Origin of the sequence: Blastococcus goldschmidtiae, assembly GCF_031845325.1 — a bacterium.
Classification (GTDB): Bacteria; Actinomycetota; Actinomycetes; order Mycobacteriales; family Geodermatophilaceae; genus Blastococcus; species Blastococcus goldschmidtiae.
The window spans coordinates 1-57,671 of the sequence record NZ_JAVREI010000016.1 but is presented as its reverse complement, the minus strand read 5'-3'; the positions used below and the strand labels follow the sequence as shown (position 1 = coordinate 57,671).

The 57,671-nt window shown below is 73.2% G+C and carries 49 protein-coding genes and 1 pseudogene; 34 read left to right on the top strand and 16 right to left on the bottom strand.

The features are described 5' to 3' along the window. Positions 1–111 precede the first annotated feature (111 nt). The 6 genes from gap to RM425_RS18050 all read left to right on the top strand — a co-directional run bounded on the left by gap (position 112) and on the right by RM425_RS18050 (position 6,001). Complete coding sequence (gene gap, locus RM425_RS18075) at positions 112–1,116, top strand: type I glyceraldehyde-3-phosphate dehydrogenase (protein WP_311346610.1); 1,005 nt, start codon at positions 112–114, stop codon at positions 1,114–1,116. Between the two features lie 23 nt (positions 1,117–1,139). Beyond that, a complete protein-coding gene (locus RM425_RS18070; RefSeq protein ID WP_311346609.1) occupies positions 1,140–2,339 on the top strand; it encodes a phosphoglycerate kinase in 1,200 nt (399 codons plus the stop codon). Between the two features lie 14 nt (positions 2,340–2,353). Then, positions 2,354–3,184, top strand: a complete 831-nt coding sequence (tpiA, locus tag RM425_RS18065; protein ID WP_311346608.1) for a triose-phosphate isomerase — start codon at positions 2,354–2,356, stop codon at positions 3,182–3,184. A gap of 48 nt (positions 3,185–3,232) precedes the next feature. Beyond that, entirely contained in the window at positions 3,233–5,023 is a 1,791-nt protein-coding gene (locus RM425_RS18060) for an ABC transporter substrate-binding protein (protein WP_311346607.1), read from the top strand. A 225-nt stretch (positions 5,024–5,248) separates the two neighbouring features. Further along, positions 5,249–5,485 (top strand): preprotein translocase subunit SecG, encoded by a 237-nt coding sequence (gene secG / locus RM425_RS18055; RefSeq protein WP_396137067.1) that lies wholly within the window; start codon positions 5,249–5,251, stop codon positions 5,483–5,485. 174 nt (positions 5,486–5,659) lie between these two features. After that, a complete protein-coding gene (locus RM425_RS18050) occupies positions 5,660–6,001 on the top strand; it encodes an RNA polymerase-binding protein RbpA (RefSeq protein WP_311346606.1) in 342 nt (113 codons plus the stop codon). Between the two features lie 27 nt (positions 6,002–6,028). On the opposite strand, the gene pgl is transcribed toward RM425_RS18050, so the two are convergent. The 6 genes from pgl to tkt all read right to left on the bottom strand — a co-directional run bounded on the left by pgl (position 6,029) and on the right by tkt (position 14,621). Next, entirely contained in the window at positions 6,029–6,838 is an 810-nt protein-coding gene (gene pgl / locus RM425_RS18045; RefSeq protein ID WP_311346605.1) for a 6-phosphogluconolactonase, read from the bottom strand. Then, a complete protein-coding gene (locus RM425_RS18040; protein ID WP_311346604.1) occupies positions 6,835–7,869 on the bottom strand; it encodes a glucose-6-phosphate dehydrogenase assembly protein OpcA in 1,035 nt (344 codons plus the stop codon). Before RM425_RS18040 ends, pgl begins: the two co-directional genes overlap by 4 nt. A 40-nt stretch (positions 7,870–7,909) precedes the next feature. Further along, on the bottom strand, positions 7,910–9,427 hold the full coding sequence (gene zwf, locus RM425_RS18035; RefSeq protein WP_311346603.1) for a glucose-6-phosphate dehydrogenase: 1,518 nt from the start codon (positions 9,425–9,427) through the stop codon (positions 7,910–7,912). A 91-nt stretch (positions 9,428–9,518) separates the two neighbouring features. After that, entirely contained in the window at positions 9,519–11,135 is a 1,617-nt protein-coding gene (locus tag RM425_RS18030) for a glucose-6-phosphate isomerase (RefSeq protein WP_311346602.1), read from the bottom strand. Positions 11,136–11,208: 73 nt separating this feature from the next. Next, positions 11,209–12,315 (bottom strand): transaldolase, encoded by a 1,107-nt coding sequence (gene tal, locus RM425_RS18025; RefSeq protein ID WP_311346601.1) that lies wholly within the window; start codon positions 12,313–12,315, stop codon positions 11,209–11,211. 68 nt (positions 12,316–12,383) lie between these two features. Continuing rightward, positions 12,384–14,621 (bottom strand): transketolase, encoded by a 2,238-nt coding sequence (gene tkt, locus RM425_RS18020; protein ID WP_311346600.1) that lies wholly within the window; start codon positions 14,619–14,621, stop codon positions 12,384–12,386. Between the two features lie 337 nt (positions 14,622–14,958). On the opposite strand from tkt, the gene RM425_RS18015 reads away from it, so the two are divergent. After that, positions 14,959–15,906 (top strand): heme o synthase, encoded by a 948-nt coding sequence (locus RM425_RS18015; protein ID WP_311346599.1) that lies wholly within the window; start codon positions 14,959–14,961, stop codon positions 15,904–15,906. Between the two features lie 391 nt (positions 15,907–16,297). Here the strand turns inward: RM425_RS18015 and RM425_RS18010 are convergent, their stop codons facing one another. Next, a complete protein-coding gene (locus tag RM425_RS18010; protein WP_311346598.1) occupies positions 16,298–17,242 on the bottom strand; it encodes a COX15/CtaA family protein in 945 nt (314 codons plus the stop codon). A gap of 160 nt (positions 17,243–17,402) precedes the next feature. On the opposite strand from RM425_RS18010, the gene RM425_RS18005 reads away from it, so the two are divergent. The 9 genes from RM425_RS18005 (at position 17,403) to RM425_RS17965 (ending at position 25,749) form a co-directional block, all read left to right on the top strand. Then, positions 17,403–18,239, top strand: coding sequence for a helix-turn-helix transcriptional regulator (locus RM425_RS18005; RefSeq protein ID WP_311346597.1), 837 nt, complete (start codon positions 17,403–17,405; stop codon positions 18,237–18,239). Continuing rightward, entirely contained in the window at positions 18,236–19,672 is a 1,437-nt protein-coding gene (gene sufB / locus RM425_RS18000; RefSeq protein ID WP_311346596.1) for a Fe-S cluster assembly protein SufB, read from the top strand. Before RM425_RS18005 ends, sufB begins: the two co-directional genes overlap by 4 nt. Beyond that, positions 19,672–20,988 carry a Fe-S cluster assembly protein SufD gene (sufD, locus tag RM425_RS17995; RefSeq protein WP_311346595.1) on the top strand — a complete coding sequence of 439 codons (1,317 nt, stop codon included), beginning with the start codon at positions 19,672–19,674 and terminating at the stop codon, positions 20,986–20,988. The genes sufB and sufD overlap by 1 nt, the downstream gene beginning before the upstream one ends. Before the next feature lie 2 nt (positions 20,989–20,990). Then, positions 20,991–21,359 carry a Rieske (2Fe-2S) protein gene (locus RM425_RS17990; RefSeq protein ID WP_311346594.1) on the top strand — a complete coding sequence of 123 codons (369 nt, stop codon included), beginning with the start codon at positions 20,991–20,993 and terminating at the stop codon, positions 21,357–21,359. Between the two features lie 13 nt (positions 21,360–21,372). Next, positions 21,373–22,161 (top strand): Fe-S cluster assembly ATPase SufC, encoded by a 789-nt coding sequence (gene sufC, locus RM425_RS17985; protein WP_311346593.1) that lies wholly within the window; start codon positions 21,373–21,375, stop codon positions 22,159–22,161. Further along, positions 22,158–23,465, top strand: coding sequence for a cysteine desulfurase (locus RM425_RS17980; RefSeq protein ID WP_311346592.1), 1,308 nt, complete (start codon positions 22,158–22,160; stop codon positions 23,463–23,465). Before sufC ends, RM425_RS17980 begins: the two co-directional genes overlap by 4 nt. A 13-nt stretch (positions 23,466–23,478) precedes the next feature. Then, positions 23,479–24,000 (top strand): Fe-S cluster assembly sulfur transfer protein SufU, encoded by a 522-nt coding sequence (gene sufU / locus RM425_RS17975; protein ID WP_311346591.1) that lies wholly within the window; start codon positions 23,479–23,481, stop codon positions 23,998–24,000. Continuing rightward, positions 23,997–24,404, top strand: a complete 408-nt coding sequence (locus tag RM425_RS17970; RefSeq protein ID WP_449495091.1) for a metal-sulfur cluster assembly factor — start codon at positions 23,997–23,999, stop codon at positions 24,402–24,404. The genes sufU and RM425_RS17970 overlap by 4 nt, the downstream gene beginning before the upstream one ends. 109 nt (positions 24,405–24,513) lie before the next feature. Further along, a complete protein-coding gene (locus tag RM425_RS17965) occupies positions 24,514–25,749 on the top strand; it encodes an MFS transporter (RefSeq protein ID WP_311346590.1) in 1,236 nt (411 codons plus the stop codon). A 33-nt stretch (positions 25,750–25,782) separates the two neighbouring features. On the opposite strand, the gene RM425_RS17960 is transcribed toward RM425_RS17965, so the two are convergent. Continuing rightward, positions 25,783–27,594 carry an SCO7613 C-terminal domain-containing membrane protein gene (locus RM425_RS17960; RefSeq protein WP_311346589.1) on the bottom strand — a complete coding sequence of 604 codons (1,812 nt, stop codon included), beginning with the start codon at positions 27,592–27,594 and terminating at the stop codon, positions 25,783–25,785. Positions 27,595–27,866: 272 nt separating this feature from the next. On the opposite strand from RM425_RS17960, the gene RM425_RS17955 reads away from it, so the two are divergent. The 6 genes from RM425_RS17955 (at position 27,867) to RM425_RS17930 (ending at position 33,988) form a co-directional block, all read left to right on the top strand. Beyond that, a complete protein-coding gene (locus tag RM425_RS17955) occupies positions 27,867–29,468 on the top strand; it encodes an ABC-F family ATP-binding cassette domain-containing protein (protein WP_311346588.1) in 1,602 nt (533 codons plus the stop codon). 151 nt (positions 29,469–29,619) lie between these two features. Next, positions 29,620–29,850, top strand: coding sequence for a helix-turn-helix domain-containing protein (locus tag RM425_RS17950; RefSeq protein ID WP_311346587.1), 231 nt, complete (start codon positions 29,620–29,622; stop codon positions 29,848–29,850). Beyond that, positions 29,847–30,626: an enoyl-CoA hydratase/isomerase family protein gene (locus RM425_RS17945; RefSeq protein WP_311346586.1), complete on the top strand. Its 780-nt coding sequence runs from the start codon at positions 29,847–29,849 to the stop codon at positions 30,624–30,626. Before RM425_RS17950 ends, RM425_RS17945 begins: the two co-directional genes overlap by 4 nt. A gap of 124 nt (positions 30,627–30,750) precedes the next feature. Beyond that, entirely contained in the window at positions 30,751–32,643 is a 1,893-nt protein-coding gene (locus tag RM425_RS17940; protein ID WP_311346585.1) for an ABC transporter ATP-binding protein, read from the top strand. Between the two features lie 17 nt (positions 32,644–32,660). Further along, on the top strand, positions 32,661–33,125 hold the full coding sequence (locus tag RM425_RS17935) for an SgcJ/EcaC family oxidoreductase (protein ID WP_311346584.1): 465 nt from the start codon (positions 32,661–32,663) through the stop codon (positions 33,123–33,125). A 35-nt stretch (positions 33,126–33,160) separates the two neighbouring features. After that, positions 33,161–33,988 (top strand): sulfurtransferase, encoded by an 828-nt coding sequence (locus RM425_RS17930; RefSeq protein WP_311346583.1) that lies wholly within the window; start codon positions 33,161–33,163, stop codon positions 33,986–33,988. On the opposite strand, the gene RM425_RS17925 is transcribed toward RM425_RS17930, so the two are convergent. The 4 genes from RM425_RS17925 to RM425_RS17910 form a co-directional block, all read right to left on the bottom strand. Next, positions 33,989–34,717: a DUF881 domain-containing protein gene (locus tag RM425_RS17925; RefSeq protein WP_311346582.1), complete on the bottom strand. Its 729-nt coding sequence runs from the start codon at positions 34,715–34,717 to the stop codon at positions 33,989–33,991. A gap of 17 nt (positions 34,718–34,734) precedes the next feature. Further along, positions 34,735–35,463, bottom strand: coding sequence for a sirohydrochlorin chelatase (locus RM425_RS17920; protein ID WP_311346641.1), 729 nt, complete (start codon positions 35,461–35,463; stop codon positions 34,735–34,737). 104 nt (positions 35,464–35,567) lie between these two features. Further along, positions 35,568–36,329, bottom strand: coding sequence for an SDR family oxidoreductase (locus RM425_RS17915; protein WP_311346581.1), 762 nt, complete (start codon positions 36,327–36,329; stop codon positions 35,568–35,570). Beyond that, positions 36,329–39,202, bottom strand: a complete 2,874-nt coding sequence (locus RM425_RS17910; RefSeq protein WP_311346580.1) for an aconitate hydratase — start codon at positions 39,200–39,202, stop codon at positions 36,329–36,331. Before RM425_RS17910 ends, RM425_RS17915 begins: the two co-directional genes overlap by 1 nt. A gap of 245 nt (positions 39,203–39,447) precedes the next feature. Here RM425_RS17910 and RM425_RS17905 point away from each other — a divergent pair, with 245 nt between their 5' ends. The 9 genes from RM425_RS17905 (at position 39,448) to RM425_RS17865 (ending at position 49,336) form a co-directional block, all read left to right on the top strand. Next, entirely contained in the window at positions 39,448–40,518 is a 1,071-nt protein-coding gene (locus tag RM425_RS17905; protein ID WP_311346579.1) for a phosphatase PAP2 family protein, read from the top strand. Next, positions 40,515–41,270: an SIR2 family NAD-dependent protein deacylase gene (locus RM425_RS17900; protein ID WP_311346578.1), complete on the top strand. Its 756-nt coding sequence runs from the start codon at positions 40,515–40,517 to the stop codon at positions 41,268–41,270. The genes RM425_RS17905 and RM425_RS17900 overlap by 4 nt, the downstream gene beginning before the upstream one ends. Next, on the top strand, positions 41,267–41,623 hold the full coding sequence (locus tag RM425_RS17895) for a DUF1772 domain-containing protein (RefSeq protein ID WP_311346577.1): 357 nt from the start codon (positions 41,267–41,269) through the stop codon (positions 41,621–41,623). Before RM425_RS17900 ends, RM425_RS17895 begins: the two co-directional genes overlap by 4 nt. Before the next feature lie 92 nt (positions 41,624–41,715). Continuing rightward, complete coding sequence (gene glsA / locus RM425_RS17890; protein ID WP_311346576.1) at positions 41,716–42,648, top strand: glutaminase A; 933 nt, start codon at positions 41,716–41,718, stop codon at positions 42,646–42,648. A gap of 94 nt (positions 42,649–42,742) precedes the next feature. Beyond that, positions 42,743–44,278: a long-chain-fatty-acid--CoA ligase gene (locus RM425_RS17885; protein WP_311346575.1), complete on the top strand. Its 1,536-nt coding sequence runs from the start codon at positions 42,743–42,745 to the stop codon at positions 44,276–44,278. 199 nt (positions 44,279–44,477) lie between these two features. Then, positions 44,478–45,893 (top strand): NlpC/P60 family protein, encoded by a 1,416-nt coding sequence (locus tag RM425_RS17880; RefSeq protein ID WP_311346574.1) that lies wholly within the window; start codon positions 44,478–44,480, stop codon positions 45,891–45,893. 265 nt (positions 45,894–46,158) lie between these two features. Then, positions 46,159–47,370 (top strand): MoxR family ATPase, encoded by a 1,212-nt coding sequence (locus tag RM425_RS17875; protein ID WP_311346573.1) that lies wholly within the window; start codon positions 46,159–46,161, stop codon positions 47,368–47,370. Beyond that, the gene (locus tag RM425_RS17870) at positions 47,367–48,383 is read left to right on the top strand and encodes a DUF58 domain-containing protein (protein WP_311346572.1); all 1,017 of its coding nucleotides are present in this window, start codon (positions 47,367–47,369) and stop codon (positions 48,381–48,383) included. Before RM425_RS17875 ends, RM425_RS17870 begins: the two co-directional genes overlap by 4 nt. Beyond that, positions 48,380–49,336, top strand: a complete 957-nt coding sequence (locus tag RM425_RS17865) for a VWA domain-containing protein (RefSeq protein WP_311346571.1) — start codon at positions 48,380–48,382, stop codon at positions 49,334–49,336. The genes RM425_RS17870 and RM425_RS17865 overlap by 4 nt, the downstream gene beginning before the upstream one ends. Positions 49,337–49,364: 28 nt before the next feature. Here RM425_RS17865 and RM425_RS17860 read toward each other — a convergent pair whose 3' ends face one another. Then, complete coding sequence (locus tag RM425_RS17860) at positions 49,365–51,080, bottom strand: SpoIIE family protein phosphatase (RefSeq protein ID WP_311346570.1); 1,716 nt, start codon at positions 51,078–51,080, stop codon at positions 49,365–49,367. A gap of 86 nt (positions 51,081–51,166) precedes the next feature. Here RM425_RS17860 and RM425_RS17855 point away from each other — a divergent pair, with 86 nt between their 5' ends. Further along, positions 51,167–51,547 (top strand): ArsR/SmtB family transcription factor, encoded by a 381-nt coding sequence (locus RM425_RS17855; RefSeq protein WP_311346569.1) that lies wholly within the window; start codon positions 51,167–51,169, stop codon positions 51,545–51,547. A gap of 34 nt (positions 51,548–51,581) precedes the next feature. On the opposite strand, the gene RM425_RS17850 is transcribed toward RM425_RS17855, so the two are convergent. After that, positions 51,582–52,553 (bottom strand): quinone oxidoreductase family protein, encoded by a 972-nt coding sequence (locus tag RM425_RS17850; protein WP_311346568.1) that lies wholly within the window; start codon positions 52,551–52,553, stop codon positions 51,582–51,584. 348 nt (positions 52,554–52,901) lie between these two features. Between RM425_RS17850 and RM425_RS17845 the strand changes: the two genes are divergently transcribed. Then, the gene (locus RM425_RS17845) at positions 52,902–53,744 is read left to right on the top strand and encodes an SMP-30/gluconolactonase/LRE family protein (RefSeq protein WP_311346567.1); all 843 of its coding nucleotides are present in this window, start codon (positions 52,902–52,904) and stop codon (positions 53,742–53,744) included. A gap of 150 nt (positions 53,745–53,894) precedes the next feature. Here the strand turns inward: RM425_RS17845 and RM425_RS17840 are convergent, their stop codons facing one another. Both RM425_RS17840 and RM425_RS17835 read right to left on the bottom strand, forming a co-directional pair. Then, entirely contained in the window at positions 53,895–54,755 is an 861-nt protein-coding gene (locus RM425_RS17840) for an NYN domain-containing protein (protein ID WP_311346566.1), read from the bottom strand. A 512-nt stretch (positions 54,756–55,267) separates the two neighbouring features. Further along, on the bottom strand, positions 55,268–57,004 hold the full coding sequence (locus RM425_RS17835; protein ID WP_311346565.1) for a DUF429 domain-containing protein: 1,737 nt from the start codon (positions 57,002–57,004) through the stop codon (positions 55,268–55,270). A gap of 363 nt (positions 57,005–57,367) precedes the next feature. Between RM425_RS17835 and RM425_RS17830 the strand changes: the two are divergent. Continuing rightward, positions 57,368–57,526, top strand: a pseudogene (locus RM425_RS17830) (integrase core domain-containing protein); the annotation flags it as partial. Positions 57,527–57,671: the final 145 nt, after the last annotated feature.

The following is a 57,671-nucleotide window of genomic DNA, read 5'->3' as shown; positions in this document are numbered from 1 at the left end:
ACCCGAGCGGGTGACCGGCAGCCGCGAAGCAGCCCGGCCGCTAGGGTTCTGGGGAACGAGGCCGCGCGGTGCGTGCGGCCCGACGGCGCGAACTCGACGTGGAGGTCTGCAGTGACGGTCCGGGTAGGCATCAACGGATTCGGCCGGATCGGCCGCAACTTCTGGCGGGCCGCCGCGGCCAGCGGCCAGGACATCGAGATCGTGGCCGTCAACGACCTCACCAGCAACGAGGCCCTGGCTCACCTGCTCAAGTACGACAGCATCCTGGGCCGGCTGCCGCAGGAGGTCGTCGCCGACGGCGATGGCATCACCATCGGCGGCACCAAGATGAAGGTGCTCTCCGAGCGCGACCCGGCCAACCTGCCGTGGGCCGACCTGGGTGTCGACGTCGTCGTCGAGTCCACCGGGTTCTTCACCAAGGCCGCCGACGCCCGCAAGCACGTCGACGCCGGTGGCGCCAAGAAGGTCATCATCTCCGCGCCGGCCACCGACGACGACATCACGATCGTCATGGGTGTCAACGACGAGCTGTACGACGGCTCGCAGACCGTCATCAGCAACGCGTCCTGCACCACCAACTGCCTGGCCCCGCTGGCCAAGGTCCTCAACGACGCCTTCGGCATCGAGCGCGGCCTGATGACCACGATCCACGCCTACACCGCCGACCAGAACCTGCAGGACGGTCCCCACAAGGACCTCCGCCGGGCGCGTGCCGCGGCGCTGAACATGGTGCCGACCTCGACCGGTGCGGCGAAGGCGATCGGCCTCGTGCTGCCCGAGCTCAAGGGCAAGCTCGACGGCTACGCCATCCGCGTCCCCGTCCCGACCGGCTCGGCGACCGACCTCACCGTGCAGCTCAAGCGCGAGGCGACGGCCGACGAGATCGACGCCGCCTACCGCGAGGCCGCCGCCGGTCCGCTCGGCAAGTACCTCACCTACACCTCGGACGAGATCGTCTCCTCGGACATCGTCACCGACCCGTCGTCGTGCATCTACGACGCCAAGCTGACCAAGGTCTTCGGCCCGATGGTCAAGGTGCTGGGCTGGTACGACAACGAGTGGGGCTACTCGAACCGCCTCGTCGACCTCACCGCCCTGGTGGGCAAGTCCCTTTGAGCACTCCCACCCAGCCCGCCCGCATGCGTTCCGTCGACGACCTCCTCGGCGAGGGCATCTCGGGTCGGCGCGTGCTGCTGCGCGCCGACCTGAACGTCCCGCTGGATCACACGACAGGATCGCCAGTCATCTCGGATGACGGCCGGATCCGCGCCAGCCTGCCCACGCTGCAGGCGTTGCGCGAGGGCGGTGCCCGGGTGATCGTGGCGGCGCACCTCGGCCGCCCCAAGGGCACGCCGGACCCGCAGTTCTCCCTCGCGCCGGTCGCTGCGCGCCTGGGCGAACTGCTCGGGACGACGGTGCCGCTGTCCGCCGACGTCGCCGGGGACGACGCCGCTGCGTTGGCGGCCGCCCTCGGTGACGGTGACGTCCTCCTGTTGGAGAACGTGCGCTTCGAGGCGGCCGAGACGTCCAAGGACGACGCCGAGCGCGGCGAGCTGGCCGACCGGTTCGCCGCTCTGGCCGACGTCTACGTCGACGACGCGTTCGGCGCCGTGCACCGCAAGCACGCCTCGGTGTTCGACGTCGCCCAGCGGGTGCCGCACTACGCCGGCCGCCTGGTGGCCGGCGAGCTCGAGGTGCTCACCCGGCTGACCACCGACCCGGAGCGGCCCTACGTCGTCGTGCTCGGCGGGTCCAAGGTCAGCGACAAGCTGGCCGTCATCGAGGCGCTGCTGCCCAAGGTCGACCGCCTGCTGGTCGGCGGCGGGATGTGCTTCACGTTCCTCGCCGCGCAGGGGCACGGGGTCGGGTCGTCGCTGCTGGAGGCCGACCAGGTGGACACCTGCCGCCGCCTGCTGGCGGCCGCCGGCGACCGGATCGTCCTGCCGGTCGACGTCGTCGCCGCGACCGCGTTCAGCGCCGACGCAGAGACCAGCGTCGTGCCCGTGACCGAGATCCCCGACGACCTGATGGGCCTGGACGTCGGTCCGCGCACCGTCGAGATCTTCGGGACCGAGCTGGGTGCGGCGCGCACCGTGTTCTGGAACGGGCCGATGGGCGTGTTCGAGCTGGCGCCGTTCCAGGCCGGTACCCGGGGCGTGGCCCAGGCCGTCGCGGCCGTGGCCGGCCTGTCGGTCGTCGGCGGTGGGGACTCCGCCGCGGCGGTCCGGCAGCTGGGCCTGGACGAGGCCTCCTACGGCCACATCAGCACCGGCGGCGGCGCGTCGCTGGAGTACCTCGAGGGCCGGGAACTGCCGGGTCTCGCGGTGCTCACCGACTGAGCGGGGAACGACGCATGGCACGCACGCAGCAGCCCGCGGTCCGGACGGGCCGCCGGCCGCTCATCGCCGGCAACTGGAAGATGCACTTGACGCACCTGGAGGCCATCGGCCTGGTGCAGAAGATCGTCTTCTCGCTCAAGCCGACCGAGCTCGACGCCGCCGAGGTCGTCGTCGTGCCGCCGTTCACCGCGCTGCGCAGCGTGCAGACGCTGGTGGCCGGCGACAAGCTGAGCATCGGGTACGGCGCGCAGGACGTCTCCGCGCAGGACTCCGGGGCGTACACCGGCGAGGTCAGCGGCGCGATGCTCAGCGCGCTGGCCTGCACCTACGCCGTCGTCGGGCACTCGGAGCGGCGCGCCTACCACGCGGAGACCGACGAGGTCGTCGCCGCCAAGGTGCGCAGCAGCCTGCGGCACGGGCTGGTGCCCATCCTGTGCGTGGGGGAGGGGCTGGAGGTCCGCCGGGCCGGCGAGCACGTCGCCCACTGCACCGCCCAGCTGGACGCCGCGCTGGAGGGCCTGACCACCGAGCAGGTCGCCGGGCCGGCCGGGGCGGGCGGCGGGATCGTCATCGCCTACGAGCCGGTGTGGGCGATCGGCACCGGGGAGGTCGCCACCCCCGAGGACGCCCAAGAGGTGTGCGGCGCGCTGCGGGCGCGGCTCGCCGAGCGCTTCACCACCGAGACGGCGCAGTCCGTCCGTATCCTCTACGGCGGGTCGGTGAAGGCCGCGAACACGGCCGGGATCCTGGCCGGGCCGGACGTCGACGGTGCGCTCGTCGGTGGTGCCAGCCTGGATGCAGACGAGTTCGCACAGATCTGTCGGACCGCCGCCGAGGTCAGCTGACCGCTGCTGATCGCCGCCGGCCGTACTACCGGGGGCGGAACAGCACGCGTGAACGAGACGCTCGAACGGCTCGGCCGGCGACTGCCGGCGTGGGCGAGGTGGCGCCAGGCGCGGTCGGTCCTCGCGGTGGCGGCGCTCGCCGTCGCGGTCCTGGTCCTCGCGGTCAGCTGCCTGGGCGGCGCCGGTGGCCGGGCCGACGTGCCGGTCGTCGGGGGCGAGCCGGACGCGGGCATCACCGGCGTGCGCGCGCCCTCGGACGCCACCGGCGGCACCCTGCGGGTGGTGGCACCGGAGATCGACAGCCTCGATCCCCAGCGCTCCTACCTCCCGGGCGTGTGGAACCTGATGCGGCTCTACACCCGGACACTGGTCACCTACTCGTCCGAGCCCGGGCGCACCGGTGAGCTCGTCCCGGATCTCGCCACGGACCTGGGGACGCCGTCGGAGGACGGGCTGAGCTGGACCTACACCCTGCGCGAGGGGGTGCGGTTCGAGAACGGCCGGCCCATCACCGCGCAGGACGTCAAGTACGGCATCCAGCGGTCCTTCGACGCCCAGACCGTCGTCGGCGGCCCCACCTACGTCGTCGACCTCTTCGACGACCCGGCCAACCGCTACCCCGGGCCCTACTCGGCGGAGGAGGACGATCCGGAGCTCACCGCCGTGGAGACGCCGGACGAGCGCACGATCGTCTTCCGGCTGCGCGCACCGGAGCCCGACCTGCCCTACGTGCTGGCGCTGCCCTCCAGCAGCCCCGTCCCGGTCGAGGCGGACACCGGCGGGAACTACGCGATCGACCCGGTCTCCTCGGGGCCGTACGCGATCACCTCCGTCGACGCCGCCGTGGGGATCCAACTGGACCGCAACCCCGAGTGGGACCCGGCGACCGACGACGTCCGGACGGCGCTGCCCGACCGCGTGCTCGTGCGAACCGGCCTGTCGGGTGTCGAGCGGGACCAGGCGCTGCTCGCCGGATCGGCCGACGTCGACATCTCCGGTTCGGGGGCGCAGGCGCCCACGAGTGCCCGGCTGGAGGGCGAGGACGGCGAAGGCCTGCGCGATCGCATCGACGACGTCACCACCGGCGCCCTCCGGCTGCTGGCGCTGCCCACGGACGTCGCGCCGTTCGGCAACGCGGCCTGCCGGGCCGCGGTGGCGGCGGCGGTCGACCGCCGTCCGGTGCAGGACGCCCTCGGCGGCGCGGGGAACGCCGTGCGCACCTCCCGGCTGTGGACCCGCACCCTCGGGGACGGCTCCGAGGACGCCGACCCCGCGCTCGATCTCGACGCCGCCCGCGCGCACCTGGAGGAGTGCGGCATGCCGGACGGCTTCGCCACGGTGCTCGCCGTGCCGGACGGCCGGGCCGGCGTGGAGATCGCCGAGGTGGTGGCCGAGCAGCTGGCCGTCGTCGGCATCGAGGTGGAGGTCCGCCCGCTGGACGCGGCGAGCTTCTACGCCACCGAGGTCGGCAACCCCGACAGCGTCGCCGCCAACGAGTACGGGATCGTGCTGGCCACCTCGACCCCCGACTTCCCGACCGCGGGGTCGCTCCTGGCGCCCCTGGCCGACGGCCGCAGCATCCGCGCGGTGGGCAACACCAACTACGCGCGGCTGGACGACCCCGGCATCAACGGGCTGATCGACACCGCGCGCACCGCCGGCACCGGTGACGCGGCCCGCGAGGCGTGGCGAGCGGTGGCCGCCGCGGTGGAGGAGACCGCCGCCTACGTGCCGCTGGCCGAGACCCGGATCCAGCTGATCGCCGGGCAGCGGCTGCGCAACGGCGTGGTGATGCGGCCCTACAGCGGCTACGACCTCGCCACGGCGGGCGTGCGCTGACAGCCCCGGGAGCATCGCAGCGAGCGCCGGCGAGCGAGGAGCGGACCGGGGCGCGGAAGCGCACGACGGGAGGGCGCTGACAGTGCCGGGAGCATCGCAGCGAGCGCCGGCGAGCGAGGAGCGGACCGGGGCGCGGACGTGCACCGGGCAGGATCGCGGTGCGGTGTCGGTTAGGCTCGGGGACGAGATCCGGCGCCCGGCGCCGGTCGTGAGGCTGGAGAGGTCATGATCGAGGTTGTCCTGAACGTGCTGCTGGTCCTGACCAGCACGCTGCTCGTGGTGCTGATCCTGCTGCACCGCGGCAAGGGTGGCGGCCTCTCCTCGATGTTCGGCGGCGCCGCGTCCGCCTCGCTGTCCGGCTCGTCGGTGGTGGAGAAGAACCTCAACCGGCTCACCATCTTCACGGCGCTGATCTGGGCCGTCTGCATCGTCGCCCTGGGCATCCTCGTCAAGGTCGGCTGACGGAGGACCCCCTCCCTCTCCCCACGCGCAGGCTCGCGGCGAGCCTCCGGAGCGGGCCGGGAACAGCGCACCGATTCGCGTGCGAATCGTGACCGGAGAACGGCCCTCCACGATCTAGACTTCGCGGGCTGTGGTGATCTGCCACACGTCTGGGTCGGATTTCAGGGAGTGCTCGTGGCTGGTGGCAACGCGATCCGGGGCAGCAGGGTCGGGGCAGGTCCGATCGGCGAGGCGGAGCGCGGCGAGTCCGCACCGCGGCTGAGGCTGCCGTTCTGGTGTGCCAACGGGCACGAGACGCGGATCGCCTTCGCCAGCGACGCCGACGTGCCCGAGATGTGGGACTGCCCCCGCTGCGGGCTCCCCGCGGGGCAGGACCAGCGCAACCCGCCCCCGGCCCCGCGCAACGAGCCGTACAAGACGCACCTGGCCTACGTGCGGGAGCGCCGCACCGACGCCGACGGCGACGCGCTCCTCGAGGAAGCGCTCACCCGGCTGCGGGCCCGCCGCGGGATGTAGCGCGCACGCGCTGGCGCGGGACCGGGCTCAGCGCGGTGGCAGCCCGCCCGCGGCGGCGCGATCGAGCAGCCACCGCGTCGCCCGGACGCCGCGCACCCCGGCCGCGGGCAGGTCCACCGGATCCGCGCCGGACAGGGCCTCGGCCACCGCCAGCGCCTTGCCCTCCCCGGACACCACCAGCCAGACCTCCTCCGCCGCGTTGATCGCGGCGAGGCCCAGGCTGATCCGGGTCGGCGGCGGCTTGGGGCAGTCGCGGACCGCGACCACCGGACGCTCGTCGCGGACCGCGGCGGAGTCCGGGAAGATCGACGCCACGTGGCCCTCGGGGCCGATCCCGAGCAGCAGCACGTCGAAGCGCGGCACCTGCCCGTCGTCGCCCGTCGCCGTCGCCAGCTGGTCCGCGTACCAGGCGGCGGCGTCCTCGGGCTCGGCGAAGTCCCCGTCGGACGGCGGCATCGGGTGCACCCGCGCCGGATCGGCACCGACCGCGTCGAGCAGCGCCTGACGAGCCACCTTCTCGTTGCGCTCGTCGTCGTCGGCGGGCACGAACCGCTCGTCGCCCCACCAGACGTCCACGGCCGCCCAGTCCACGGTCTCGCGCACCGGCTCCGCGGCCAGCCGGGCGACGTGCTCGAGCACGGCGGTGCCGATCCCGCCGCCGGTCAGGACCACCGACGCCGTCCCGTGCACCACCTGGGCGGCGGCGAGGCGGGCGACCAGGGCCTGGGCGACCGCCCGTGCGAGCCGGTCGGCATCGGTCTCGATGACGACGTCGGGCGGAGGGCGCTCGTCGCCGACGAGCCGGCCCGCCACGTCGTCGCCGGGGGACAGGCTCACGACGTGCTCCCTGCGGCGGGTGCGTCGGTCCGCTCGCCGTCCTCCGTGGGGTCGAACCACACGTGCTCGCGTTCCGGGGAGCGCTCGGTCAGCCCGCTCACCCCGGTCGCCGCCTCGAGTGCGTCGCTGTAGGGCTCGTCGGGGTCCAGCCGCCGCAGCTCCTCGCTGAGCAGGTCGCCCAGTGCGCGGGCGGGCAGGGCCACCGTGCCGTCGGGACGGTTGGGCTGGGTGATGACCGCGCCGCTGCGGTGGTCCGCGGTGACCCGCACCTCCTCGCCCTGGTCCAGTTGCAGTACCACCGACTCGACCCCGCTCGGTCCCGCATGGCGCGAGCCGTCGGTCACCTCGATGCTGCTGCCGCACCGGGAGGCGATCCAGCCCGCCAGCAGCTGGGCGGTCGCGTTGTGCGGATCGCCTTCGATCCGGCCCCCGCGGATCTGCACCGCGTCCCCGCGGCGGCCGGCGACGGAGTCGAGCGTGGAGGCGAGGACCGCCCGCCACGCGGTGCTCCGCGTCCAGGTGAGGTCGGTGTCGCCGGGCACGTAGTCCTCGGCCCGGATGCGCAGCGCCTCGCGGGGGTCGTCGGCCAGCGAGCTGTCGGTGATGCGGCGGTCGGCGAAGACGGCCAGCGCGTCGGTGGCGAGCCGCTCGGGGGGAGGGCCGTGCCACCAGGCGACGACGGGGGCGTCGGCCGCCAGCAGCGGCAGGACGACGGACTCCGAGTGCAGTGCCAGCCGGCCGTACATGCGCAGCACGACCGCCTCGCCCGGCCCGAGCCGCCCGCCGATCTGCACCTCGGCGTCCAGACGGGGCACGGGTGCCTCGATCTGCCGGCGCACCACGATGAGCACGCGGCAGGGATGCATCTCCGCGGCGTAGGTGGCGGCCTCCTCGGCCTCGGCGACCCGGGACTCGTCCGCGACCACGACCAGGGTGAGCGCGACCCCGGACAGCACGGCGCCGCCGGTCCGCCGCTGGGCGGCCAGTTCCTTCACCACGGCCGAGCCGGTGGTGTCCCACAGCGTCGTCATGGCGTCTCCTCTGCTCGGGTGGGGCCGGACCATCCGCGGCTCATGGCCGCCGCCACTGACGGTCCTCGGCGGCCAGCATCTCGTCGGCCGCCCGGGGCCCCCATTCGCCGGCGCGGTAGGGGAAGGGTTCCGAGCCCGCCCAGAACTCCTCGAGCGGGTCGATCACCGCCCAGGAGGCCTCCACCTCGGCGTTGCGCGGGAACAGCGTGGCGTCGCCGAGGAGGACGTCGAGCAGCAGCCGCTCGTAGGCCTCGGGCGAGGACTCGGTGAACTGCTCGCCGTAGAGGAAGTCCATCGAGACGTCGCGGACCTCCATGACGCTGCCGGGCACCTTCGAACCGAACTTGAGGGTGATCCCCTCGTCCGGCTGCACCCGCACGACGAGCTGGTTGTTGCCCAGCTCCTCGGTGTCGGTGTCGGCGAAGGGCAGGTGCGGAGCCCGCTTGAACACCAGCGCGATCTCGGTGACCCGGCGGGGCAGCCGTTTGCCGGCGCGCAGGTAGAACGGCACCCCGGCCCAGCGGCGGGTCTCGACGCCGAGTCGGACGGCGGCGTAGGTCTCGGTGGTCGACGCGGGGTCGACGCCCTCCTCCTGCCGGTAGCCGTTGGCCCGCTCGCCGGCCAGCCAGCCGGGCTCGTACTGGCCGCGCACGGCGAAGGTCTGCAGGTCGTCGGGGAGCGAGATGGCGCGCAGCACCTTGAGCTTCTCGATCCGGATCTGCTCGGCGGAGAACTCGACCGGCTCCTCCATGGCCGTGAGCGCCAGCAGCTGCAGCAGGTGGTTCTGCAGCACGTCGCGGGCGGCGCCGGTCTCCTCGTAGAAGCCGGCGCGCCCGCCGATGCCGACGTCCTCGGCCATGGTGATCTGCACCGAGTCGACGTGGTGGCCGTTCCAGACCGGCTCGAAGAGGCTGTTGGCGAACCGCAGCGCCATCAGGTTCTGGACGGTCTCCTTGCCCAGGTAGTGGTCGATGCGGAAGACGTCGTCGGCACCGAAGACCGAGTCGACGAGCTGGTTGAGCTCGCGGCTGGACGCCAGGTCCGTGCCGAAGGGCTTCTCGACCACCACCCGCCGCCAGCGCTCGGGCGTGCTGTCGGCCATACCGGTGCGCTGCATCTGCTTGAGCACGGTCGGGAACATCGCCGGCGGGATGGAGAGGTAGAAGGCCGCGTTGCCGCCGATGCCGTGGCTGCCCTCCAGGTCGGTCAGCGCGCCGGCCAGCTCGTCGAAGGCGTCGTCGTCGTCGAACGAGCCCTGGACGAAGTGCACGCTGGCGGCCAGCCGTTCCCACACCTCCTCGCGCCACGGCGTCCGCGCGTTCTTGCGTGCCGCGTCCCGGGCGAGCTCGGCGAACTCCGTGTCGCCCCAGTCGCGGCGGGCGAAGCCCAGCAGCGCGAAGTTGGTGGGCAACAGCCCTCGGTTGGCCAGGTCGTACACGGCCGGCAGCAGCTTCTTGCGGGCGAGGTCGCCGGTGATGCCGAAGACCACGAGGGCGCAGGGCTCCGGCACCCGGGGCAGGCGCCGGTCCCTCGGGTCACGCAGCGGGTTGGCGATCATCGGGAGCCGCGAATCGGGGGGAGAGCCATGGTCCGTCCTCGGGATCGGCGGGGGGCGTGGCCGCGCGGGATGCCGGCAGCTGCTGGGCGCCTCAGGCGAGGGCCGCGAGGAGCTGGCCGATGCCGGCGGTCCGATCGGTCAGGTGCAGGTGCAGCAGGGGCCGCTTCCGGTCGGCGAGGGCCTTGCGGTCGCCGCCGGCCTGCGCGGCCTGCAGCCCGCCGAACGTGTAGGGCCGGTCGGGGATGGAGAGGTCGTCGGCGACGGCCCCGGTGATCTGCAGGAAGGCGCCGGTCTGCGGGCCGCCCTTGTGGTACTGGCCGGTCGAGTGCAGGAAACGCGGGCCCCAGCCGAAGGTGACGGCGCGATCGGTGCGGGCGGCCAGCGCGGAGCGCAGGTCGGCGGCGCGCGCGTCGGCGAACCGGTCCAGGTAGGCCATCACGGCCAGGTAGCCCTGCTCCGGGACGGCGGACAGCAGGGCGTCCAGCGCCAGCGAGACGCCGTCCAGCGCGCTCAGGTCCACGCCGTCCAGCACGCCGCTGCTGCCGCGCACCTCGACGGCGCCGATCGTGGCGGCGGGCTGCTCGTCCGGGAGGCCCGAGTCGAGGATGGCCCGGGTGTTCTCCTTGCTCTCGGTCACGTTGGGCTGGTCGAAGGGGTTGATGCCCAGCACCCGGCCGGCCACCGCGGTGGCGTACTCCCACCCGAGGAACTGGGCGCCCAGCGGCCCCCGGACCGCCAGCGAGGGCGACGCCGCCGGCGTGTCGGTGCCCGCCACGGCCAGCAGCGTGTCCGGGCCGGTGCTGCCCGCTGCGGTCGCCGACTCGAGGACGACGGGCAGGATGCCGCGGCCCTCCTTGCCGGTGGACTCGGCGACGAGCTGCTCGGCCCAGTCGCCGAAGCCCTCGATCGCGGTGCCGGTGCCGGTGCCCGGCTCGGCGTCGGCCAGGGCCAGCTTGTCGCGCCCCTGCACCGCGGCGGCGCCGAGCACGACCCCCAGCTCGAAGGCGGGGTTGCCGGCCTGAGCCAGGTGCTCGGCCAGCTCCTCCGCCTCGTCCAGCATCGGCCCGACGTCGGCACCCGCCAGGGCGGAGGGCACCAGCCCGAACGCGGACAGCGCGCTGTAGCGCCCACCGACGGTCGGGTCGGCGAGGAAGACGGCACGGGCACCCATGGCGGCGGCCGTGTCCGCGAGCGGCGACCCGGGATCGGTGACGACGACGAAGCGCGCCCCGACCTGCGAGGCGTCCAGCCCCACCGCGGCGAACGCGGACTCGAAGATGCGCCGGTGGCTGTCGGTCTCGACGGTGCCGCCGGACTTCGAGCTGACCACGACGACGGTGCGCTCGAGCTCGGTGACGGCCGCGGCGACCTGGCCGGGGTCGGTGGTGTCCAGGACGACGAGCGGCACGCCGGCGGTCCGGCAGATCACCTCGGGCGCGAGCGAGGAGCCGCCCATGCCGCAGAGCACGACCCGGTCGAGCCCCTCGGATCGCAGCTCGTCGCGCAGCTCGGCCAGCTGCTCGACCAGGGAGCGCGACGAGGAGGGCAGGTCGAGCCAGCCCAGCCGGATCGCCGCCTCGCTCTCGGCGTCCGGCCCCCAGAGCGTCGCGTCCTTGCGGGCCAGTCGTGCGGCGACGTCGTCGGCGGTGAGCCGGCTCCGCACGTCCTCCGGGACGTCCAGTCCCCGGACGCTGACCTCCAGGGTCACGCTGCCTCCCCGCTGGCGCTCGTCGGCGGCGTTCGCCGAGGTGCTGTGTCCAGAAGTGAACCCGCGAGCTCGCTCACTTCTTGTCCTCCAGCTGGGTGCGGACCGACTCGGTGAGCTCGTCCCAGGAGTCGACGAACTTCTGGATGCCCTCGACCTCGAGGACCCGGAAGACGTCGTCGAGGTCCACGCCGGCGTCCTTCACCGACTGCATGACCGCCGTCGCGTCCTCGTAGGCCTTCTGCACCGGGGTGCCCGGGCTGCCGTGGTCGGCGTAGGCCATCAGGGTCTTCTCCGGCATGGTGTTGACCGTGCCGGGGGCGATCAGCTCGCTGATGTAGAGCGTGTCGGGCAGGTCGGGGTTCTTCACGCCGGTCGAGGCCCACAGCGGCCGCTGCGGGCGCGCCCCCTTGGCCTCGAGCGCCTTCCAGCGGTCGGAGGAGAAGACCTCCTCGTAGGCCTGGTAGGCCAGCTGGGCGTTGGCGACCCCGGCCTTGCTCTTCAGCGAGGCGTCGGCGCCCACCGCGTCCAGCCGCTTGTCGATCTCGGTGTCCACGCGGGACACGAAGAACGACGCGACCGACGCGATGCCGGACAGGTCGGCCTCCGGCTCGTCGGCCAGCCGCTGCTCGAGGCCGGACAGGTAGGCGTCCATGACCTTGCGGTAGCGCTCCGGGCTGAAGATCAGCGTGACGTTGACGCTGATGCCGCGGGAGATCGACGTCTGGATGGCGGGCAGGCCCGCCTCGGTGGCCGGGATCTTGATGAACAGGTTCGGCCGGTCGACCAGCCACCACAGGTGGGCCGCCTCGGCCGCGGTGGCGTCGGTGTCGTTCGCCAGGCCGGGGGCGACCTCGAGGGAGACCCGCCCGTCACCGGGCTGCCGCTCGGCGACCGGCGCGAGCAGGTCGCAGGCGTCCCGGACGTCGGCGGCGGTGATGGTGCGCAGCGCCTCCTCGACGGTCACCTCCCGCACGGCCATGGCGTGCAGCTGGTCGTCGTAGGACTCCGACCCGCTGATCGCCGCGGCGAAGATGGTCGGGTTGGTGGTCACGCCGACGACCGAGTGCTCGTCCACCAGCGCCTGGAGGTTGCCGCTGCGGATGCGGTCGCGGGAGAGGTCGTCGAGCCAGACCGCGACTCCGGCCGAGCTCAGGTCTGCAAGGTTCTCGTTCTGTGCCATGGCGGGTGCCTTTCGGTCTGGGGGTGGCCCCGGTGCGGAGCCCGTCCGGGCGGCACCGGGGCCGTGGATCAGCGGTCGCCGGTGGGGTGGGGGAGGCCTCCGGTGGCTGCAACCGGGCCGGCCGGCACAGCGTTCCCGGAGGCGGCGGCCGCAATGCTCTCGCGGGCCGCGGTGACGACCGCCTCGTCGGTGAGGCCGAACTTCTCGTACAGCACCGAGTAGGCGGCACTGGCCCCGTAGTGCGTCAGGCCGACGATCCGGCCCGCGTCACCCACGAACTCGCGCCAGCCCATCGGCACGCCGGCCTCGACGCTGACCCGGGCGCGGACCGAGGGCGGGAGCACCTCGTCCTTGTAGGCCTGGTCCTGCTCGGCGAACCACTCGACGCACGGCACCGAGACGACCCGGGTCGGGACGCCGTCGGCCTCCAGCCGCTCCCGGGCGGCGACGGCGATCTGCACCTCCGACCCGGTGCCCATCAGGATCACCTCGGGGGTGCCGCTGGATGCCTCGGCCAGCACGTACGCGCCACGGGCGGTGCCCTCGGCCGAGCCGAGCTCGCCGCGGTCGAACACCGGCAGGTTCTGCCGCGACAGCAGCAGACCCGCGGGGCGGTCGTTGTTCTCCAGCACGGTGCGCCAGGCGACCGCCACCTCGTTGGCGTCCGCCGGGCGGACGACGTCCAGGCCGGGGATGGCCCGCAGCGCGGCGAAGTGCTCGATCGGCTGGTGGGTCGGGCCGTCCTCGCCGAGGCCGATCGAGTCGTGGGTCCACACGTAGGTGACCGGCAGCTGCATGAGCGCGGCCAGCCGGACCGCGCCGCGCATGTAGTCGGAGAACGTGAGGAACGTGCCGCCGTAGACGCGGGTGCCGCCGTGCAGCGCGATGCCGTTCATGACCGCGCCCATGGCGTGCTCGCGGACACCGAAGTGCAGCGTGCGGCCGTAGGGCCCACCGCTCCACATCTTGGTCTGGCGGCTGGCGGGCAGGAACGACGGCTCGCCCTTCACCGCGGTGTTGTTGCTCTCCGCCAGGTCCGCGGAACCGCCCCAGAGCTCGGGGACCACCGGGTACAGGGCGGCGAGCACCTCGCCGGAGGCCTTGCGGGTGGCGACGCCCTTGGGATCGGCGTCCCAGCTCGGCAGCTTCTCCGCCCAGCCCTCGGGCAGGGTGCGGGTGGTCATCCGCTCCAGCAGCGCGGCGCCGTCCGGGTTGCCCTGCTTCCAGGCGTCGAACTGCTCCTGCCAGGCGGCGTGCGCCTCGCGGCCCCGGTCGACGACCTTGCGCGCGTGCTCGATGACCCCGGGGGCGACGTCGAAGGACGTCTCCGGGTCCAGCCCGAGGACCTCCTTGGTCGCCTTGACCTCGTCCTCGCCGAGGGCCGAGCCGTGGGCCGCGCCGGTGTTCTGCTTGTTGGGCGACGGCCAGCCGATGATCGTGCGCAGCACGATGATGGACGGGCGCTGGGTCTCGGCCTTGGCGGCGGCGAACGCGGCGTCCAGGGCGGCGAGGTCCTCGCCGTCGTCGACGTGCTGCACGTGCCAGCCGTAGGCCTCGTAGCGCTTGCCGACGTCCTCGGTGAAGGCGACGTTCGTGTCGTCCTCGATGGAGATCTCGTTGTCGTCGTAGACGAGCACCAGGTTGCCCAGCTGCTGCGTGCCGGCCAGGGACGACGCCTCGGCGCTCACGCCCTCCTCGAGGTCACCGTCGGAGCAGAAGGCCCAGATGGTGTGGTCGAACAGGCTCTGGCCCTCGGGGGCGTCGGGGTCGAACAGCCCGCGCTCGCGGCGCGCGGCCATCGCCATGCCGACGGCGTTGCCGACGCCCTGGCCCAACGGGCCGGTCGTCGTCTCGACGCCGGGGGTGTGGTTGACCTCCGGGTGGCCCGGGGTCTGCGAGCCCCAGGTGCGGAGCGCCTTGAGGTCGTCGAGCTCCATGCCGTAGCCGGAGAGGTACAGCTGCACGTACAGCGTCAGGCTCGAGTGCCCCATGGAGAGCACGAACCGGTCGCGGGCGACCCAGTTCGGGTCGCTGGGGTCGTGGCGGAGCCACTTCTGGAAGAGCAGGTAGGCCGTCGGCGCCATGCTCATGGCGGTGCCGGGGTGGCCGTTGCCGGCCTTCTGCACCGCGTCCATCGCCAGCACGCGGGCGGTGTCGATCGCCGCGCGGTCGAGGTCGCCGAAGCCCTCGGGAAGGGTCGGCGTGGGCTGGGTGGGAGAGCCGGTCGGCGCGTCCGTCGCGGCCTCGGCAGGAGCCTCGGGTGCGGTGCTCTGGGTGTGGGCCGTGTTCGTGCTGTCCGGTGCCATCGTGGCTCGGTGCTCCCTCGGGTCGGGGCCTGGCGGGCCGCCCGGGGAAGAACTGCGTCCGGGCGGACGACGTGCGCGGCAGCGACGGGCCGCCGGTTCCTGGGTCCGTTCCCGGTCCGGGAGCACGTCGTCGTCGACTCGGCCCTACCCGCTGCACGAGCAGCATCAACGTGATCAAGCCTAGTCGTGCGGAACCCGAGCCGCGCCCAGGGAGGAGGCCCCTGCGGGCTACAGTGGCCTGCGTTCCCAATCCCCGGCTCGGAGTAGGCCCCCTCGTGCTCGTCCACTGGGCTGCAGTGCCCCGATGCCCGCTCGCCGCCGCGGTCGGGGGATACCGGTGACGGCGCTGTCCGAGCGTGCGGCTCCGGCCCACCGGGGCGCCCGGATCTCCGGTCGCACCGCCGTCGTGCGGAGCCGCCTGCTCGCCTACGTCGGGCTGACCAAGCCCCGGATCATCGAGCTGCTGCTGGTGACGACGGTGCCGGCGATGATGCTCGCCGCGCGCGGCTGGCCGTCGTTCGCGCTGCTGCTGTCGACCCTGGTCGGCGGCACCCTCGCCGCGGGCGCGGCGAACGTCTTCAACTGCTACTTCGACCGCGACATCGACCGGTTGATGCAGCGCACCCAGAAGCGTCCGCTGGTCACCGGCGAGGTCACGCCGCGGGCCGCGCTGGTCTTCGGCTTCGTCCTCACGATCAGCTCGATCGCGCTGCTGGCCGCGACCACCACGCTGCTGGCGGCGGCGCTGGCGGCGGGGGCGATCTTCTACTACGCCGTCCTCTACACGATGGTGTTCAAGCGGCACACCCGCCGCAGCACCGAGTGGGGTGGGGTGCCAGGCGCGGCACCGGTGCTCATCGGCTGGGCCGCCGTCACCGGCTCGCTGGACTGGCCGGCCGTCGTGGTGTTCGCCGTCGTCTTCTGCTGGCAGATGCCGCACTTCTGGGCGCTGGCGCTGCGCTTCAAGGACGACTACGCCCGGGCCGACGTCCCGATGCTCCCGGTGGTGACCAGCGCGCTGTCGGTCGGCCGCCAGTCGGTGGCCTGGGCCTACGCGACGGTCGCGGTCTCCCTGCTGCTGTGGCCGGTGGCCACCGACTACGGCATCGGCCTGGGCTACACGGTGCCCGCGGTCCTCCTCGGCGCCTGGTTCGTCGTGGAGTCCCACCGCCTGCTCGCCCGCATCAAGCGCGGGGGCGACATCCGGTCGATGTCGTTGTTCCACGTCTCGATCTCGTACCTGTCGCTGCTGATGGTCGCGATCATCGTCGACGCCATCGTGTGATCTGTCGTCCTCCGGACGACGCCGCGGCCAGGTGCCGTCCCCCAGCTGCCACGAGCGCGTCCACGCACGTCCCGCCGGGAGGCCTCCGGTCCCCGCGTCGCGACGGCGTCCTCGCGGGGCGCCTCCCGTCAGCAGGTGGTGGCGGTCGGCTGGTCCGGCACGACGAGGACGACGCCTGGCCGGCCTGGGCGGACGCGCGCAGCGCCGACGAGAAGGTCACCGCCGGGCGCTGGGAGTCACCCGACGGATCGGTCGCCGTCGTCCTCGTCTGGCACGCCTAGGCAGCACCATCTGCGGGCAAGTCGGCCCTCCAGGGCCCCGTCGGAGGCCAATTGCCCGGAAGTCGGGCTCAGCGGACGGCGAGTGGGCCGGCTGGCACGGTCCGGCGGGGTCAGCGGCTGGCGACGGCGGGCTGTGCGGGGGTGTCCAGCGGCACGTCGGACGCCGGCCCGCGGGCGGACCAGACGAGCCGTGCGGTGAACGCGGTGATCAGCACCGCGCCCAGCATGTGCAGCAGCACCAGGGCGACCGGCAGCTCGGTGAAGTACTGCACGTAGCCGACGACCCCCTGGGCCAGCTGGACGACCAGCAGGTCGCGGGCGGCCCGGCGGACCCGGTCGGGGGCGTCGGTCGCGTGCAGCGCGACCAGCAGGGCGATGGTCAGCCCGAGCAGCAGGAACACCGCGTCGGCGTGCAGCTGGCTGACCAGCTCCGGGTCGAAGCCCATGCGGACCGGTGCGGCGTCGGGATCGTCGGGCACGTCCCCGCTGTGCGGTCCGCTGCCCGTGACGACCGTGCCGATGGCCAGCACGACGGCCGTGGTCGCGGCGATGCCCCAGACCAGCAGCACGAACGGACGGCGGAGCAGCGGCCGGCCCACGCCCGGTTCGCGCGAGCGGAGCCACAGCGTCGTGGCGAGCGCCACCAGGACGGCGGAGACGAGGAAGTGCGCAGCCACCGTCCACGGATTGAGGCCGGTGAGCACCGTGACGCCGCCGAGCGCCGCCTGCGCGGGGATGCCCAGGAACGTCACCACAGCCAGCGCGCGCAGGTCGCGGCGTGGGGAGCGCCACACGGCCACCAGGGTGGCGATGGCGACCGCGGCGAGCACGAAGGTGAGCAGGCGGTTACCGAACTCGATGAGGCCGTGACCGGCCATCTCCGGCGTCGTCACGAAGCTGTCGTCGGTGCAGCGCGGCCACGTCGGGCAGCCCAGCCCCGAGCCGGTCAGGCGGACCAGTCCGCCGGTGACGACGATCAGTCCGTTGGCGACCGCGTTGGCCAGCGCGAGGCGCGAGACGGTCGCGGGGGAGAAGGAGGTGGGCAGGACCGGCACGCCCCGATGCTAGAAGGACCGGCCTGCCCCCGTCGCTCGCAGGCTCGCGCCGGGCCCCTGCAGGCAGGCCGACGTGAGGCTTGTCACGAGCGGGCCGCCGGGAGGCACTTCTTAGGTGGACCTTGCTTGCAGGCCTCCTGATTTAGGACACACTCGTGTTGTGGAAAGCGCCGTGGCACCCCCGCGTTCGTCGGCTCCGGCCGACGACGGGCGTACCCGCGACCGCGTCAGCGCCCTGCTGCTGGAGCACGGCCCGCAGACCGCCTCCGAGCTCGCGGCCCGGCTCGGCATCTCGCCGGCCGCCGTCCGCCGGCACCTGGACTCCCTCGTGGCCGCCGGCCGCATCGAGGAGCGCGTCGCCGGGCGGGCGGGGTCCGGTGGGCACCGCGGTCGTGGCCGCCCGGCCCGCCGCTTCCACCTCACCGACGCCGGCCGCTCGGCCTTCCCGCACGCCTACGACGACCTGGCGCTGACCGCGCTCCGGTACGTCGCCGCCTCCGGTGGTCCCGACGCCGTCCGCGCGGTCGCCGAGCAGCAGCTCGCCGGGCTCGAGGCCCGCGCGTCCAGCGCCGTCGAAGGCGCGGTGCGCGCCGCCGGCGGAGCGCCGGTGGACCGGGCCCAGGCCCTGGCCGCCGCGCTCACGGCCGAGGGCTACGCTGCCACGGCCTCGGCGATCTCCGGCGGGGGGCAGCTCTGCCAGCACCACTGCCCGGTGGCGCACGTGGCCGCGGAGTTCCCCCAGCTGTGCGAGGCCGAGACCGCGGTGATCGGCCGGCTCGTGGGCACCCACGTGCAGCGGCTGGCCACGATCGCCCACGGCGACGGGATCTGCACCACCCACCTCCCTGGACCACTGCGCCCGGGGAACAGAACGGCCCTCGCACGCCCTGTACCTGGTGAGCGATCAGCGCCCTCCGGCGCGCGCACCAGCCAGTCCAGCAATGCCAGCCAGTCCAGCAATGCCCTCGAGATCGACCGGGAGAGGACGCCCGCATGACCAGCACCCAGCAGCCGGCTACGCCGCTGACGCAGGACGAGCAGATCGAGCAGCTCGGCCGGTACGAGTACGGCTGGGCCGACGCCGACGTCGCCGGTGCCTCGGCCCGTCGCGGGGTCGACGAGGACGTCGTCGCCGACATCTCCCGTCGCAAGAGCGAGCCCGAGTGGATGCTCGAGCGCCGTCTCAAGGCCCTCAAGCTCTTCGGCCGCAAGCCCATGCCCGACTGGGGCTCGGATCTCTCCGGCATCGACTTCCAGAACATCAAGTACTTCGTGCGGTCCACCGAGGCGCAGGCCGCCTCGTGGGAGGACCTGCCCGACGACATCAAGAACACCTACGACCGCCTGGGCATCCCGGAGGCGGAGAAGCAGCGCCTGGTTTCCGGCGTCGCCGCCCAGTACGAGTCCGAGGTCGTCTACCACCAGATCCAGAAGGAGCTCGAGGACCAGGGCGTCATCTTCCTGGACACCGACTCGGCCCTGAAGGAGCACCCGGAGATCTTCCAGGAGTACTTCGGCTCGGTGATCCCGTCCGGCGACAACAAGTTCGCCGCGCTGAACACCGCCGTGTGGTCGGGTGGCTCCTTCATCTACGTGCCTCCGGGCGTGCACGTCGAGATCCCGCTGCAGGCCTACTTCCGGATCAACACCGAGAACATGGGCCAGTTCGAGCGGACGCTGATCATCGTCGACGAGGGCGCCTACGTGCACTACGTCGAGGGCTGCACCGCGCCGATCTACAAGAGCGACTCGCTGCACTCCGCCGTCGTCGAGATCATCGTCAAGAAGAACGCCCGCTGCCGGTACACGACCATCCAGAACTGGTCGAACAACGTCTACAACCTGGTCACCAAGCGGGCCGTGGCCCACGAGGGCGCGACCATGGAGTGGGTCGACGGCAACCTCGGCTCCAAGGTGACGATGAAGTACCCGGCCGTCTGGATGACCGGCGAGCACGCCAAGGGTGAGGTCCTCTCGATCGCGTTCGCGGGCGAGGGCCAGCACCAGGACGCCGGCGCCAAGATGGTGCACGCCGCGCCGCACACCTCCTCGACCATCGTGTCGAAGTCGGTGGCCCGCGGCGGTGGCCGCACCTCCTACCGCGGCCTGGTCCAGGTCGACGAGGGCGCCTACGGCTCGAAGTCGACCGTGAAGTGCGACGCCCTGCTGGTCGACACGATCAGCCGGTCGGACACCTACCCCTACGTCGACGTCCGCGAGGACGACGTCTCCATGGGCCACGAGGCGACGGTCTCCCGCGTCAGCGACGACCAGCTCTTCTACCTGATGAGCCGCGGCCTCTCCGAGGACGAGGCCATGGCCATGGTGGTCCGCGGGTTCGTCGAGCCGATCGCCCGCGAGCTGCCCATGGAGTACGCCCTCGAGCTCAACCGGCTCATCGAGCTGCAGATGGAAGGTGCCGTCGGCTGATGTCGACCGAGAACGCCAGCACGACCGACCTCACGACCCAGCCGGCCACCCTTGCCTCGGAGCTGTTCGCTCCGGGCGTGGGTGCGCAGGCGGGCCCCCCGACCACCCCGGCGTCGGACACCGGCAGCGCCGGCAACGCGTCGCCCGGTGCGCACTCGCACGGTGGACCGACCCCGACCGGCTCGCCGCCGGAACGGCTCAAGTCCACCGACCCGGACGTCTTCGGCGTCCCGACCGGGCGCGAGGAGACGTGGCGCTTCACGCCCATGAAGCGGATCAAGCCGCTCCTGGACGGCGCAGCCTCCGACGCGCACCTCACCTGGACGACCGACCTCCCCGAGGGCGTCGAGCTGACCAGCGTGGAGGCCGGTGACCCGCTGATCAAGGGGCTGCCCGAGCCCGTGGACCGGCTGGCCGCCCTCACCCGCCAGCGGGCCGACGGTGCCGCCGTCGTCCGCATCGCGAAGGAGGCTCAGCTCGACCGCCCGGTCACCCTGGGCCTGGCCGGCACCGGCGGCGACGACGTCGTCTGGGGCCAGCTGGTGATCGAGGTGGGCGCCTTCGCCAAGGCGACCGTCGTCCTCGACCACACCGGTTCCGCGAAGTACTCCGGGGGCGTCACCGTGCTCGCCGGCGACGGCGCGCAGGTCACCCTCGTCTCGGTCCAGGACTGGGCGCCCGGTTCAGTGCACGGCGGCCAGTACGACGTCGTCGTCGGCCGCGACGCCACGTACAAGCAGGTCGTGGTCACCCTCGGCGGCGACCTCGTGCGCTTGGTCAGCAACGTGCAGTACGCCGGGACCGGCGGCCGCGCGGATCTCTTCGGCGTCTACTTCTCCGACGAGACCCAGCACCAGGAGCACCGGCTCTGGGTCGACCACGCCGTGCCGAACTGCACCAGCAACGTGCTCTACAAGGGTGCGCTGCAGGGCGAGGGCGCGCGCTCGGTCTGGATCGGTGACGTCCGCATCCGCCCGGCGGCGACCGGCACCGAGACCTACGAGCTCAACCGCAACCTGGTGCTCACCGACGGCGCCCGCGCCGACTCGGTGCCGAACCTGGAGATCGAGACCGGCGAGATCGTCAGCGCCGGCCACGCCAGCGCGACCGGCCGGTTCGACGACGAGCAGCTGTTCTACCTCTGCTCGCGCGGCATCGACGCCGAGACCGCCCGCCGTCTGGTCGTGCGCGGCTTCTTTGCCGACGTGGTCCAGAACATCGGGATCGACGCGCTCCAGGACCGCCTGATGGGCACCATCGAGACCCGCCTCGGCGCGCTGCCGGGTCTCGAGGACCAGCCGGTCGAGGTCGCCTGACCATGGCTTTCGAACGCGTCTGCGCGCTGTCCGACGTCCCCGAGAACGGCGCCCTGCGGGTCGAGCTCGCGGACGTCGACATCGCCGTCGTCCGTTTCGAGGGTCAGCTGTACGCCCTCGAGGACAAGTGCTCGCACGCCGACGTCCCGCTGAGCGAGGGGGACGTCGAGCTGCTCGGCGGCGCCCCGACCATCGAGTGCTTCCTGCACGGCTCGTGCTTCGACCTGCGCACGGGCGAGCCCACCAACCTGCCGGCGACCGAGCCGGTCGACGTCTACCCGGTCCGCGTGGAAGGGGAGGACGTGCTCGTCGACACCGAAGCTGACGCTTCGGCGAGCGCAGTCCAGCCTTCCCGCGCGGCCGGCAACTGAGGAGCGAGAAGAAGTGTCCGTTCTGGAGATCCGCGACCTGCACGTCTCGGTCGGCGAGGGTGACGACGCCAAGGAGATCCTCCGCGGCGTCGACCTGACCGTCCGGTCGGGCGAGACCCACGCGATCATGGGCCCCAACGGGTCGGGCAAGTCCACGCTGGCCTACTCGATCGCCGGCCACCCCAAGTACACCGTCACCGGCGGCACCGTGACCCTCGACGGCGAGGACGTCCTCGCGATGAGCGTCGACGAGCGCGCCCGCGCCGGGCTGTTCCTGGCGATGCAGTACCCGGTGGAGGTCCCCGGCGTCTCGGTGTCGAACTTCCTGCGCACCGCGGCCACCGCGATCAAGGGCGAGGCCCCCAAGCTGCGCACCTGGGTCAAGGACGTCAAGAGCGAGATGGAGCTGCTCGAGATGGACTCGGCCTTCGCCGAGCGCAACGTCAACGAGGGCTTCTCCGGTGGCGAGAAGAAGCGCCACGAGATCCTGCAGATGCGCCTGCTGAAGCCGGCCATCGCGATCCTCGACGAGACCGACTCCGGTCTGGACGTCGACGCGCTGCGGGTCGTCTCCGAGGGCGTGAACCGCACCCGCGAGGAGGGCGAGATCGGCGTCCTGCTGATCACCCACTACACGCGGATCCTGCGCTACATCAAGCCCGACTTCGTGCACGTCTTCGTCGCCGGCAAGGTCGTCGCCGAGGGCGGCGCCGAACTCGCGGACAAGCTGGAGAACGAGGGCTACGCCGCCTACGTCAAGGACTCCAACGAGCTGGCCGCCGCGGAGGGCGCGAGCGCATGACCCAGACCGTCTCGCGTCCTGTCGGGGCGCACGAGCCGCTGCCGCTGGACATCGAGGCGATCCGGGCGGACTTCCCGATCCTGACGCGCACCGTCCGGGACGGGAAGCGCCTGGTGTACCTGGACTCCGGCGCCACGTCGCAGAAGCCCCGCAGCGTCCTCGACGCCGAGCGGTGGTTCTACGAGAACGTCAACGCCGCCCCGCACCGTGGCGCCCACGCGCTCGCCGAGGAGGCGACGGGGGCCTACGAGGCCGCCCGCGCCACCATCGGCGGGTTCATCGGCGCCCCGGACCGGGAGATCGTCTTCACGCGCAACACCACCGAAGCGATCAACCTGGTGGCCTACGCCCTCTCCAACGCCGCGACGGCGAAGGAGGAGGAACTCCGCACCTACGCCGTCGGCCAGGGTGACGAGATCGTGGTCACCGAGATGGAGCACCACGCCAACCTGGTGCCCTGGCAGCAGCTGTGCGAGCGCACCGGGGCGACCCTGCGCTGGCTGGGGCTGACCGACGACGGCCGGCTGGACCTGTCCGACCTGACGTCGGTGGTCAACGAGCGCACGAAGCTCGTCGCGGTCACCCAGCAGTCGAACATCCTCGGCACGATCAACCCGCTGGGCGAGATCATCGCCCGCGCCCACGAGGTCGGTGCCCTGGTGCTGGTCGACGGCGCCCAGTCGGTGCCGCACCAGACCGTCGACGTCACCGAGCTGGACGCGGACTTCCTGGTGTTCTCCGGCCACAAGATGCTGGGGCCCACGGGCGTCGGCGTGCTCTGGGGCCGCTACGAGGTGCTCGACAAGCTGCCGCCGTTCCTCACCGGCGGTTCGATGATCGAGGTCGTGCGGATGGAGGCCTCCACCTTCGCCGCGCCGCCGCAGCGCTTCGAGGCCGGCGTCCCGATGACCGCGCAGGTCATCGGTCTCGCAGCGGCCGTGGAGTACCTGCAGGGCCTGGGCATGGACCGCGTCGAGGAGCACGAGAAGGCGCTCACCGGCTATGCGCTGGAGAAGCTCGCCGAGATCCCCGGCGTCACCGTGGTCGGCCCGCCCGACACCGTGGCCCGCGGGGGAGCGATCTCCTTCACCGTCGAGGGCATCCACCCGCACGACGTCGGCCAGGTCCTCGACGACCACGGCATCGCCGTGCGCGTCGGGCACCACTGCGCCTGGCCGGTCGTGCGCCGCTACGGCGTGCCGGCCACCACGCGGGCCACCTTCTACGTGCACACCGGCTACGACGACATCGACGCCCTGGCGGACGGAATTCGCGCGGCCCAGAAGTTCTTCGGAACGGTGTGAGGTCGATCCGCTGATGCAGCTCGAGTCGATGTACCAGGAGATCATCCTGGATCACTACAAGAACCCGCACGGGCGAGGTCTCCGCGAGCCCTTCCAGGCCGAGGTGCACCACGTCAATCCCACCTGCGGCGACGAGGTGACGCTGCGGCTGAGCCTCGAGGACGAGACCGTCGCCGACGTCTCCTACGAGGGCATGGGCTGCTCGATCAGCCAGGCCTCGATCTCGGCCATGTACGACCTCGTCGTCGGCAAGAACGTGCACGAGGCCCTCGCCACCGGCGAGGACTTCATGACGCTGATGCAGGCCAAGGGCGACCCGGCCGTGGCCGAGAAGCTCGAGGACAGCCTGGAGGACGCCGTCGCGTTCGCCGGTGTCTCGAAGTACCCGGCCCGGATCAAGTGTGCGCTGATGAGCTGGATGGCGTTGAAGGACGCCTCCGCCCGGGCACTGTCCGCGACCGCAGCGCCCGCCACCGCCCCCACCGCCGCTCCGCGAGCCACCCACCCCACCGCCCCGACCGGAGGAACACCGTGAGCGAGAGCAGCACCGAGAACGCCACCCCGGCCACCGACGGTGCGCCGGGTGACATGCCCGTCGGCAAGACGGCGCTGCTGGAGGACCTCGAGGAGGCCATGCGCGACGTGGTCGACCCCGAGCTGGGCGTGAACGTCGTCGACCTCGGGCTGGTCTACGGCCTGGACGTCGACGACAGCAACGCCGATGCCAGCGTCGCCATCATCGACATGACCCTGACCTCGGCGGCCTGCCCGCTGACCGACGTCATCGAGGACCAGGCCCGCCAGGCGCTGACCGGCGGCCCCGGCCCCGGGCTCGTGGACGACATCCGGATCAACTGGGTCTGGATGCCGCCGTGGGGCCCCGACAAGATCACCGACGACGGCCGCGAGCAGCTCCGCGCCCTCGGCTTCCGGGTGTAGCAGGAACGAGCGTCACCGTCTCGGGGGCGGACATCCCGACCACCGGGATGTCCGCCCCCGGGCGTTTCGTCGTCCCGGGCTCGTGCTCCGCATCTGGTTGACTGCGGGCGTGCCGAGCCGGGGCGTGCTGGCCTATCCGGCGTTCGTGCGCATGTGGTTCTCCGACACGGCCTCGTCGCTGGGTGCGTTCACTTTCGGCCTGGCCCTGCAGTTGCTCCTGATCGAAACCCTGTCCGCGGATCAGGCGGCTATCGGATTCGTACGGTCGGCGCAGTGGCTGCCCGCCTTGGCGGTCGGTCTGCTCGCCGGAGTGCTCATCGACCGGGTGCGCCGTCGGCCGGTCCTCATCGCCGCCGACGCCGTGACTGCTCTCGCTGCGGGGGCCATCGGAGCCCTGGCACTGACCGGGCTACTGACGGTCCCCGTTCTGGCTGCCCTGGTGGCCCTCGTTGGGGCAGCGTCGATGTTCTATCACGCCGCTCACCAGTCCTACCTGCCGCGGCTGGTACCGATGGAGCTGCTGCCAGTCGCCAATGCGCGCATCGAGCAGACCGCGACGGCGGCCGAGGCGATCGGCCCGCTGGTGGGGGGCGTCCTGATCAAGCTCTCGTCCGCCCCCGTCGCCATCCTGTTCACCGCGGCCAGCAGAGCCGCGTCCGCTGCGCTCCTGGCCTCGATCCGGGTCGAGGAGCCCGCACCCCAGCGACAGCCGGACCGACATCTGTGGCGCGAACTGAAGCAAGGTGGGTCCTGGGTGTACCGCCACCGGACCCTCGCCCGGTACGCCGTGTCTCTGCACCTGTGGTTCTTGTCCAACTCCGCGATCATGACGGTCTTCGTCTTCCACGCGACGGAGGTGCTCGGCCTGGACGCGCTCACGGTCGGCCTGGTGCTCTCGTGCGCGGGCGTGAGCGGCGTCATCGGCGCCGGCCTGGCGCCGCGCGCCGCCGAGCGGTTCAGCGTGGGGCCGGTCTGCGTGGTCGCCATGTGGTTGCACCCGGTGGCGTTCCTGTTCCTCCTGTTCGCCCCGCCCGGCTTCGCCGGTGCGGCCTTGCTGGTGGTCGGGCAGTTGGTCAACGGGCTGGGCGCCGGGCTCAAGGGTCCGCTCGACCTGAGCTACCGCAACGCGGTGACCCCCGACCGGCTGCGCGCCCGGATGAACGGGACCATCCGAGCGTTCAACTGGGGCTCGATCGCCGTAGCCGCGCCGCTGGCCGGTCTGACGGCGACGATGTATGGCAACCGCCCGGTCATCGCTGTCGGCATCGCGGGGCTCGTGGCTGCGGCGCTGGTCCTCAGCCTCTCGCCCTTTCGTAGCGCCCGGATGCCGGCGGCCTACGCCTGATCGACAGCGGCGGGGTGCTCCAGGCCCTCCGGATCAGCGTAGGTCGGCGAGGCGGACGGCGAAGCCGGCAACGGGACGGCGCTCCTTGCGGGCGCCCACCGCCAGCAGCACGCCGCCCACGACCAGCGCCGTCCCTACCGGCCAGGGCAGCGTCTGCGCCGCCAGCCCGACGGCCACCGCGAGCGCCGACCCGGCGCCGACCGCCAGTGGCGCCCGCAGTGCGCGGCGTCCGCCGGCCACGAGCAGGACCGCGGCGGCCAGCAGCACAGCGACCGTCCGCGGGGCGTCCGACGCGACGACCGCGAGCACGGTCGAAGGCACTGCGGCCACGAGAAGACCGGGCCCCCACGTCGCCCAGGTGCTGCCGCGGAGCAGTCCGGGTCCGGACGCGAGCAGCAGACCGGCCGCCGCCGGCAGGGACCAGGCCTCGATCGCGCGGGCGTCGATCGCTGCCGCGAGCACCCAGGCGGCTCCGACGAGCTGGACGGCGCCCACCCGCCATGCGCCCCGCGACAGCTCGGCGTCGTCGGCCGTGGGCTGCGTCGTCCAGATGCGCCAGGCCCAGGCCAGCGTGCACACCCCCTGCACGGCGAGCACTGCCCCGAGCGCCCACGCCTCGTCCCGCGGGAGGAGCAGCAGGACGGCGGCGACGGCGCACCCTCCGGCGGCCACGGCTGTCGGGCGCCGGGATGCGGTGTCCAGTCCGGCCCCGGCGGCCATCGCGCCGGAGTAGACCATGGTCAGCGTCACCGCGGCGGAGGTGGGCGAGAGCACTCCGTCGGGGACGGCGAGCAGCACCGCGCCCGCCAGGCAGCCGACGGCCACCGGCACGGACAGCGGCCGGTCGTCGGGCTGTCGCACGGCCACCCACACCGTCGGGACGGCGGTCAGCAGCAGCAGCAGCGCGAACGCCGTCCACTGCCGGTCGGCGAGCAGCCGGCCGACGCTCAGCGCCGTCATGACCACGCCGGTGGCGAGCGCGAGCGGCAGGACGAGTCCCCGCCGCCAACCGCTCAGGTAGGCCGCGGCCAGGGTGGCCAGCAGGACACCGGCGTACCCGGTGAGGGTCACGGCGGCCGTCCCGAGGAAGGAGCACGCGCCGGTGACGGCCGCACCGGCGACGACGCCGGCCAGCACGGGAGCCGCCCGCGGCGGCCCGGTCAGGGGTTCGAGCACCTCCCGCAACCGCGTCACCACCAGGCCGAGGCCCGCGACGACCACGAGGACGGCCGAGAGGTATCGCTCGGCCGCCGGACCGGTCCAGGCGGTCGCGGTCCCGCTCACCACGCCGGCCATCCACCACGGTGCGGTGGTCAGCAGCGCGGCGCGGGCGACCCAGCGTCGCGCGAACAACGCGATCCCGAGTCCGGCCAGCGCGACGCCGAGGTGGACCAGCGTGCGCAGCTCCGCCGGTACGCCGTCCAGCCCTCGGAGCACGGCGAGTTGGGCGGCGAGCCAGGACGCCAGCGGCCACGCCGCGGTGCTCGGTGCCACGCGGTGCAGGACGAGGAAGACGATCGCGAGGGCGGCGGTCGCGCCGACGCCGCCCAGCGCGCTCCCGCCGAGACCTCCGACACCGCTGGCGCTGACCGCGAGACCGGTCGCGCTGGCGGCCAGCACCTCCTGGGAACTCCGCAGCCGGGCTCGTGCGGCCCGGAGCGCGAACCCGGTCGCGACGGCAGCCAGGGCGAGCAGCAACGTCCGCGCAGGGCCGCCCCCGTACGCGGAGGCCACCACGGCACCGGCGCTGACCAGGAGGACCGCGCCGACACCGAGCAGCACCTGCGGGGGCCGGGCCCGGTAGGGCAGGGGAGGGGGCGGTGCCGTGGCGACCGGTTGCTGCATGACCGCCTCCTTCCCGTCCCCCGAGGCGTCCTCACCGTAGGGCGGGGCGCCCGGACGGGCACCCCGGTCGCCGCCGCCGCGGCCGCCCCGACTTCGGGGAAGCAGGCCCTCCAGGACCGCAGGCAGGGCCACCTACCCCGCAGGTGCGGTGTGCTCGAGCACCCGGGACCGGACGGGGCGCCCCTCCGCGGAACACGCCCGGGCGGGGATGCCGCCGATGTCACCCCGGGAACGTGGGGGTGATCGCACGCCGAGCGCCTACCCTGGGTTCAGTGATAACGACGACCGGCCTCGAGCTCCGTGCCGGCGCCCGCATCCTCATCAGCGAAGCCAACCTGCGCGTCCAGCCGGGTGACCGCATCGGCCTGGTCGGGCGCAACGGCGCCGGCAAGACCACCACCCTCACCACGCTCGCCGGTGAGCGCGTCCCGCACGCCGGCACGGTGGAGATCAGCGGTGAGCTGGGCTACCTGCCGCAGGACCCGCGCAGCGGCGACCTCGACATCACCGCCAGCGACCGCGTGCTGTCCGGGCGCGGCCTCGACGTGATCCGCAACCAGCTCGTCAAGGCCCAGGTCGCGATGGCAGAGCCGGCCGACGACGCGGAGCAGGACAAGGCCGTGCGCCGCTACGGCAACCTCGAGGACCAGTTCGCTGCCCTGGGCGGGTACGCCGCGGAGAGCGACGCCGCCCGCATCTGCACCAACCTCGGCCTGCCCGACCGGGTGCTGTCCCAGCCGCTGCGCACGCTGTCCGGTGGCCAGCGCCGCCGCGTGGAGCTGGCCCGCATCCTCTTCTCCGACGCCGAGACGCTGCTGCTCGACGAGCCGACCAACCACCTGGACGCCGACTCGATCACCTGGCTGCGCGGCTTCCTGACCAGCCACCGCGGCGGGCTCATCGTGATCAGCCACGACGTCGAGCTGCTCGAGGCCGTCGTCAACAAGGTGTGGCACCTGGACGCCAACCGCGCCACCGTCGACATCTACAACCTCGGCTGGAAGCGCTACCTCGACCAGCGCGAGACCGACGAGCGCCGTCGCAAGCAGGAGCGGGCCAACACCGAGCGCAAGATCGACACGCTCAACGCCCAGGCCGACAAGATGCGCGCCAAGGCCACCAAGGCCAAGGCCGCCAAGAGCATGGACAAGCGCGCCGAGCGGCTGGCCGCGGGCCTGGCCGACGTGCGCGTGGCCGACAAGGTCGCCAAGCTGCGCTTCCCGACGCCGGCAGCGTGCGGCAAGACGCCGCTGTTCGCCGAGGGGCTGTCCAAGAGCTACGGCTCGCTGGAGATCTTCACCGACGTCGACCTGGCCGTGGACCGGGGGACGCGGGTCGTCGTCCTCGGGCTCAACGGCGCCGGGAAGACGACGCTGCTGCGGATGCTGGCCGGCACCGAGCTGCCCGACACCGGCGAGGTCAAGGCCGGGCACGGGCTGCGCGTGGGCTACTACGCCCAGGAGCACGAGACGATCGACATGGACCGCTCGCTGCTGGAGGTCATGCGGTCCGCGGCGCCGGACAGCACCGACACCGAGCTCCGGCGCATCCTCGGCGCGTTCCTCTTCACCGGCGAGACCGTCGACCAGCGCGCCGGCACACTCTCCGGTGGCGAGCGGACCCGGCTGGCCATGGCCACCCTGGTCGTCTCCGGCGCCAACGTGCTGCTCCTGGACGAGCCGACGAACAACCTGGACCCCGCCAGCCGGGAGCAGGTGCTCGAGGCGCTGCGCACCTACACCGGCGCGATCGTGCTGGTCACCCACGACGAGGGCGCCGTCCGGGCCCTGAACCCGGACAAGGTGATCCTGCTGCCCGACGGCACCGAGGACGCCTGGAGCGAGGACCTCGCCGACCTGGTCGAGCTGGCCTGATCTCTCACGTGGCCGGTGGCCGGTCACTGGGTGATCATGGGTTGCCAGGGGCCGTGGTCAGCGGGACGGCGGCGCCACAGGGACAGCCACCAACCGGGCATGCGCGCGTCGCCTCGACGCGTTCGGCCGGCGGCTGACACGGAGGAGAGCCATGGCCGACTCGAGCACTGCCGACCTGGGCAAGGGCAAGCGGATCACCGGCGGCGACCGGAGCACGCTCGCCGACGAACTGCGCAAGCGCTACGACGAGGGCGAGAGCATCCGCTCGCTGGCGGAGTCGACCAAGCGCTCCTACGGCTTCGTCCACCGGCTGCTCTCCGAGTCCGGAGCCACCCTGCGCAGCCGCGGTGGGGCCAACCGGAACAGCAGCAAGAAGGCGTGAGCGAAGCCGACGCCCCCGACGGTTTCGTCCGCACCGCCCAGGACGGCGCCGTCCTCACCGTCACCCTCGACCGGCCCGAGCAGCTCAACGCCCAGACCCCGGCGACGTGGTCGGCGCTGGCGGCGGTCGGCGCGGCGCTGGACGACAGCGTGCGCGTGGTCGTCCTGCGCGGGGAGGGGCGGTCGTTCTCCGCGGGCCTGGACCGCAGCATGTTCAGCCCGGAGCCGGGGACGGCGGGTGGCCTGGGAGACCTCGGACGACGGCCGTCCGGCGAGGCCGAGGAGCAGATCCGCGAGTACCAGGCCGGGTTCCGCTGGCTCCGGAAGCCCGGCATCGTCTCGATCGCCGCCGTCCAGGGGCACGCCATCGGCGCCGGCTGCCAGCTGGCACTCGCCTGCGATCTCCGGGTGCTCGCCGAGGACGCGCAGCTCCGGCTGCCCGAGCCGACGCTGGGCCTGGTGCCCGACCTGACCGGCACCAGCACCCTCGTCGAGCTGGTCGGCTACTCGCGGGCCATGGAGATCTGCCTGACCGGCCGCCCGGTCAGTGCCGCCGAGGCCCTCGCCATGGGGCTGGCCAATGCCGTCGTCCCCCGCGAGCAGCTGGACGACGCGGTCGCGCAGCTGACCGCGGCGCTCCTGGCCCCGCCGGCGGGCGCGAGCCGGGCGACCGCCGCCCTGGTGCGCTCGGCCGTGCGCAACGACCCCGAGACCCAGGACGCCGCCGAGCGGTCGGCGCAGGTGCTGCGGCTGCAGGAGCTCGCCGGCAGGCGCTGACCGTCAGGGTCATCCGCCAGGATCGGGCGGATGACCGGCCCCGGCCCGCACGGAACAGCGTCCGGCCGGCCGGTGTTGGCCCGAGGGCCGGTGCCCGGATCGGCGCGCCAGAGGAGGTTGGTCCATGAACCCGAACATGACCTCCATGGCGGCGATGCGGTCATTCCGCCGCGACCCGTCGGTGGTCGGGCGCAAGCTGCCACCGGGCACCGTCCGCCGGATCCTCGGCGTCGCCCAGCCCTACCGGCGCGACCTCGGCTTCTTCCTGGGCCTGGTGGTCGGCTCGTCGCTGATCGGCGTGATCACCCCGCTGCTCGCGGGCAACATCGTCAACCGGATCGCCTCGCTCGAGGGGACCGCGGGCGACATCGTGCGCATCGCGCTGTTCATCGCGGCTCTCGCCGTCGTCGACGCCGCCATCTCGCTGGGCACCCGCTGGTACTCCGCGCGCATCGGCGAGGGCGTCATCTACGACCTGCGCAGCACGGTGTTCGCGCACGTGCAGCGCATGCCGGTCGCGTTCTTCACCCGCACGCAGACCGGGGCGCTGGTCAGCCGGCTGAACAACGACGTCGTCGGCGCTCAGCAGGCCTTCACCTCGACGCTGTCGGGCGTCGTCTCCAACGTCATCGGCCTGGTGCTCACCGCGGCCGTCATGCTCACGCTGTCCTGGCAGATCACCCTGCTGTCGCTGGTCCTGGTGCCGCTGTTCGTGCTGCCTGCCCGGCGCATCGGCGCGCGGCTGCAGGACATCACCCGGGAGTCCTACGAGCTCAACGCGTCGATGAACGCGACGATGACCGAGCGGTTCAACGTCGCCGGCGCGCTGCTGGTCAAGCTGTTCGGCCGGCCCGAGGCGGAGGAGCGGTCCTTCAGCGGCCGCGCGGCCCGGGTGCGGGACATCGGCGTGCTGTCGGCCATGTACGGCCGCTTCTTCTTCACCGCGCTGACGCTCGTGGCGGCGCTGGCGACCGCCCTGGTCTACGGGCTCGGCGGGTACCTCGCGTTCACCGGCTCGCTCAGCCCCGGCGACGTCGTCGCGCTGGCCCTGCTGCTCTCCCGGCTCTACGGCCCGCTCACCGCCCTGGCCAACGTCCGGGTCGACGTCATGAGCGCGATGGTGAGCTTCGACCGGGTCTTCGAGGTGCTCGACCTGCCGCCGATGATCCGCGAGGCCGACGACGCCGTCCCGGTGCCCACCGACGACCGGTCGATCGAGTTCGACTCGGTCTCCTTCAGCTATCCGGCGGCCGAAGACGTGTCGTTGCCGTCACTGGAAGAAGTGTCGCTGCCCGAGCACGGCGGCCCGGTGGACGTGCTGCACGACGTCTCCTTCCGGGTCGAGCCGGGCGCGCTGGTCGCGCTCGTGGGCCACTCCGGCGCCGGCAAGTCGACGATCGCCAGCCTGGTGTCCCGGCTGTACGACGTCACCGGCGGTGCGGTCCTGGTCGGTGGCGTCGACGTGCGCTCGGCGACGCTGGCGTCACTGCGCGACGCCATCGGGGTGGTCAGCCAGGATGCGCACCTGTTCCACGACACGATGCGCAACAACCTGCTCTACGCCCGCCCCGAGGCCACCGAGGAGCAGCTGTGGGCAGCGCTGGACGGGGCGCACATCGCCGATCTCGTGCGGACGCTGCCCGACGGCCTGGACACGGTCGTCGGCGACCGCGGGCACCGGCTCTCGGGTGGTGAGAAGCAACGGCTGGCGATCGCCCGAGTGCTGCTCAAGGCGCCGGGCATCGTGATCCTGGACGAGGCGACGGCGCACCTGGACAGCGAGTCCGAGGCCGCCGTCCAGCGGGCGCTGGACGCCGCCCTGGCCGGCCGCACGTCCCTGGTCATCGCGCACCGGCTGTCGACCGTGCGGAGCGCCGACCAGATCCTCGTGGTCGACGGCGGTCGCATCGTGGAGTCGGGCACGCACACGGAGTTGCTGGCGCTCGGTGGGCGGTATGCCGACCTGCACCGCACCCAGTTCGCCGACGGCGAGGCCCGGACGGTCGGCGCGACCTGACCACTACCGTCACACCCGTGACATCCGCGCATCCGTCCGACGCCCAGATCCGTTCCCTCTACGCCGCCTACCTCGACGGCTGGAACCGGCGCAGCGGGGCGGCGGTGGCGGCCTGCTTCGCCGACGACGGCGACATCGTCGGCTACGACGGGACCCACCACCACGGGCGGCTGGCCATCGCAGCCGACCTCCGGCAGATCTTCGGCAGCCACCAGACCGCCTCCTACGTCGCGGTCATCCGCTCGGTCCGCGCCGCCGCGCCCGGGGTGGCGGTGCTCCTCGCGCACGCCGGGATGATCCCGCCGGGCGGCAACGACGTGGAGCCCCAGTTCCACACCGTGCACACGGTGGTCGCGGTCGAGGAGGGGTCAGGTCGCTGGCGGATCCAGCTGCTGCAGGCGACGCCGGCCGCGTGGCACCAGCACCCGGAGGCGCGCGACGCCCTGACCGGGGAGCTGCGCGGCCTGCTGGCGCCGCAGTGAGTGGACCAATCCGCGGGCGCGAACGGGGAGACGCGGTGAGCGACGTGCTCGTCGGGGCCGCCGATGTGCTGGCGGCGGGGGAGCGGCCGGTGCTGCTCGACGTCCGCTGGGCGCTGGGCGACGACCGGGGGCGCGAGAAGTACCTGGCCGGTCACCTGCCGGGTGCGGTCTACATCGACCTGGAGACCGAGCTCGCCGACCCACCCACTGCCGCGCTGGGCCGGCACCCGCTGCCGTCGGTACAGCGACTGCAAGTACACGTCCGGCGCTGGGGCGTGCGCGCGGACCGGCCCGTCGTCGTCTACGACGACTCCGGTGGTCTGGCGGCGGCACGGGCGTGGTGGCTGCTCCGCTGGGGCGGCCTGACCGACGTGCGGCTGCTCGACGGGGGGCTGCGCGCCTGGGTCCGTGCCGGCGGGCAGCTCGAGGCCGGCGACGTCGTTCCGCCGCCCGGGGACGTCGTCCTGCGCGGCGGTGGCATGCCGGTGATCGAGGCCGAGGACGCCGCTGCCCTGCCCGGTGGCGGCGGGGTCCTGCTGGACGCCCGTGCCGCCGAGCGCTACCGCGGCGACGTCGAACCGGTCGATCCGCGGGCGGGTCACGTGCCCGGTGCCACGAGCGCCCCGACGACCGGCAACCTCACCGGCGAGGGGACCTTCCGCCCGGCGCACGACCTGGCTGCGAGGTTCGCGGCGCTGGGTGCCCGTCCGGGCCGCACCGTGGGCGTCTACTGCGGCTCGGGCGTGACCGCCGCGCACGAGGTGGCGGCCCTGGCGGTCGCGGGCATCGAGGCGGCGCTGTGGCCGGGGTCGTGGTCGCAGTGGTCGACGGACCCCGACCGGCCGGTGGCGACGGGCGGCTGATCAGCCGTCGGAGACGACGCTGTCGATCGAGAGCGCGTCGGACTGGGTGACCGTGGCCGATCCGCCGGTGCGAGCCACGTCGGCGACCACGCCTCCCGAGACGTTGAGGGCCACCTCGAGATCGGTGGGCGGCCCGATGGCGAGGATCTCGTAGGGCGACCTCAGCTCCTGCCCGTCGATGGTCAGCTCGCCGGGCGTCCCATCGACGTAGCTGGAGGTCACCACCCGGATCCCGTCGATCTCGATGGCCTCGGCGCCCGCCCCACGCAGCTCCTGGATGGCGTCGAGCAGCACGGCCGGGGTGACGGCGCCGTCGGGGTCCTGGACCACCAGGCGCAGCCCGGGGCCCTGGGCGGGCAGCGTCCCGGTGAGGATCCCGATGGCCTCGGCGCGGCGCTGGGCCTCGGCCAGCGCCGACCCCGACTGCGTGCGGCCCCCGCTGAGCTCCTCGACGGCCTGCTCCCGCTCGGCGAGCCGCTGGCGCAGCTGCTCCTCGCGGGTGTCGAGCTCGTCGAGGATGCGGACGAGGTCGGCCTCGGTCGCCCCCGTGAGCTCGTCGGCCTCCTCGGTGCTGCGGATCTGGACGACGAGCCCGAAGCCCAGGACCAGCGCCAGCGCCGCGGTGACGACACCGGAGATCACCCGGTTCCACCGTCGGCCGCCCGACGGCGTCGTCTCTGGGCTCGGGGAGGCCGCCTCGGGGGCCTGCCCGTCGATCGGGTCGCTCATCGTGGCCCCACCCTAGGTCACCGGACGGCCGGGGCAGCCCCATCGGGAGTCGGCGGAACGGCGGCGTCGTAGCGGTCGAGCAGGACCTCGGCGATCCGCTCGTCGGGCAGCAGGGGAGCGGTGACGAGGTCGGCTCCGGCGCCGGCGAGCTTGTCGTGGAAGTGCCCCGGGGCGAGCAGGTAGGCGGCGAGCACGACGCGCTCGGCGCCGGCCCGCCGGGCTGCGGCGACGGCGTCCGGCACCGGGGGTCGGGCGGCCGATCCGTAGCCGGTGGTCACGGGTCCGGCCCACGAGCGCTGGAGCAGAGCGGCGGTGTTCTCGACGTCGGCGACCGAGCGCGGATCGCTGGAACCGGCGGCTGCCAGGACGACGGCGGTGCGCCGGTCGCGCGGGTCGGCCCCGGCGTCCACCAGCCGGTCGTGCAGGACGGCGACCAGCCGCGGGTCGGGGCCCAGGGGGCGCGCGGCCACCGTGCCCTCGGCGCCGGCGACGGCGTCCGCGATGTCCACGTGCACGTGGTAGCCGCCCGACAGCAGCAACGGGACGACGACGGCGGGACGCCCCTCGGCGGTCAGCCCGGCCACCACGTCGACCACGGTGGGGGGCTGCACGTCGACGAAGGCCGCCGTGGTGACGAGGCCGGGGCGCACCTGCCTGGCGGTCAGTGCCAGCTCGGCGATCAGCCGCCGCCCGGTAGGGTTCCGGGTGCCGTGCGCGCACGCGACGAGGACGGGGCCCCCTCGCAGGGGCCCGCCCCGAGCGTCGATCGGCCCCGCTGCAGGGTCCCGCCGCGAGCTCGCGAGTGGCGGGGGGCAGGGGGGTCCTTCTAGGGGGGTGAGGGGGTGTTTCTTCACAGCGCCCTGAGGGCGCCGCCGTCGACGGGGACCATCGCCCCCGTGACAAAGGAGGCGGCGGGGGAGAGGAGGAAGGCGGCTGTGCGGCCGAACTCGGCGGGCTCGCCCATCCGGCGCAGCGGGATCGCCGCCTCGGTACGGGCACGCGCCGCGGCGGGGTCGCCGGACGCGGCCTCGATCTCGGCGATCCGGTCGGTGGCCACGCTGCCGGGCATCAGGCCGTTGACCCGGATGCCGCGCGGCCCGAGCTCGTCGGCCAGCGCCTTCGCCGTCATCGCCAGACCCGGGCGCAGGGCGTTGGAGATGGCGAGGTTGCGGATCGGCTGACGCACCGAGGTGGACAGCACGAAGACGATCGAGGCGCCCTCGGTGAGGTGCGGGACCAGCGCCCGCACCAGCCGTAGCGGGCCGAGCAGCACGCTCTCGACCGCCGCCCGCCAGTCGTCCTCCGACGTCTCCAGCACCGGGCCCTGCGCCGGCCCGCCGACGCTCAGCAGCAGGCCGTCGACCTGCCCGAGCCGCTCGTGCGCCTCGGTGACCAGCCGCTCGGCGGCGTCGGCGTCGGCGAGGTCGGCCGAGGTGCCGAATGCCGCCGGCGCCCCGCCGAGCGAGGCGACGGCGGTGTCCACGGAGTCGGCGGAGCGGGAGCTGACCAGCACCCGGGCCCCGTCGTCGACGAGGGCCCGGGCGGTCGCGAACCCCAGCCCCCGGCTCGCGCCGGTGAGCAGGAATCCGCGACCGCCCAGGCCCAGGTCCATCAGGCGGCCGAACCCCGCAGCGAGCGCAGCACGTACTGCATGATCCCGCCGTTGCGGTAGTAGTTCGCCTCGCCAGGGGTGTCGATGCGGACGCGGGCCTCGAACTCCACGTCCCCGGCCTTCACCTTGACGGTCCGCGGCACGGAGCCGTCGTTGAGGGCGGTGATGCCGGTGATCGTGAACTCCTCGTCGCCGGTCAGGCCGAGGGACTCGCGGTCCTGGCCCTCGGGGAACTGCAGCGGCAGGACGCCCATGCCGATGAGGTTCGAGCGGTGGATCCGCTCGTAGCTCTCGGCGATGACCGCCTTGACGCCCAGGAGCGCCGTCCCCTTGGCGGCCCAGTCGCGCGACGAGCCCGAGCCGTACTCCTTGCCGGCCAGCACGACCAGCGGGATGCCGGCGTCGATGTAGGCGCGCGAGGCGTCGTAGATCGTCGTCGTCTCGCCGGTGAGGTGGTTCTTGGTGACGCCACCCTCGGTGCCGGGCACCAACTGGTTGCGCAGCCGGATGTTGGCGAAGGTGCCGCGGATCATGACCTCGTGGTTCCCGCGGCGGGAGCCGTAGGAGTTGAAGTCGCGACGGTCCACGCCGTGCTCGCGCAGGTATTTCCCGGCCGGGCTGTCGGCCTTGATCGAGCCGGCCGGCGAGATGTGGTCGGTGGTCACCGAGTCGCCGAGCACCGCCAGGGTGCGGGCGTCGGTGATGTCCTCGACCGGAGCGGGCTCGGCGGGCATGCCCTCGAAGTACGGAGGACGCCGGACGTAGGTGCTGTCCTCGGCCCACTCGAAAGTGTCACCGGTCGGCGTGGGCAGGTTCTGCCACTGCTCGGTGCCGGCGAACACGTCCTCGTAGCTGCGGCCGAACTGCTCCGCGGAGACGGCGTGGTCGATGACCCGCTGGACCTCCTGCGGCGACGGCCAGATGTCGCGCAGGAAGACGTCGTTGCCGTCCTGGTCCTGGCCGAGCGGGTCGTTGTTCAGGTCGACGTCCATGGAGCCGGCCAGCGCGTAGGCGATGACCAGCGGCGGGGAGGCCAGGTAGTTCATCTTGACGTCGGGGTTGATCCGGCCCTCGAAGTTGCGGTTGCCCGAGAGCACCGAGACGACGGCCAGGTCGGCCTCGTTGACCGCGGCGGAGACCGGTTCCGGCAGCGGACCGGAGTTGCCGATGCAGGTGGTGCAGCCGTAGCCGACCAGGTAGAAGCCCAGCTTCTCCAGGTACGGGGTGAGCTCGGCCTTCTCGTAGTAGTCCATGACGACCTTGGACCCGGGGGCCAGCGTCGTCTTGACCCACGGCTTGCTGGTCAGCCCGCGCTCGACGGCGTTCTTGGCCAGCATGGCCGCGCCGATCATCACCTGCGGGTTGGACGTGTTGGTGCAGGAGGTGATGGCGGCGATGACGACGGAGCCGTGGTCGATCTCGGTCTCCGTGCCGTCCTCCATGACGACCTTCGTGGGCTTGCGCGGCCGCTCGTCCACGGGGTGCCCGTCGACGTGGTGCGGCTTGCCGGCCTCACCGTTGCCGCTCTCGGACGGCGCGGCCGGGTCGGAGGCCGGGAAGGACTCCGCCGAGGCCTCGTCGACCGCGGAGGTGACGCCGTAGGGCTTCTCCTGCGCCGGGACGCCGGGCTTGCGGTCCTCGCCGCCGGTCTCGTCGGCGGCCACGTAGTCCTTGAGCGCCTCGCGGAAGGCGGGCTTGGCGTCGGTGATCGCGACCCGGTCCTGCGGGCGCTTCGGGCCGGCGATCGAGGGGACGACGGTGCCGAGGTCGAGCTCGAGGTACTCGGAGAAGGCCGGCTCGCGGGAGGCGTCGTGCCACAGGCCCTGCTCCTTGGCGTAGGCCTCGACCAGCTTGACCTGCTGCTCGTCGCGGCCGGTCAGCTCCAGGTAGGTGATGGTCTCCTCGTCGATGGGGAACATCGCCGCGGTCGAGCCGAACTCCGGGCTCATGTTGCCGATCGTCGCGCGGTTGGCCAGCGGGACGGCGGAGACGCCCTCGCCGTAGAACTCGACGAACTTCCCGACCACGCCGTGCTGGCGGAGCATCTCGGTGATGGTGAGGACCAGGTCGGTCGCGGTGGCGCCGTCCGGGAGCTGGCCGAAGAGCTTGAAGCCAACGACGCGGGGGATGAGCATCGAGACGGGCTGGCCGAGCATCGCGGCCTCGGCCTCGATGCCGCCGACGCCCCAGCCCAGCACGCCCAGGCCGTTGACCATCGTGGTGTGGCTGTCGGTGCCCACGCAGGTGTCCGGGTAGGCGATCACGCGGTCGCCTTCCTTCCGCGGGAAGACCACGCGGGCCAGGTGCTCGATGTTGACCTGGTGGACGATGCCGGTGCCGGGCGGGACGACCTTGAAGTCGCTGAACGCGCCCTGGCCCCAGCGCAGGAACTGGTAGCGCTCGCCGTTGCGCTCGTACTCGATCTCGACGTTGCGCTCGAACGAGTCCTCGGTGCCGAAGATGTCGGCGATCACGGAGTGGTCGATGACCAGCTCGGCCGGGGCGAGCGGGTTGATCTTCTGCGGGTCGCCGCCGAGGGTGGCCATGGCCTCGCGCATGGTGGCGAGGTCGACGATGCAGGGCACGCCGGTGAAGTCCTGCATGACCACGCGGGCCGGGGTGAACTGGATCTCCTGGTCGGGCTCGGCCGACGGGTCCCAGTTGGCGATCGCCCGGATGTGGTCGGCGGTGATGTCCGCGCCGTCCTCGGTTCGCAGCAGGTTCTCGAGGAGGACCTTCAGGCTGAAGGGCAGCTTCTCGGAGCCCTCCACCGCGTCGAGTCGGTAGATGTCGTAGTCGGTTCCGTCGACCGAGAGCGTCGACCGGGCTCCGAAGCTGTCTCTGGTCCTGCTAGTCGTTCCGCCGTCTGCCACTCTTCTGCGCCTACCCCTCGCTGGTTCGTCGCGGCTGGTTCGTCGCGCTCGTGTCCATCCCCGATCATCCCAGTTCGCGGAGCGATGCACCGGGTCAGGCAACCCTTCCTTCCTCCGGTGACGTCGGTCACCGGAGACGACCCACCGGACCCAGCGGCCACGGGCGTCCCGCGGGTGCCCGCCGCAGGGTGAACGGGGGCCGAATTCCTGCCATCGGGACCTGCGGCCGCTTAGCGTGCCCGGCCATGACCGTGGTCGAGAAAGCGGCGATCACCGCGGCGATCCCCGCTCCGCGGAGCCCCCTTCCCGACGCGGCCCGGGCCACGCTCGCCGGTGGGCCGGCGCGCACTCCCGACGTCCCGGGCGTCCGCCCCGATCGGCGCCGGGTGGTGCGCCGGGTCCTGCTCTCCCTCCTTTGCGCGTCCTTCGCCGGCGCCTGCGTGCTGGAGGGGCTGCCCACCGACCGGATCGTCCTGCTCGGTTGGGTGGTCGCCGGGCTGGCGCTCTACGCCGTCGCCGACGGCGTGCGCCGCCTGGGCCGGCTGCTCGCCGACTGGCTGCCCCTGGTGGCCCTGCTGCTCGCCTACGACGCCAGCCGGGGGCTCGCCGACGGGTTCGGGGCGCCGGTGCACGTGAGCGAGCCGGCCGCGGCGGACCGGTGGCTGGGGGCGGGCCACCTGCCCACCGTCGTGCTGCAGGCGCACTGGGACGCCGCCTGGTGGCAGGCGCTGGCGACGCTGGTCTACGCCAGCCACTTCGTCGTCACGCCGCTGGTCCTGGCGGTCCTGTGGGTCCGCGACCGCCGGCGCTGGGTGCGCTACGCCCGGCTGGTCATCGCGTTGTCGGCGGCCGGGCTGGTCACCTACGTGCTCTACCCGGCGGCGCCGCCGTGGCTGGCGGCGCGGGACGGCGTCATCGAACCCGTCCGCCGGCTCAGCGGCGCGGGGTGGGAGGTCCTCGGGCTCCCCCGCGCGGGGGCGCTGCTCGCCGACAGCCAGGGGCAGGTCAACCAGGTGGCGGCCGTGCCCTCGCTGCACACCGCCTTCGCCGTCCTGACCTGCCTGGTGCTCCTTCCCGTGGCGCGGCGGACGTGGCAGCGGCTGCTGCTGCTCGCCTACGGACCGACGATGGCGCTGGTCCTGGTGTGGGCGGGGGAGCACTACGTCGTCGACACCCTGCTGGGTGCGGTCTACGCCGCCGGCGTCGTCCTCGTCGCCGCACGGGCCCGGCCGCTCGTCGCCCGCGCCCGGCCGCGGGTCCGCGGGGCCGTCCTCCGGCACCGGGGACGGGTCCCGGCTCCTACCGTGGAGGTGTGACCGGCGCCGTCCCCGAGCCCCTGCCCGACTGGCTGACCACGGCCGCGCGGATCACCGCGCTGACCGGTGCGGGCATCTCGACCGACAGCGGCATCCCGGACTACCGCGGCCCGCAGGGCGTGTGGACCCGCGATCCCGACGCCGAGAAGCTCGTGACGCTGTCGTACTACGTGGCCGACCCCGACATCCGCCGCCGTGCCTGGCTGATGCGCCGCGAGATGAGTGCCCGCCGGCCGCGACCGAACGCCGGGCACGCCGCGCTCGCCGACCTCGAACGGCGGGGGCGACTGCGCATGCTCGTGACGCAGAACGTCGACGGGCTGCACCAGGCCGCCGGCTCCTCGCCGGAGCGGGTGGTCGAGATCCACGGGACGGTGCACGAGGTCGAGTGCCTCGGGTGCGGCGAGCGGTCGTCGATGACCGAGGCGCTGGAGCGGGTCGAGGCGGGGGAGGCCGATCCGGCCTGCCTGGTCTGCGGCGGCATCCTCAAGTCGGCGACGATCAGCTTCGGTCAGGAGCTGGACGCCCGGTCCGTCGAGGCCGCGGTCGCCGCGGCGCGCGACTGCGACGTCTTCCTGGCGGTCGGCACGTCGCTGCAGGTGTGGCCGGTCGCGGGGCTGGTCGAGGTGGCGCTGCGGGGCGGCGCGCAGGTCGCCATCGTCAACGCCGAGCCGACCCCGTTCGACGAGCTCGCCTCGCTCGTGGTCTCCGAGCCCATCGGGACGGCGCTGCCGCGGCTCCTGGCCAGGTGATCCTGCTCGTCGCGCACCTGGCGCTCACGGCGGCGTACGCCGGGTTCCAGTGGACCGTGCGAGTGCTGGTCCACCCGCAATTCGCCCGGGTGCCGCCCCCGGCCTCCGCCGCCTACGAGCGCAGCCACCAGCGGCTGGTCACCCGGGTCGTCGGTCCGCTCTTCGCCGGTCAGGGCGTCACCACGATGCTGCTCCTGGCGGTGCGGCCCGCGGCGGTGCCGCTGCTCCCGGTGCTCGCCGGGGCAGCGCTGCTGGCCGCGGTGCTGGGGATCACGGCGTTCCTCGCCGTCCCGCTGCACCGCCGGCTCGACGCCGGCACGGCCACCGCGGCGTGGGCGCTGCTGGCCGCCTGACCGCTCGACCGCGGCGTCGGTTCCGCGGTTCCGGCAGCGGGCGGTGCCGGCTCGGACCGGCCTCGCGCAGCGGGCCGTGGCACCGTGCAGGGGTGCCCACGACCTCCTCCGACCTGCCCGACGACCTCACCGGGATCCTCGACGACGTGGCGGCCGAGGCCCGCCCGCTGGCCGAGGACGACGAGGTGGACGAGCCGGGGAACGGGCCCGACCGCTTCGCGCTGGCACTGTGCGAGCTGGACGGCACCGAGCACGTCGCCGGCGACGCCGACGTCGGCTTCGAGGTGCAGAGCGTGGTCAAGGTGTTCGCGCTGGCTGCGGCGCTCCAGCACGTCGGCGAGGACGTGTTCCGGCGGGTGGGCCGGGAGCCCTCCGGGGACCCGTACGACTCGCTGGTGCAGCTCGAGCGTGAGCACGGCGTGCCCCGCAACCCGTTCATCAACGCGGGTGCGGTCGTCGTCTGCGACGTGCTGGTGGAGGCCACCGGATCGCCGGACGGGGCGCGGGCGGCGGTCACCGACCTGCTGTCGGACCTGGTGGGAGAGCGGCTCGAGCCCCACCGCGGAGCGCTCGACGAGGAACGCGCCGGCAGCTCCATGAACCTGGCCATGGGCCACCTGATGAGCTCGTTCGACAACTTCCGGAACCCGGTCGCCGACGTGGTGGACGCCTACGCACAGCTGTGCGCCCTGGCGGTGACCACCCGTCAGCTGGCGCGGGCCGCCCGGTTCCTCGCCGCCGACGGGGTGAACCCACGCACCGGCGACCGGGTACTGACCGAGCCGCTGGCCCGCCGGGTGAACGCGGTGATGATGACCTGCGGAACGTACGACGCGGCCGGTCAGTTCGCCTACGACGTGGGCTTCCCGTGCAAGAGCGGGGTCGACGGCGCGGTGATGGGCGACGTCCCCAACCGGTTCGGGGTCTGCGCGTGGTCCCCGCCGCTGGACGCCGCCGGCAACTCCCGGGCCGGTCGGGCGGCGCTGCACCTCCTCAGCGAGCGGCTGGGGCTGTCCCTGCTGTAGTCCCGCACCCTCGCGACGGTCAGCGGCCGCTAGCGTGACGGGGACCACGTCGAGCGGCCGGTGCGGAGCCGGTCACGGACCCCGGGGAGCCGGCATGCGCGTGCCCTTGACCACCCGCGACTTCCTGGAGCGGGCCGAGCTCGTCTACGGCGACCGGATCGGGATCGTGGACGAGCCGACCCAGCCCGCGCCGTCGCTCGGCGGGCTCAGCTACCGGGAGGTCGCCCGGCGCGGGCGTGCCCTGCAGGCGGCCCTCGACGAGCTGGGCATCGGCGTGGGGGAGCGGGTGGCGATCGTCAGCCACAACGCCGCCCGGCTGCTGGAGGTGCTGCTCGCCGTCCCCGCGTCGGGGCGGGTGGCGGTACCGATCAACTTCCGGCTCTCCCCGGAGGAGGTGGAGTACATCGTCGGGCACTGCGGTGCACGGGTGCTCCTCGTCGACCCGGAGCTGGAGTCCTCCCTGGGGCACGTGACGGCGGAGCACCGGTTCGGCACGGGGGAGGAGTACGAGCAGCTGCTGCGCTTCGACGTCGAGCCCCGGCCGTGGGCGGAGCCCGACGAGGACGCGACGGCGACGATCAACTACACCTCCGGCACGACGGCGCGGCCCAAGGGCGTGCAGATGACCCACCGCAACCTGTGGATCAACGCGGTCACCTTCGGCATGCACATGCAGGTCAGCGACCGCGACGTCTACCTGCACACGCTGCCGATGTTCCACTGCAACGGCTGGGGTCTGCCGTACACGATGGCCGGTCTGGGCGCGCAGCAGATCGTGCTGCGCAAGGTCGACGGCGCCGAGATCCTCCGCCGCGTCGAGGAGCACGGCGTCACGGTCATGGCCGGGGCGCCGGCGGTGTGGAACGCCGTCCTGGAGGCGGCCGCCGACTGGGACGGCGAGATCCCCGGCCGGGACAGGGTGCGCATCATCGTGGCCGGCGCTCCGCCGCCGTCGAAGACCATCGCCCGGGTGGAGGCCGAGCTCGGCTGGGAGTTCAACCAGATCTACGGCCTCACCGAGACCGCGCCGCTGCTCACGATCAACCGGCCGCGCGCCGAGTACGACGACCTCGAGCCCGAGGAGCGCGCCAAGCGGCTGTCCCGCGCCGGTGTCCCGGCCCTCGGCACGCGCATGCGGACCAGCGAGTCCGGCGAGGTGCTGGCGCAGGGCAACACCGTGCTGGCCGGCTACTGGGAGAACCCGGACGCCTCGGCCGAGGCGCTGGAGGGCGGCTGGTTCCACACCGGCGACGGCGGCACGATCGACGACGGCGGCTACGTCACGATCTCTGACCGCAAGAAGGACGTGATCATCACCGGCGGCGAGAACGTGTCCTCGATCGAGGTGGAGGACGTGGTCTTCAGCCACCCGGCGGTCGCGGAGGTCGCGGTCATCGGCGTCCCCGACGACAAGTGGGGCGAGATGGTCACCGCGATCGTCGTCGTCGCCGAGGGCGAGCAGGTCACCGAGGCCGACATCGTCGCCCACTGCCGCGGGAAGATCGCCGGCTACAAGATCCCGAAGCGGGTCGAGTTCCGGGACGAGCTGGCACGGACCGCCACCGGCAAGATCCAGAAGTTCAAGCTCCGCGAGTCCTTCTGGGAGGGCGCCGAGCGCCAGGTCAACTGAAGAAGGGCCACCCTTCCCCCCACGCCTCGCAGCCTCGGCGCGGGCCCCTGAAGGGTGGCCGTTCCAGCACGTCACCTGAGCGTGTCGTCCCACCCCGAGGGGTGAGGCGGCGCTCAACGACGTCGTCGCGCCGACCGATGCCTTCTCGACGGCACCCCTCCCGGGTGCCCACCGTCGAGAAGTCGGAAGAGGTCGCGACGTGCACAGCGGTATCCCGGACAGCCAGGCGTGGTCGGCGTGGCGGCGTGGAGCGCTGCGGGCAGGAGGGACGGCGATCGCCGCCGCGGTCCTCGTCGGCCTCGCGCCCGCCGTCGCCGGCGCGACCCCCGGCGCACCCAGCGACGGCGAGATCTCCACCGCCCAGGCCCAGGCCGACGCCGTCGCCGCCCGCATCGGCGCCCTCGACGCGCAGCTCACCGCCACGCAGGCCGCGGTGGACGGCGCACGCGAGCAGGCCCTGCTCGCGCTCGACGACTACCAGGCCACCGAGGAGGCCGCCGACGCCGCGCGGCGGCACGCGGAGGATGCCGCAGCCAAGGCCACCCGGGCGACCGCCGAGCTCGGCGTGGCCCGCGACGACCTCGTCTCCTTCGCCCGCCGCACGTACATGGAAGGCAGCACCAGCCCGGGCGCCAGTGCGCTGCTGACCGCCGGCAGCCCGGGCCAGCTGATCGAGCGCGCCGCGCTGCTCGAGGCGGCCGGCTCGCACCGCAGCGACGTCCTGGACCGCGTGACGGTCCTGCAGGACCGGGCGAGCAAGGCCGACATCGTCGCCCGCACCGCCCTCGTGCAGGCCGACGAGCTGCGGCAGCAGGCGGCCGAGGAACTCGAGGTCGCCCGGACGGCAGAGGCGTCCGCCCGCGCCCAGCAGGCACAGGTGCGCACCGAGCAGGCCGCGGTGCAGGCCGAGCTGGCCGAGGCCGAGCGGCAGCTGACCACCCTGGTCGGCGCCCGGGAGGCCGCCGAGCTCGCGGCCGCCGAGCGGGCCGCCGCCGCCGAGCGCGCCGCCGCCGAGCGGCCGGCGCCTGTCGTCCCCGCACCGGACGTTCCCGAGGCCGCGACCCCCGACGTGCCGGCCGCACCTCCGGCACCGCCGGCCGCACTTCCGGCACCGCCGGCCGCACCTCCGGCTCCGCCGGTCGCGTCCCCCGCTCCGCCGGCCGCGCCGGCTCCGCCCGCAGGCCCCCCGGCCGGGCCCGGCTCGTCCTCGGCCGCGCAGACCGCGATCGCCGCGGGCATGCGCTACATCGGCACCCCCTACGCCTGGGGCGGCGGGGGACGGCAGGGCCCCGGCTGGGGCTGGGGCATCGACCTGGGTGTCTTCGGCTTCGACTGCAGCGGACTGACCCAGTACGCCTACGGGCAGGCCGGCATCTCGATCCCGCGCAACAGCCGCGCCCAGTACGCCCAGCTGCCGAAGGTCGCCCGCGGCGCGCTGCAGCCCGGTGACCTGGTCTTCTGGGCCACCGATCCCAGCCGGCCCTCGACCATCTACCACGTGGCGATCTACCTGGACGGCGACCGGATCCTCGAGGCGCCGGAGAGCGGCAAGCACGTCCGGACGACGGCGATGCGCTGGGGCCAGTACGCCGGCGCGGTGCGTCCCAGCGCGTAGCCGGGACGGCCGGCCAGAGGTACGAGGCGTCGGGCAGCCACGGGGGGAGCTGCCCGACGCACCCCGAAGATTAGCAGTCATGGCAGGTCGCCGGCAGCCTTCGAGCGCGGTCGGCGGCCGGGGGAGGCGCTCCTCGCGGCGCCTCCGTCACGGCGTCCAGCTGTCGCCCAGGAAGGTGTAGGACACTGGGCGGGGGGACGGCTGTGCCGCCCCGTCGACGGCCTCCCCAGTTCCGGGGCCGCGGCCCGCACGACCAGGGAGCCCCGTGACGAGCGCTGCCAGCACGCCGACCGAGAACTCGCCCGCGCAGGCGGGCGGCCCGGTGCCGCCGGCGACCGACGCCGCCCGGCTCGAGCGGGTGCTGTTCGAGATCAAGCGGGTCATCGTCGGCCAGGACCGCCTCGTCGAGCGGATGCTCGTCGCGCTACTGGCCCGCGGGCACGTGCTGCTCGAGGGCGTCCCCGGCGTCGCCAAGACCCTCGCCGTCGAGACCCTGGCCACAGCCGTCGGCGGGAAGTTCGCCCGCCTCCAGTTCACTCCCGACCTGGTGCCGGCCGACATCATCGGCACGCGCATCTACAAGTCCGGCCAGGACGCCTTCGACACCGAGCTCGGCCCGGTCTTCGCGAACTTCGTGCTCACCGACGAGATCAACCGCGCCCCGGCCAAGGTCCAGTCCGCGCTGCTGGAGGTCATGGCCGAGCGGCAGGTCTCCATCGGCGGGGTCACCCACCCGCTGCCCGACCCCTTCCTCGTGCTGGCCACGCAGAACCCGATCGAGTCCGAGGGCGTCTACCCGTTGCCCGAGGCGCAGCGGGACCGCTTCCTGATGAAGGTGCTCGTCGACTACCCGAGCCCTGAGGAGGAGCGGGAGATCATCTACCGCATGGGTTCGGAGCCCCCGGTCGCCGCGACCGTGCTCGGGCCCGACGAGCTGCGCCGGCTGCAGAAGACCGCTTCCTCGGTGTTCGTGCACCATGCGCTGGTCGACTACGTCGTGCGCCTGGTCGTGGCGACCCGCACGCCGCGGGAGCACGGCATGGAGGACGTCGCGACGTGGGTCTCCTACGGCGCCAGCCCCCGTGCCTCGCTCGGCCTGATCGCCGCCAGCCGCGCGCTCGCCCTGGTCCGCGGCCGCGACTACGTCCTGCCGCAGGACGTCCTGGACATCACCGCCGACGTGCTGCGCCACCGGCTGGTGCTCTCCTACGACGCCCTGGCCGACGGCGTGCCCGCCGACCACATCGTCAAGCGCATCGTGCAGACGGTGCCGTTGCCCCAGGTGGCTCCGCGGCAGAACGCCGGCGGCTTCGGCCCGGGCGCAGGGGGCGGCCCGCAGGTGCCGCAGTTCGGCCCGCCGCAGGGCATGCCCGCGCAGGGTGCGACGGCCTACGGCGCGCCGGGCCATGGGGCGCACGCCGCTCCGCCCGCGCAGGGCGGTCCGGGCGCCAACGGGCACGGACCGCGCCCGGCGTGATCCGGCGTCGTCGCAGCGCCGAGCCACCCGCGGCGGGCTCCACGCATCCCGGCCTCCTGCTGCACGACGCCGGGGACAGCCCCGGCGCGGACAGCGGCGCCCCCCCGCGTTTCACCGACGGCCCGGCCGACGTGCTGCTGCGCCGCCTCGAGCTGACCGTGCGACGTCGCCTGGACGGGCTGCTGCAGGGCGATCACCTGGGCCTGGTCCCCGGCTCGGGGTCCGAGGCCGGCGACTCGCGCACCTACCACCCGGGTGACGACGTCCGCCGCATGGACTGGCCGGTCACCGCGCGCACCCAGGTGCCGCACGTGCGGGAGACGATCGCCGATCGCGAGCTGGAGACGTGGGCGGTGGTCGATCTGTCGGCCAGCCTCGACTTCGGCACCGCCAACTGCCAGAAGCGCGACCTCGCCATCGCCGGCCTGGCCGCCGTCGGGCACCTGACGGTGCACGGCGGCAACCGGTTGGGGGCCGTCGTGACGACGGGTGAGCGGGTGGACCGCCACCCCGCGCTGCCGGGCCGGGTGGCCGCCGAACGGCTGCTGCGCTCCGTCGTCGCCACCCCGCGGGCCGAGGGCGGACGCCGGGGCGACCTGGCCGCCGCCCTGGAGACGCTGCGCCGGCCGGAGCGCCGCCGGGGCCTGGTCGTGGTCATCTCCGACTTCCTGGGCGACAGCGACTGGGAACGTCCGCTGCGCGCGCTGGGCACCCGGCACCAGCTGCTGGCCATCGAGGTCGTCGACCCGCGCGAGCTCGAGCTCCCCGACGTGGGCCTGCTGACCGTGGTCGATCCCGAGAGCGGGCAGACGCTGGAGGTGCCGACGGGGGACGCCGAGTTCCGGGCGCGCTTCGCGCAGGGCGCGGCGGCGGAGCGGGCGCGCATTGCCGCCGCCCTGCGCCGGGCGGGTGCCGGGCACCTGCAGCTGCGCACCGACCGGGACTGGCTCATGGACGTCGTGCGATTCGTCGGCGACCAGCGACGAGCAGGCTCGGGAGGGGCGTCGCGATGACATTCCAGGCACCGTGGTGGCTGCTCGGCCTGCTCGTGGTCGCGGCGCTGGTGGCGTTCTACGTCGTCCTGCAGCTGCGCCGCAAGGCCTACGCGGCCCGGTTCACCAACGTCGCCCTGCTGGGCTCGCTGGTGCCCAAGCGGCCGGGCTGGCGACGGCACGTCGCCTTCGGTCTCGTCGCCCTCGGGATCGCCACGCTGGTGGTGTCGCTCGCCATGCCGAGCACCGAGGTGCGGGTGCCCCGCGAGCGGGCGACGGTGATCATGGCCGTCGACGTCTCGCTGTCGATGGAGGCCCGCGACGTCGAGCCCAGCCGCTTCCGGGCGATGCAGAAGGCGGCGCAGGAGTTCGTCGACGTCCTGCCCGAGCGGATCAACCTCGGGCTGGTCGCCTTCGCCGGCACCGCCAGCACCCTCGTGCCGCCCACCACCGACCGGGAGCAGGTGCGCAGCGCCATCAGCAACCTGGAGCTGGCGGAGTCGACGGCGATCGGCGAGGCGGTCTTCACCTCGCTCACCGCGATCCAGAACTTCCAGGCCAGCCTGGCGGCCGACGGCCAGGAGGCGCCCCCGGCGCGGGTGGTCCTGCTCTCGGACGGCTTCATCACGGTGGGCCGCGACGAGAACCAGGCGATCGCCGCCGCGAAGGACGTCTCGATCCCCGTCTCGACCATCGCGTTCGGCACCGACTACGGCACCCTCGACCTGGACGGGGAGAGCGTGCCGGTGCCGGTGGACCGCGCGACGCTGGAGAAGATCGCGGACGAGACCGGGGGCAGCTACAGCGAGGCGGCCAGCGCCGAGGAGCTGGAGGACGTCTACGCCGACCTGGGCAGCCAGATCGGGTACACGACCGAGGCACAGGACATCAGCCCGCGGTTCGTGCGGGTCGGCGTCCTGGTGCTCTTGGTCGGCGCCGCGCTCAGCCTGCTCTGGACCAACCGCCTGGTCTGACCGCCGCCGACGCCGCCCGGGACCGGGGTCAGCTGCCGGCGGGATCCGGGGGCGCGATGGGTGGCGTGTTCTCGGGGCCGGCCTCGTCCGGTCTCGGCCGGTCCTGCCGGTGCAGGCGGATGGCTACCAGCGCGACGTCGTCCTCCGGCCGGTCGTCGACGAGCCGCTCGATCAGCTGGTCGCACAGCTCGTCCAGCGGCCGGTCGGCGAGCTCGGCCGCCGCGGCCCGCAGCCGGTCCATCCCGTCGTCCAGGATCGAGTCGCGCCGTTCGATCAGCCCGTCGGTGTACAGCAGGACGGTCGTCTCGCGGTCCAGGCTGATCACCGACTCGCTGCGCTTCGCCGTGTGGTCGACGCCGAGCATGAGGTCGCCTCGCCAGCTCGCCAGCTCAGCGATGGTGCCGTCGGGGTGGATGATCAGCGGTGGCGGGTGCCCCGCGTTGGCCCAGCGCATGCGGGTGATGCCGCGCTCCAGGTCCTCCGGGGTCTGCTCGAACCGGGCCAGGGCAGCGGTGGCGTAGGTGGGCAGCTGCAGCTGGGTGATGGCCCCGTCGAGCATCGACAGCAGGTGGGCGGGACCGGCGTCGCCGGTGACGGCGATGCCGCGGAGCATGCTCCGCAACTGCCCCATGGACGCGGCGGCCGAGGTGTCGTGCCCGACGACGTCGCCGATGACGAGGGTGGTCGCCCCGTCCGGCTGGACGAAGGCGTCGTACCAGTCACCGCCGACCCGGGCGGCCTCGGCCGCGGGCAGGTAGCGCACCACGATGTGGGCGTGGTCGGGCTCGGGTGGCGCGGTCAGCATGCTCCGCTGGAGCTCCTGGGCGAGCTGCCGCTGCTGCTCGTACAGCCGGGCGTTGTCCAGGGCCAGCCCCGCCCGGTCGGCCACCTCGGTGGCGGTGGCGATGTCCGCGGGGTCGGGGAACCGGTGCCGGTCGTGCACGAGGGTGAGCGCGCCCAGGACGCGATCCGGTCCGCGGATCGGCAGCACGGTCATGCTGCCGGGCTCGAGCAGCCGGAGGAGCCGGCGGGCCTCGCCGGTGGCCACCGTGCCCAGCGCCGGACCGGTCAGCTGCGCGCCGGTGACGGAGACTGCGGCGCCTGTGGTCACCGCCCGCAGGAGCGGGGCCGTGGTCGGGGAGGAATCCTGCGCGGCGGCGGAGTAGCGCCGCACCAGGGGCACCTTCGCCGGGTCGACGTGCCACGCGCCGGCGTCCCGGAGGCTGCCGTCGGGGGCCAGCAGGGACACCATCGCCCAGCTGGCCAGGGCCGGCACGATCAACCGCGGGATGCGGCCCACCGCCGACGGCGCGTTGAGCGTGCCGACCAGGTCCTCGCTGACGCGGGCGAGCAGGGCGAGCCTCTCCACGGCCTGACGGCGCGCGGTCACCTCGCTGAAGTACAGCCAGAGCCCCATCCGCGTGGGCACGGCCTGGACCTCGAACCACTGGTTGAGCGGCTCGGGGTAGAAGGCCTCCACGGTCTGCGGCTGCCGGGTGGCGACCGCGTGGCGGTAGGCGCGGCCGAACTCGTTGTCCACGTTGGCCGGGAAAGCGTCCCAGTACGAGCGGCCCAGCAGGTCGGCGCGTTCGTAGCCCACCATCTGCTCACCCGCCGCGTTGACGAAGCGGACGGTCCAGTCCGTGTCCAGTTCCATGAGGCCGATCGGCATGGACTCCAGCGTCTGGGCGTCGGTGTCCTCCGCGTCGCCGGGTTCGCCGACCGTGGACCACCAGCGGGACATCACACCTCTTCAGCAGTCGATCCTTTTAGGTACTTGACGAACTTATCAAGCACTACAGAAGAATGCGTGCCCGATATGCTGAGGGCGTGCCGTTCACTCCCGGCCGCCCGCTGGCCGAGGCCAAGGCGGACCTCTTCAAGGCCCTCGCCCACCCGGCGCGGATCCGGGTGCTCGAGCTGCTGGCCGAGCGGGAGCGGACGATCGGCGAGCTGGCCGAGGAGACGGGCCTGGAGCTCTCCCACCTGTCGCAGCAGGTCAGCGTGCTGCGTCGCGCGGGCGCCGTGGGGAGCCGGCGCGTCCGGAACAACGTCATCTGCACGCTGTGCGACCCGCAGACCGCGGAGCTGCTCGCGGTGGCCCGGCGGATGCTGACCGCGAACCTCCGGCAGGGGCAGGTGCTGCTCGAGGCGCTGGACGGCGCCGAGGACGCCGTCGCGCTCGCCGACTCCACTCGCCCGCGGAGCTGACCGCCGGTCCAGGCACCGGGACCGGCGACCTGGCTCAGCGCGTCGGGTCGAGCACCAGCTTGCCGGTGGTGCGGCGGGCGAGCAGGTCCTGGTGCGCGTCGCGCACGTTGGACAGCGGGTAGCGCCCGCCGGCGACCGGCGTCAGCGAGCCGTCGGCGGTCATCGCCAGCAGGTCGGTCATCGCGGCATCCAGCATGTCGGGGCGGGCCATGCAGTGGGCCAGCCAGAAGCCGATGACCGCGCGGCTCTTCTGCATGAGCGCGCCCGGCGGCACCGACGGCGTCTCCTGACGGGCGGCCATCCCGTAGGTGGCCAGCCGGCCGAAGGGGGCCAGCGCGGACAGCGACCCGGAGAAGACGTTGCCGCCGGTCATCTCCATCACGATGTCGACGGGCTTGCCGTCGTTCGCCTCGCGGAGGGCGGCGGCGAACTGCTTGGGGTCGTCGTCGGCGAGCGCGGGGTCGACGGTGGCGTGCGCGCCGAGCTCCTCGGCCAGGCCGCGCTTCTCGGCGCTGGACGCGGTGGCGATGACCCGGCCGGCGCCCCACCGGCGGGCCAGCTGCACCGCGATCGAGCCGACGCCGCCGGCACCGGCGATGACGACGACGGACTCGCCCTCGGTGAGGTGCGCGGAGGTGCGCAGCAGGTGCCAGGCGGTCGTGCCCTGGAGGACCAGCGACAGCGCCTGCTCGTCGCTCACGCCGTCCGGCACGGCCCAGGTGAGGCGGTCGTTGGCGGCCACCTTCTCGGCGTAGCCGCCACCGTCGAGCAGGCCCACGACCCGCTGGCCGCCACCGACGGGGGTGCCGACGAACTCCGCGCCAGGGATCAGAGGCAGCTGCTGGGCGGCCAGGTAGGAGTTCTCGATCTGGTGGCTGTCGGCAAAGTTGACTCCTGCGGCACTCACCTCGTAGAGCTGCTGACCGGGTCCCGGAACGGGATCGGGCAGGTCGACGACGTCGAGGACCTCCGGGCCGCCGAAGCGGGTGATCTGCACAGCACGCATGCAGGGCACGCTACGGAACGACGGTCTCGACGGCGATGCCCGTCCGCCGCCCATCCGCGACGCTGAGGCCTACCTGCACGGCCGCGGTGAGCGTGAGCCCCGACGCGTGGACGGTGGAGGGCTCAGCCAGGGGAAGCCAACGGCGACGCCGTCTGCAGGCCATCGAAGACCACGCCCCACGCCGCCGGCGCGCGGATCAGGTGAGCCGGCACGGCTGCCCGTCGCCCTCCGGCTGTCGGTCGGACGGCCTGGGGCAGCCCGCAGGCCTGCGACGACGACTTCGCTGACCCCTGTGGGGCCCGAGCGCACGCCCGGTCGGCCTGCTGGAGGCCGACCTATCCTGCGCGGGTGACTGCCGAGACGACGACACTGGCCGACGGACTGGGTTTTCCGGAGGGACCGCGCTGGCACGGCGGCCGGCTCTGGTTCTCCGACTTCCACGACCGCCGGGTGCGCACGCTGACGCCGGACGGCGACCTGACCACGGTGCTCGACATCGACGACTCGCCGTCCGGGCTGGGCTGGACGCCCGAGGGCACCCTGCTCGTGGTGTCGATGCAGCGCCGGCTGCTGCTGGAGGTCGCCGGCGGCGAGCCGACCACGCGGGCAGATCTCACGGCACACACCCGGTTCCGGGCCAACGACATGGTCGTCGACGCGGCGGGCCGCGCCTACGTCAGCAGCTTCGGCTTCGACCTGCTACGCGGGGCGTCGGTGGAGCCGACGGTGTTGGTGCGCGCCGACCCCGACGGCAGTGTCACGGTCGTCGCCGAGGACGTCGTCTTCCCCAACGGGATGGTGCTGTCGCCGGACGGTCGGACCCTGGTGGTCGCCGAGACGTACGGTGCACGACTCACCGCCTTCGACGTCGCCGCCGACGGCTCCCTGTCGGGGCGGCGGGTCTTCGCCGAGACGCCGGGCATCGCGCCCGACGGAATCTGCCTGGACGCCGACGGCGACGTCTGGGTGGCCACGGCGCGTACGCCGGAGGTGGTACGGGTGCGCGAGGGCGGCGCGATCACCGGCAGGGTCGCCGTCGGCTCGGGGTCGCTGTCCTACGCCTGCGCGCTCGGCGGGGACGACGGTCGCACGCTCTTCGTCTGCACCGCGCCCAGCTGGGCCCAGGGCGGCCCGCGGGCTGGCCGGATCGAAGTGGCCCCGGTCGACGTCCCGGGGGCAGGCATGGGCTGACGCCGCCAGGTGGGGCGGGCGGCCAGCCCTTCCCTCACCACACGTGGAGGGACGACAGACATCAGCTCCGTTCCCATGTCGATGACCGGCCGCGTTGCGCGCTGCCCCGGCTCTTGCAGGATCTTCCGGGCGACTCGGCCGGTGTTCGAGTCAACTTCGCAGGCGGCGGACGAACACGTGAACCGCACCCGAGGAGGTCTGCTCCCGACGCATCTCCACGCTCGTCAGCGTGGCGACGAGCTCGCCGAGCTTCGCGTATCCGTAGTTCCGCGCGTCGAACGTCGGGTGCGCCGCGACGATGTGCCATCCGACCGTCGCCAGTGGGGCCCAGCCGTCCTCGCGGACTGCGGCGTCTATCGCCGGGACCACCACTTCCTCGACCGCCGGCAGCTCCGGCGGCGCCGAAGGATCAGGTTCATCGCCCGCCGCGGTGGCGGCGCCGACCCCAGCCGTGCCGGACGTGACCGCGTCCCGTCCGTTCGCCTCGACGGCGTCCAGCGGCTGGCCCAGCAGCACTTCGACGAAGGTGAAACGGTCGCATGCGTTGGTGAACGCCTGCGACGTCGTTCGCCGTCCGATTCCGTAGACCCGCCGCCCCGACTCCCGCAGCCGCAGCGCCAATCTCGTGAAGTCGCTGTCGGAGGACACCAGGCAGAACACGTCAATGTGCCCGGCGTACAGCAAGTCCATGGCATCGATGATCAGGGCGGTATCGGTGGCGTTCTTTCCCTTGACCCACGCGAACTGCTGCACCGGTGTGATCGCGTGCTTGGCCAGCTCTGGCCGCCACCCCGTCAGGTGAGGCCCCGCCCAGTCGCCGTAGGCGCGCTTGACCGCAAGGGTTCCGTGCTGCGCGGTCTCCGTCACCACTACCGACGCCGCTCGCGACGACAAGTTGTCGGCGTCGATTGATACCGCCACTCGTGCCAGCCCGTCGACGACGTAACCCCCAGGTGAAGAAGGCCGGCGCTCGGCACCGACACCGGGTCCAGTCTCTCTTCGCTCACCCATTGCATGCCCATCTAGATGCCCGGTGGTCGGCGCCCGCCGTCGTCGCGGCTGCGACTGCGCAACCCTTGCGGCTGGGGCTGGTGGGTGTCGGCGTACTTCACGCCGGCGGCCGAGACGTCGTGCAGGGTCTAACCCGGCCCCGCCTCCGGCTCGGGGACGTCGACGACGTCCAGGACCTCGGGACCGCCGAAGCGGGTGATCCGCACAGCACGCATGCGGGTGAAGCTATGACCTGCTCACGCCCGAACGTCATCCCGGCCAGTCCCGCCGGTCGCCGGCGACGCCGGCTGCCGGGGTGCTCGGCCGCTGCGTGGTGGTGAGCCGCCGGACCCAGAGGTGGACGTGGTCGTGCCATGGCGTGTCTCCGGACCGCTCGAGCCGGAGGGTGACCGCGCACAGGACTGCTGCGGCCCGGTGGACGACGGCGAGCTCGTCGTAGCGGGCGGACAGCGGGCGCCCGCAATCCCACCGCTGCTGGCGGGCTTCCCATCGCTCGCGCCGGCGGCCGCCGGTCAGCCGCCCGCGAGCCGCTGCAGCCGGGTGGTCAGCGCGGCCCGCCGGTCGGCGTTCCCGTGCAGTTCCACGTACCGCTGCCCGAAGCCGGCCAGCAGCGTGTCGTCCAGCCGACGCACGGCACCCGGGGGATAGCGGTAGTCCATCCGGGCCGGGATGCCGCTGTCGTCGGCGCCGCGCAGCACCTCGCCCAGCTCCTCCAGGCTGGTCACGCCCAGTTCCAGCAGCAGGCCGGAGATCCAGGTGTAGTGGTCCGGGCGCGACCAGCCGGCGTCGGCGTACTGCCCGGCCAGGAACGCAGCCAGCTCGCGGGGCGCGATCCGAGGGTCGTCGGGGTCGGTGTCGTCGGCCTCGTCGGCGGGGACTGGTGCCCGAAGGCGCTCGCGGATCGCGGTGAACTCCTGGTCGGCCAGCTCCAGCAACCCGGCGGCCAGGGTGAACCGGCGGTCGAACTCGGAGGCGTGCTCGGGCGGCACCGTGCCCTTGTAGCGGATGTCGTGCTCGAACTCAGCCCACGCGTGCTGCAGCACCGTGCGCACCTGCACCTGCACCACGCGCCCGACCAGCTCCGGCAGCTCGGGCGCCCGGCCCGGGTCCACGCCGATCAGCAGGTGCCGGCTGGAGTAACCGAACCGGCCCTGCTGCGCGGTCCGCCGACCCATGTCGCGGTCGTCGATCACCCGCATCTGCGCAGCCAGCAGCTCGGCCACCGCCTCCACGTCGCTCTGCACGTAGGTGATCACCCGCACGCCGATCTGGTCGGTGATCTCCCGCGCCGGGTCCGGGTAGGCAGGCACGCCGTCGACCGTGCGGGCCGCCTTCTCCGCGAACGAGGCGATGGTCTTCGTCCGCCCGGTCACCGACAGGTAGTTGATCCCGGCGTCGTCGAGCACCCCGGTGATGAGCGCGAGCGCCTGCGCCCCGGCGACCAGGGTCTCGGGCCGGCCGTCGGCGTACGCCTGGATGGCCTGCTGCACCGGGTCGGCCGCGGGTGCGGCAACCCGGGGGCCGGGCCGCAGGTCCGGCGGCAGGGTCGGGGTCACAATGGCGCCGCCGGCCGCGTCGCCGTAGGTGGTCACCTCGTCCGGGCGCCGGACGGCGATCCATCCCACGTAGGCACACACCACGGCGTCGACCTGGTCCTCCGCCACCCGCAGCTCGCTCTTGCGGGTGGCGGCCTGCACCTGCTGGCGCAGCCCGGCGAACGGTGCACCGAGGTCGAGCTCGACCACCGCGCCCAGCAGGTCGATGAGCAGCAGCAGCTCCGCACGCATCTGCTCGAGCACCCGGCCCGGCTTGTTCTTGTACTTCAGCGTGCGGCCCAGCCGGAACAGCGCCACCGTCGCCGCGTGCGGGTAGACCTCGATCGCCCGGCGGTTGCGGCCCGAGCGGGGATCGAGGTCCAGCCGCAGGCGCCGGCCGATCCGCCCGCCGCGGGTGTCACCATCGGTGAACTCGGGTTTGCCGGTGTTCGTCGGGTGCGCCCCGGCCTGGAACCTCGCGAAGTCGGCGTTGAGCGCCCGCTCGGCGGCCCGGTTGCCGGTGGCGTTGGTGACCACCAGCGGGGCGTCGATCGCCACGATGCACGGGCCGGCGGTGAACGGGGCCAGCGCGGTCTCGATCTGCTCGTCGGTGCGCACCGCGCTGACGTGCACCAGCCGGCCGGCGTCGTCCAGCACGGCGAGGCCGGTGGGTTGCTTGAGGCCCCAGGCGAGGTCGATCCCGATGTGCTGCACGGGGTCAGCCTGCCCTGCCCCACAACTCGTCGGGGCTTGTCCCGCGGGATATGCCTGGCCCGTGCGTGTGATGGTCCGCCCGAGGTCGCTCGGACGGGCGCCGTGCCACTGGCCGGCCCGTTCTCCGGTGGCCGAACGCGAGGACACGGACGAACTGCGCGGAACCGTCACGACACCGACTCCCCGCAGGCGTTGGTCTCCCGGACGCCCTCCCGTGGGCCGTCACCTGCGTCCGCATCCGCGGCGGGCACCTGTATCGGCTCCCACCGATGGCATCGGCGCGGCGCGAAGTCCGCCCACCGTGGGCGCATTCCACGAAGGTTCGGGCAAGGGCGCCCTCCATAGTGCGAAGGTCGAACGCTCAACCACACCCTGGTCACCGAGTGGGCCTACCGGCAGGTCTTCACCAGCAACGACCAGCGCGCCGCCGCCCTTGCCCCCTGGATCGAGCACTACAACACTCGACGCCGCCATAGCGCACTCGGCGGGCTCCCACCGGTCAGCCGCCTGGCACCAACCTGATGGCCGGGTACAACTAGCTGTGATGACCAGGCACGTTGGTCGAGGACCTGCGAGGACACGATCTGAGTTGTAGATGGGCGAAGGCCTCCCGGTGTGGAGTGGAGCTGTCGAGGAACCGCTCCGCCACCAGAGGAGGCCTTCGTGG

Excerpts from the sequence above, each read along its gene's own strand:
- RM425_RS18070 (WP_311346609.1), top strand. The coding sequence starts at position 1,140 with ATGCGTTCCGTCGACGACCTCCTCGGCGAGGGCATCTCGGGTCGGCGC.
- tpiA (WP_311346608.1), top strand. The coding sequence starts at position 2,354 with ATGGCACGCACGCAGCAGCCCGCGGTCCGGACGGGCCGCCGGCCGCTC.
- secG (WP_396137067.1), top strand. The coding sequence starts at position 5,249 with ATGATCGAGGTTGTCCTGAACGTGCTGCTGGTCCTGACCAGCACGCTG.
- RM425_RS18040 (WP_311346604.1), bottom strand. The coding sequence starts at position 7,869 with ATGACGACGCTGTGGGACACCACCGGCTCGGCCGTGGTGAAGGAACTG.
- zwf (WP_311346603.1), bottom strand. The coding sequence starts at position 9,427 with ATGATCGCCAACCCGCTGCGTGACCCGAGGGACCGGCGCCTGCCCCGG.
- tal (WP_311346601.1), bottom strand. The coding sequence starts at position 12,315 with ATGGCACAGAACGAGAACCTTGCAGACCTGAGCTCGGCCGGAGTCGCG.
- tkt (WP_311346600.1), bottom strand. The coding sequence starts at position 14,621 with ATGGCACCGGACAGCACGAACACGGCCCACACCCAGAGCACCGCACCC.
- sufB (WP_311346596.1), top strand. The coding sequence starts at position 18,236 with ATGACCAGCACCCAGCAGCCGGCTACGCCGCTGACGCAGGACGAGCAG.
- sufD (WP_311346595.1), top strand. The coding sequence starts at position 19,672 with ATGTCGACCGAGAACGCCAGCACGACCGACCTCACGACCCAGCCGGCC.
- RM425_RS17990 (WP_311346594.1), top strand. The coding sequence starts at position 20,991 with ATGGCTTTCGAACGCGTCTGCGCGCTGTCCGACGTCCCCGAGAACGGC.
- RM425_RS17980 (WP_311346592.1), top strand. The coding sequence starts at position 22,158 with ATGACCCAGACCGTCTCGCGTCCTGTCGGGGCGCACGAGCCGCTGCCG.
- sufU (WP_311346591.1), top strand. The coding sequence starts at position 23,479 with ATGCAGCTCGAGTCGATGTACCAGGAGATCATCCTGGATCACTACAAG.
- RM425_RS17960 (WP_311346589.1), bottom strand. The coding sequence starts at position 27,594 with ATGCAGCAACCGGTCGCCACGGCACCGCCCCCTCCCCTGCCCTACCGG.
- RM425_RS17950 (WP_311346587.1), top strand. The coding sequence starts at position 29,620 with ATGGCCGACTCGAGCACTGCCGACCTGGGCAAGGGCAAGCGGATCACC.
- RM425_RS17940 (WP_311346585.1), top strand. The coding sequence starts at position 30,751 with ATGAACCCGAACATGACCTCCATGGCGGCGATGCGGTCATTCCGCCGC.
- RM425_RS17925 (WP_311346582.1), bottom strand. The coding sequence starts at position 34,717 with ATGAGCGACCCGATCGACGGGCAGGCCCCCGAGGCGGCCTCCCCGAGC.
- RM425_RS17915 (WP_311346581.1), bottom strand. The coding sequence starts at position 36,329 with ATGGACCTGGGCCTGGGCGGTCGCGGATTCCTGCTCACCGGCGCGAGC.
- RM425_RS17905 (WP_311346579.1), top strand. The coding sequence starts at position 39,448 with ATGACCGTGGTCGAGAAAGCGGCGATCACCGCGGCGATCCCCGCTCCG.
- RM425_RS17885 (WP_311346575.1), top strand. The coding sequence starts at position 42,743 with ATGCGCGTGCCCTTGACCACCCGCGACTTCCTGGAGCGGGCCGAGCTC.
- RM425_RS17865 (WP_311346571.1), top strand. The coding sequence starts at position 48,380 with ATGACATTCCAGGCACCGTGGTGGCTGCTCGGCCTGCTCGTGGTCGCG.
- RM425_RS17860 (WP_311346570.1), bottom strand. The coding sequence starts at position 51,080 with ATGTCCCGCTGGTGGTCCACGGTCGGCGAACCCGGCGACGCGGAGGAC.
- RM425_RS17850 (WP_311346568.1), bottom strand. The coding sequence starts at position 52,553 with ATGCGTGCTGTGCAGATCACCCGCTTCGGCGGCCCGGAGGTCCTCGAC.
- RM425_RS17840 (WP_311346566.1), bottom strand. The coding sequence starts at position 54,755 with ATGGGTGAGCGAAGAGAGACTGGACCCGGTGTCGGTGCCGAGCGCCGG.